Below are 54,984 nucleotides of genomic sequence, written 5' to 3'. Positions count from 1 at the left end.
GGCCATGTGACGGATATTGACCGGCGCATCTGCGGCGCGGCGGGTGGCGAATTCCAGCGATTCCGGCGCGTCGATCGGCGGCAGGGTGTCAGGCCGGGCGATGACCGTGGTCACGCCGCCCGCCGCCGCCGCCAAACCGGCACTGCGGAAGCTTTCCTTGTGCCGCTCGCCCGGTTCGCCGATCTTGACGCCCCAATCGACCAGACCGGGCGCCAGATGCCGGCCACCACAGTCGATCAACTCGGCCCCCGCAGGCGTCTCGGCCCCCACGGCCTCGATGCGACCGTCGCGCAAGGTCAGGGTGCTCTCCTCGACGGTCAGCGCCTCGGGATCAATCAGGCGGGCGTTCTGGAAATGCAGGATCATGCCATCACCTCGGATGCTTTGGCACCGCGCTCGGCGCGCAGGTTCCGCGCCAGCAGGTCCATCGCGGCCATGCGCACGGCGACCCCCATCTCGACCTGATCCTGGATCACGCTGCGGTTGATGTCGTCGGCGATGGTGCCGTCGATTTCCACGCCCCGGTTCATCGGCCCGGGATGCATGACGATGGCGTCGGGCGCGGCCAGTGCCAGCTTTTCGGCATCCAGCCCCCAGCGGTGGTAATATTCCCGCTCCGAGGGGATGAAGCCGCCATCCATCCGTTCCTTTTGCAGCCGCAGCATCATCACCACATCGGCGCCCTTCAGCCCCTCGCGCATGTCCTCATAGACCTCGCAGCCCCAGTCGCGGGCGCCGGCGGGCATCAGGGTCGCGGGGCCGACCAACCGCAGCCGGTTCTCCATCTTGCCCAGCAGGAACAGGTTCGAGCGCGCGACCCGGCTATGCGCGATATCGCCGCAGATGGCGATGGTCAGCCGGTGCAGGCGGCCCTTGGCGCGGCGGATGGTCAGCCCGTCCAGCAGCGCCTGCGTCGGATGCTCATGCCGGCCGTCGCCGGCGTTCAGCACCGCGCAATTCACCTTCTGCGCCAGCAGGTCCACCGCCCCCGATTGCGGATGGCGCACCACCAGCAGATCGGGGTGCATCGCATTCAGCGTCAGCGCGGTGTCGATCAGCGTCTCGCCCTTTTTCACGCTGGACTGGGCCACCGACATGTTCATCACATCCGCGCCCAGCCGCTTGCCCGCCAGCTCGAAACTGGCCTGCGTGCGGGTCGAGTTTTCAAAGAACATGTTGATCTGCGTCATGCCTGCCAAGGCATCAGAGTGCTTGACGGTGCGGCGGTTCAGCTCGACATATTTCTCGGCCAGATCGAGAAGTGTGGTGATTTCGACAGGGGCGAGAGGCTCGATCCCCAGAAGATGGCGGGCTCGGAACATGGTTTTGGTCCCCCAGATCGGTCGCGCCCTCTATGGCAAATGCGGCCGGGCGCGGCAAGCAGCCCCTTGCCATTGCGCGGATTTTGCAGCATCGCGACATCATGAGCAGTTTGGGCCATGTCAGCTTCGTTTCCTCGGGACCGGGAGATCCGGAACTCCTGACGCTCAAGGCCGCGCGGCTGCTGGCCAGCGCCGATGTCGTGCTTTACGACGACCTCGCCTCGGGGCCAGTGCTGGACTGCGCCGGGCCGCAGGCGCAGCGCATCGCGGTCGGCAAACGCGCCGGCCGCCCCTCGGCCAAGCAGGAAAACGTGAACGCGCTGCTGGTCGAACACGCACAGGCCGGCAAACATGTCGTGCGGCTGAAATCGGGCGATTCCGGCATCTTCGGCCGCCTCGAAGAGGAATTGACCGCCCTGCGCGCCGCCGGCATCCCGCATGAGATCGTGCCCGGCGTGCCCTCGGCTATGGCGGCGGCGGCAATCGCGGGCCTGCCGCTGACCCGGCGCAAGACGGCGCGGCGCCTGCAATTCGTCACCGGCGCCGATGTGACGGGCGGCCTGCCCGACGACCAGAACTGGGCCGCGCTGGCCGATGCCCATGCGACCACCGTGGTCTTCATGGGCCAGCGCACCTTTCCCGACATGGCCGCCAGCCTGATCCGGCACGGCCTGCCCGCCGACACCCCCGCCCTGCTGGCCGAGGCGGTCGGCCATCCGCATCAGCGGCTGATCCGCAGCACCGTGGCGGGCCTTGCTGCGCTGCTCGCCGCCGAAGGGCCCAGCACCCATCCGGCGCTGATCCTTTACGGGCCGCTCGCGGAAACGCGCTAAGCTTCACCATTTCCCAAATACCCATGTTGCACCGGCGCCGCCGGGCACTATTCTGGCCGCCTCAGGGGAAAGGACCGCCATGCTGGGCTTTGTCACCGTCACCGGAACCGGCGCCGCCGACCGCCTGCTGGCCGAAACCGCCGCCACGCTTGAGGCGCGGGGCCTGCGCCTTGCCGGCGCGGTGCAGCAGAATCTGGACCGAGGCCCGGGACAGGATTGCGACATGGACCTGCGCATCCTTGGCGAAGGCGGCGTGATCCGCATTTCGCAGAACCTCGGCCCGGACGCCGAAAGCTGCCGGCTTGACAGCGGCGCGCTGGCCGAGGCCGTGGCCCGCTCCGAGGCAGTGCTGGCCCAGGGCGCCGATCTGGTCATCGTCAACAAATTCGGGAAGCAAGAATGTTACGGGCGCGGCTTTCGCGCCTTCATCGCCACGGCACTGGCGCAGGGCGTGCCGGTGCTGGTCTCGGTGCCATGCGAACAGCTGCCCGAATTCCACGCGTTTGCCCAGGATCTGGCCGAGCCGGTCGCGCCGGCGACGGTGCTCGACTGGTGCCGCGCGCGGCTGTCGGCATGATCCCGGTCATCGACGCCCGCGGCCTTTTGTGCCCCTTGCCGGTGCTGCGCCTGCGCAAGCGCCTGCTGGCGCTGGAACCGGGCAGCCGGGTCACGCTGCTGGCCACCGACCGGGCCGCGATCATCGACGTGCCGCATTTCTGCGCCGAATCCGGGCATCTTCTGATCGAGACCCGCGACACCGCCCCCGGCGAAACCGCCTATACCGTCGAGCGCGGCGCGGATCCGGCCGCGCATGCTTGAGATCTTTCTCAAGACCCTGCCCTTTTTCCTGATCATCGGCAGCGGCTGGCTGGCCGGGCGGGCGCGCTTCTTTCCGCCCGAGGCGACCAGCTGGCTGACGAAATTCGTGTTCTATTTCGCGCTCTCGGCCATGCTCTTCCGCTTTGCGGCCGGGTTGGACCTGCGCCAGCTTTTCGACCTGCGCTTCGTTCTGGCCTATCTCAGCGGCACCACCGCGCTTTGGCTCATCGCCATCACCGTTGCGGGCCTGCGCGGCCAGCCTCTGGCCGATGCCGCGATGGAGGCGCATTGCGCCATCACCGGCAACACCGGCTTTCTGGGCGTGCCGATGCTGGTCGTGCTTTTGGGTCAGGCGGCGATCGGGCCGGTGATGATGGTGCTGACCATAGATCTGGTGCTGTTCTCGGCACTGCTGACGGTGATCGTCACGGCGGCGCGGCAGGGGCGCGGGGCGCTTGCGGCCATCGGCCCGCTGGTCCGGGGCGTCGCGGCCAATCCGATGATCGTGTCGATGCTGGCGGGGCTTGCCTGGGCATGGCTGCGCCTGCCGCTGCCGCAGCCCATGGCCGAATTCCTGGCGCTGATGGGCGCCGCCGCCACGCCCGGCGCGCTTTTTGCCATCGGCGCCAGTCTGGCCGGGCGCCGCGCCGACCGGCCGGGCCCGGCGCTGTGGATCAGCGCGGCCAAGCTGGTGCTGCATCCCTTGGCCGTGGGGATCGCGGCCTTTGGCATCTTTCGCGTCGCGCCCTATCCCGCCGGGGTCATGGTGGCGGCGGCCAGCCTGCCGGTTGCCGGCAATGTCTATATCCTTGCCCAGCATTTCGGCGTGGCGACGCAGCGGGTCTCGACCGCTATCCTGATCTCGACCGCGCTCAGCATCCTGACCGTGCCGCTGGCAATCCACTGGATCACGGGCTAGCCGCGCCTCAGGCGATAAGCCTCAATCAATCGGGCGGATCAGCTTTTTCTCCAGCACGCGCAGCACCGCCGCCAGATCATGGCCGCGCTTGAGGATGCGCCCATCCATGCCGATCACCGCATATTGCCCCTGCGCCGCGCGCAACCGGGGCCGTTTCTCGATGCGATACAGCGGATGTTCGGCGGCGCGGCGGAACACGGAAAACACCGCGACCTCACGCAGGAAGGACATGCCGTAATCGCGCCATTCTCCGGCGGCCACCATCCGGCCATAGACCGACAGGATCAGTCCCAGTTCAGAGCGGTCAAAGGCGACCCGCTCCTGTTCCGCGTTGAAGCCAAAGGGCATGTTCATGACATGATGGTGACATTGCCGCGCGCCCCGATCAACGGAAATCGCGCGACCGGTCAGCCCCGGTCAGCCGCCGCCGTCCGGCCATGCGCGACAAGGTGCCGTCGCGCCACAGCCCCTCATGCACGCAGACCATCAGCACATGGCCCGCGATCAGCGCCAGCAGCAGCCATGCGGCCTCGCCATGCAGCAGCTCGCCAAAGCCGACGGCCCAGCCGATCTCGGGGGTCTGCGCGGCAAAGATCTGCTGACCAAAGGGCGCAAAGGGCTTGGCGCTGCCCCAGGCGCGCAACAGCGCCGCCACCGGCACCAGCAGCATGACCGCATAGAGCGCCAGATGCCCCAGCCGCGCGGCCAGCCCGACCAGCCCGGCCCCGTGATCGGGCCGGTGGCCGCGATTGGCCAGCGCCCAGATCACCCGCAGCGCGATCAGCACAAAAAGCACCGTCCCCACCTTTTGATGCGAACCGACGAAAAAGCCGACCACCGGCGCGCGGCCCAGCGCCAGTTTCAGCACCATGCCGGTGAACTGCCACAGCATCAGTGCGGCGATGGCCCAATGCAGCAGCCGCGTGATCCGGCCATAAAGCGTCCTGGTGTCACGCCATGGCAATGCCGCCGGGGCCGAGTTCTGGTGCGGGGTGTGCGGGTCGTGCATCTTTGCTCCTGTGTCCGGACAGGCCGCGTCCGAAAAATTGACTATTTTTCTTTCCCAGACTATGGCCAGCAGCCAGAACGGGCAAGAGGCGGGGCATCACAGCGACAGATGGCGACATTTTCCGATCTCCTGCAGACTGCCGGTTGCGGCTATGATGGTGCCACGATGAACGTCAGTCCCGCCGCCCCGCTTGCCTCACCCATGCCCCTGACCGAGGCCCAGGACGGGCTGTGGTATGCGCAGGCGCTGGATCCGCAGAACCCGATCCTGAACACCGGGCAATATCTGGAACTGCTGGGCCCTCTGGACCGCGCGGCGCTGGCCCAGGCGGTCGCGCGCACCATTGCCGAGGCCCCGGCCCTGTCGCTGCGCTTTGCCGACACGGCCGAGGGGCCGCGCCAGTCCAGCGGGCTGCCGCCGATGCTGGGCTTTGCCGATCTGTCGGCCCAGCCCGATGCCGAGGGGCAGGCGCTCGCGCTGATGCGCGCCGACAGCAACCGGCCGCTGGACCTTGCCCGCGACCCGGCCGCTGCCTTTACCCTGTTCGCCCTAGGGCATGAGCGGCATTTCCTTTACGAGCGCATCCACCATCTGGCCATCGACGGCTATGGCATGGTGCTGGTCACCAACCGCATCGCCGCCCATTACAGCGCGCTGACCGGACAGGGGCCAGAACCGATGCCCTTTGCCTCGATGGCCGCAGCCTTTCAGGACGATGCCGAATATCGCGCCTCGCCCCGGCGGCAGGCCGACCGCGACTGGTGGCACCAGCGTCTGGCGGGCCTGCCCGAGGTGACCGGCCCCGCCGGAGGCCGCGCGCTGACCGGGCATGGCTACTTGCGCAGCGGCGGCCCGGTCCCGGCCACGCTGTGTGCGCTGTTGCAGCGCCGCGCCGGAGAATGGCGGCTGGGCTGGCCCGACATGCTGAACGCGCTGGCCGGCGCCTACCTGGCGCGCTGGACGGCGGGCGAGGTGGTGATCGGCCTACCCTACATGGCCCGCATGGGTCGGCGCAGCGCCGATCTGCCCTGCATGGCGATGAACGTGCTGCCCCATCCCCTGCGCCCCGATGAGGACGCGCCCCTGCCCGACTGGCTGGCGGCGCAGTCGAAATCCATGGCGCAGGGCCGCCGGCACGGGCTTTATCGCAGCGAGCTTTTACGGCGCGAGCTGGGTCTGGTCGGCGGCTCGCGCCGGCTTTACGGCCCGATCGTCAATGTGCAGCCCTTTGACCGGCCGCCGCGCTTCCCGGGGCTGGACTGCCGGCTGCATATCCTTGGCGCGGGCGCGGTCGATGACCTGACGCTGACCTTTCGGGGCGACCCCGAAACCGGCATGATCTTTGAGGTCGACGGCAACCCCGGCCTGTACAACGCCGAGGAAATCGAGGGCCACGCCGCCCGCCTGCCCGCCTTTATCGAGGCGGCACTGGTCGCAGGCAGCCTTGCCCCGGTGCCGACCGCCAGCCCCGATGAGGTGGCCGCCATCCGCGCCCGGGCCATGGCGACGCAGCACGCCCTGCCCGACACCACCCTGACCGCGCTGATCGACGCGACGCTTGCCCACAATCCCGACGCCCCCGCCGTGACCGCCGCCGAGGGCCGGCTGACCTATGCCGAACTTGACCGGCGCAGCGCGGCGCTGGCTGCCCGGCTTGTCGCGCACGGCGCCGGGCGCGACCGCATTGTCGCGGTGTCGCTGGAACGCGGGCTGGACCTGCCGGTGGCCTTGCTGGCGGTGCTGCGCGCCGGCGCGGCCTATCTGCCGCTGGACCCGACCCACCCGCCCGAGCGTATCGCCCGCATCCTGACGCTGGCCGATCCGGTGGCCGTGCTGGCCGGCCCGGGGCAAGAGGCGCTGTTCCCGCCGGGAACGCCTCTGCTGCGGCCCGACGACTGGCCCGTGCAGGGCGCCTGCCCGTATCCCGACATCCAGCCCGGCAACATGGCCTATGTCATCTTCACCTCGGGCTCGACCGGCGAGCCCAAGGGCGTGGTCATCGAGCATCGCGCCATCGTCAACCGGCTGATGTGGATGCAGGCGCATTACGGCGTCGATGCCAGCGACCGCATCCTGCAAAAGACCCCGGCGACCTTTGACGTCTCGGTCTGGGAATTCTTCCTGCCGATGATCGCCGGGGCCGAACTGGTCATGGCACCGCCCGGCGCGCATCGCGACCCGGCCGCCATCGCCGCGCTGATCCGCGACCACGGCGTGACCACGTGCCATTTCGTGCCCTCGATGCTGTCGGCGTTTCTTGCCTCTCCGGCGTCAGATGGTCTGGAGATGCGGCGGGTGTTCTGCTCGGGCGAGGAACTTACGGCGGATCAGCGCGACCGCTTCCATGCCCGGATCGCGTCCGAACTGCACAATCTATATGGCCCGACCGAAGCGGCGGTGGATGTCAGCTATTGGCCCGCCGGGCCGCAGGACACGGCCAACCCGGTGCCGATCGGTTTTCCGGTCTGGAACACCGCGCTGGAGGTGCTGGACGACCGGCTGCGACCGGTGCCCGCCGGTCTGGCCGGGCATCTGTATCTGGGCGGGGTGCAGCTGGCGCGCGGCTATCTGGGCCGTCCTGACCTGAGCGCAGAGCGTTTCCTGCACCTGCCGCAGGGCCGGCGCTATGCCACCGGCGATCTGGCGCGGCTGCGGCCCGACGGCGCGGTGACCTATCTTGGCCGGCTGGACCATCAGGTCAAGATCCGCGGCCTGCGCATCGAGCTGGGCGAAATCGAGGCCGCGATCATGGCCAGCGGCCTTGCGCGCGAGGCAGTGGTGCTGGCGCGCGCGGATCACGGCGGCGACAAGCGGCTGGTGGCCTATCTGGTGCCCGCGCCCGAATGGCGCCCCGGCCTTCTGGCCGAGCGGCTGGCCGCCAGCCTGCCCGGCTACATGATCCCCGCAGCCGAGGTGGCGCTGGACGCGCTGCCGGTCACCGGCAATGGCAAGCTGGACCGCAAGGCCCTGCCCGAGCCCGCCTTCGAGGATCGCGGCCGCGGCGCCGATACCCCGGCCGAGCGCCTGCTGGCCGAGCTTTTCGCCCGGATCCTGCACCTGCCCGCGCCCGCCAGTGCGGAGGCGGATTTCTTTGCCCTTGGCGGCGATTCGCTGTCGGCGGTGCGGCTGGCGCAGGAAATCCAGGTCCGCACCGGGCGCGATCCCGGGCTGGGTACGATCTTCGAGCATCCGGTCCTGTCGGCACTGGCCGCGCATCTGCAAACCGACGCCGCGCCCGATGACGGGCTGGGGCCGCTGATCCTGCTGGCCGATGGCGATCCCGAGGCGGCGCCGCTGTTCCTGATCCACCCGGCCGGCGGCCTGTCCTGGGGCTATCGCCATCTGGCGCGGCTGATCGGACCCGAGCGGCGGGTCTATGGCCTGCAACATCCCGGCCTTGACCCCAAGGCACCGCTGGCCGACAGCCTGTCGGCACTGGCGCAGGACTATGTACTGCGCATCGCGGCGCTGGTGCCGCAGGGGCCGCTGCATCTGGCCGGCTGGTCGGTCGGCGGCATTCTGGCGCAGGAAATGGCGCTGGCGCTGGCAGCCATGGGCCGGAGGCCGGGGCTGGTCGCGGTGCTGGACAGCTATCCCGCCGATGCCTGGCGCAACGAACCCGAGCCCGATCCGGTGGCGGCGCTGCGCGCGCTGCTGGCCATTGCCGGCCATGACCCCGAGGCGCATCCCGAACTGGACAGCCGCGACAAGGTGGTGGATTTCCTGCGCGCCGGCGACAGCGCGCTGGGGGCGCTGCCAGAGCCGGTTCTGGACGGGGTGATCCGCACGGTGACCGGCACCAACCGGCTGATCCGGGCGCATCGGCATCGGCGCTGGCCGGGGCAACTGCTGCATTTCCGCGCCGCGCGCGACCATCAGGACCGCGATCTGAGCCCCGAAATGTGGCGGGCCTATGTCGAGGGCCTCGAGGTGATCGACCTGCCGCTGCTGCATGCCGAGATGACCTCGGACGCGGCCTCGGCGGTGATCGGCCCGGAACTGGCCCGGCGCATGCGGCAAGCCCACCCCGGCGTGTAACCGGGGCGTCAGGGTCATCCCGGCTTAGGGCAGCCGCAGCCAGAGCCCCAGCCCGGAATCCCGCCGGAGCCCCAACCGCGCCTCAGCGTGCGGCAGTGGCGCGTGGCCCCTGCCACGGCGGCCAGCCGCGTGCCAGCCCCAGCAGACCAAAGAGGCTGGGCAACAATTCTCCGACCTCGTCTTGGGCCATCGGGCCCAGCCCGCCGCCGCGACAGCCCGACGCGCAGCCCGCGCCCGGATGGCTGACGAGCAGAACCGCCAGCACGATGCCCAGAATCCCCAGCCCGTAACGCATCAAAAGCATTGCCGTGCCCTCCTCGAGGAACCAGCAAAGCGCAAAGGCATGAAGATTTCGCTAATCGGCGGCGGCAAAGGGCAGCACCAGCGGGAAAGACCCGGCCAGCGTCTGGATATGGACATGCCCGGCCAGCACATGCGGCACGGTGCGATGGCCGGGATGGCGGGCCAGCCCGGCGATGAAATCCATCGTCGCGGGCGCCGGCCCGTCGGGCGGCGGCCCGTCCGAGCCCGAACGCTTTTCCCGATCCCCCAGCGCCACCAGCAATGGCCGCGAGGCCGGCGCGGCACGGGCGGCGATGCGGCGAATCAACGCCTCGTCCCACCAGATCGAGGGGCTGATCGCGGCATAGCGGGCAAATCCCTCGGGCCGCGCCAAGAGCGCATAAAGCGTGAAAAGCCCGCCGAAACTGTGCCCCCAGAGCGTGCGGCGCGCGGGGTCGATGGCGAGCCCCGCCTCGGCGGCGGCACGCAGCGGGCCGGTCAGCCGGTCGTGAAAGATCGCAGCCCCGCCGGCCGTCCGCCCCTCATGGACGTGGTCGGCACGCAGCCCGTCGCCCGGCCCGTCGGGGGCGGTGAAATCCAGCGTGCGCAGCTCGCGCGAGAATTGCTTTTCAGTGTCATAACCCACGCCCACGATCACCAGCCCGGGCACCCGGGCCAGGTCCGCAGCGGTCAGGAAATCAAAGGCGGCATTGCCGTCCAGCATGTAAAGCACCGGCCAGCCCAAGGGCGGCGGCGCGGCCTTGGGCACGGCCAGAAACAGCCGATGCCCGGGACCGGTCGCGACCACCTTTTGCGACAGATCATGCGTGGCCGAACCGTTGCGCAGCAGCTCCAGCGCCGCGTCCCGGCGCGCGTGATCGGGTCCGACCCGTCCCAGCCCTGCCATGTGTCCTCCGAAAATCCCGCTCGCTGCCGGAGCAGGAGTTAGTTGACAATACCAGTCAGAAATATAGGTTCCCGCCGCAGAAGCCAACCCAAGCGGTCAGCCAGAACGGTCCACGAACAGGAGATTGATATGGCCCTGATGCACCGAATGACAATCCGCGACCTGCTGGGCGCGTCCGCGCTGGCAATCAGCCTGATCGCGGGATCGGCCCATGCCGACAGCGTCTTTACCCCGGTGGCGACGGAATTCGCAGGCCAGATCCGCATTACCGGCGCCGTGCGCGGCATGCCGATCTATCCGGGCAGCGAGGCGACCGTGACTGGCTCGGGCCTGCAGCCGGGCCAGACCGTCACCCTGCTGCGCGGCGCGACCGTGCTGAACAAAGACCCGATCACCATCGATGAAAAGGGCGGCTTCAGCTTTGCCCTGCCGGTCGATGCCGATGCGGCGCAGGGCCTGCAACCGATCGTGGTCGCGACCGAAAACCCGGCCAGCGCCACCGTGGCCGATCTGAAGATCTCGCAGCAGCTGCCGGTTTCGGGCGCCGACAAGTTCACCGTCGAAAGCAAGCCGGTGAATCCGGGCCTTTATCAGGTCGCGCAAAGCCCGAAATCGGGCGCGATCTTTGTCGCCTCTTCGGTGGGCCGCCCGCCGATCAAGGAATCGGCGCTGGTCAAGCTGAACCCCGACACGCTGGAGGTCGAAACCCGCATCACCCCCGCCGAGGCACCCGAGCGTGACGGCAAGCCGGGCGGCCTTTTCGGGGTCTATGGCGTGGCCGTGGACGATGCCAATGGCAATGTCTGGACCAGCAACACCCGTCAGGACACGCTTGCGGTCTACAAGCAGGACGACCTGTCGCTGGTCAAGCAATTCGAGCCCGGCACCGTGCCGCATGCCCGCGACATCGTCGTGGACGAGGGCAATGGCCGGGTCTATGCCTCGACCAGCTTCGGCCCGGACGTAATGGTCTTTGACGCCAAGACGCAAGAGCCGCTGCCCGCGATCCACATCCCGACCAAAGCGCGCGGCGAGACCTTTGGCGCCATGGCGCTGGACCTCGACGCCCAGCACGGCAAGCTGGCGACCGTCAGCTACAACACCCCCGAGGCGGCGATCATCGACCTGAAATCGGGTGCGGTGAAGGTGATCGAGCTGCCGCGCGCCAAGGTGGCCTCGGGCGTGGCCTTCGATGCGCAGGACAACCTGCTGTTCGTCGTCTCGCAAGACACCGATAACCTGCTGATCGTGAACGCCGAAACCGGCGAGACGCTGCATGACGTCGAGGTGGGCGCCACGCCTCTGAACGTCACCTTCGAGCCGAAAAGCCGGCTGGCCTATATCGCCAACCGCAGCGCCGGCACCATCGCCGTGGTCAACACCAAGGGCGAGATCGTCGCCAATCTGGAAACCGGCGGCTTCCCCAACCAGCTGCGCGCCGATGGCAAGGGCAATGTCTGGGCGGTGAACAAATCGCGCGGCGAGAATGACGAGGCGGGCGACCGCATCTGGCGTATCACGGCCAAAGCTGAGTAAAAGACTAGGGCCGGGGCGATCCCGGCCCTTTCCGCGAAAGATCCGCCATGACCCCTGCCCGCCTGATCCTTGCCGCCCTTGCGCTGATCGTCTCGCTGGTTGTCGCGCGGGCCGAGGTCACGGCCACCGACATTCTGGGCCGTCAGGTCACGCTGCCCGCCCCCGCGCATCGCATCGTGCTGGGCGAGGCACGGCATCTGTCGGTGCTGGGGCTGATCCATGACGACCCGGTGTCGCTGGTCGCGGGCTGGCGGCTGGACAAGCCCCTGGACCCGCCGACGCTGGCCGCCTATCGCCAGAAATTCCCCGCCATCGACGCGATCAAGCCGGTCGGGTCGGGCACGCGCGGCCTTTCGGTCGAGGCGGTAATCGGCCTTGATCCCGATCTGGTGGTGCTGAGCCTGATTGACGGCAAGAACCCGGAAATGGCGCTGGTGCAAAAGCAGCTCGACGCTGCCGGGATTCCGGTGGCCTATGTCGATTTCTTCTCGCATCCGCAGGAAAACTCGATCCCCAGTCTGACCATTTTGGGTAAACTGACCGGGGCCGAGGCCAAGGCCGCCGAGTTCGCCGAATTCTATGACAGCCGGCTGGAGCGCATCCGCGCGCGGCTTGCCGATCCGGCGATCAAGCGGCCTCGGGTGTTCTTTCACGTCCATGCCGCGCCGACCGGCTGCTGCTCGACCGTCGGCTCGGGCGTGTTTCGCGATTTCGTCGAGACGGCGGGCGGCACCAACATCGGCTCGGAGGTGGTGCAGGGCGTGCTGGGCAATGTCAGTCTGGAATATCTGATCGGCGCCGACCCGGACATCTATATCGCCACCGGCGGCACGCATATGGCGGCGCGCGGCGGGCTGGTGCTGGGTTCGGACGTGGACCATGCCATCGCGCAGGCCAGTTTCGACAAGCTGATCGCGGCCCCGGGCTTTGCCTCGCTGCGCGCGGTTGAAACCGGTCGCGCCGCCGGCGTCTGGCACATGTTCAACGACACGCCGGTCCATATCGCGCTGATCGAATATCTGGCCAAGACCTTTCACCCCGACCTGTTCGCCGATGTCGATCCCGATGCCACCCTGGCCGAGATCGACCGCCGCTTTTCCCCGGTGCAGGTGCCCGGCACATGGTGGGTGACGCCATGAGCGATGCCGTGAACAACACCACGCTGGCACGCTATCACCGGCAGGGCCGCCGCCATGCGCTTCTGGTTGGGCTGCTGGCCGTGGCCGCCGTAGCCGCGCTGGTGCTTGACCTGATCACCGGCCCCGCCGGCCTGCCTCTGGCCGAGACGCTGCGCGCCCTGACTGGCGCCGAGGTGTCCAGGGCCGCGCGGGTCATCGTCTGGGACGTGCGCCTGCCGGTGGCCGCCATGGCGCTGATGGTCGGGGCGGCGCTGGCGCTGGCCGGGGCCGAGATGCAGACCGTGCTGGAAAACCCGCTGGCCGAGCCCTTTACGCTGGGCGTTTCCTCGGCGGCGGCGCTGGGGGCGGGTGTCGCCATCGTGCTGGGCCTGACGCTGCCCGGCCTGCCGCCCGCCTGGGGCGTGACCGGCAATGCCTTTCTGTTCGCCATGGGCTCGCTGGCGCTGTTGCAGCTGCTGGGACGGCTGCGCGCCGGCGGCCCCGAGGTGCTGATCCTGTTCGGCATCGCGCTGAACTTCACCGCCATGGCGCTGATGTCGCTGGTGCAGTTCGTGGCCTCGGCCGACGCGCTGCAACAACTTGTGTTCTGGACCATGGGCAGCCTTGCCTCGGCGCAATGGCCGGGCGTCCTTCTGATTGCGCTGGTGCTGATCTGTGCCATGCCGTTTTCCTTTCGCGCCGCATGGAAGCTGACCGCGCTGCGGCTGGGCGAGGATCAGGCGCGCAGCTTTGGCGTCGATGTCACCGGGCTCAGGCGCTGGACGCTGCTGAGAGTCAGCCTGCTGTCGGCGGCGGCCGTGTCCATGGTCGGCGTCATCGGCTTTGTAGGCCTTGCAGGGCCGCATATCGCCAGGATGCTGGTCGGCGAGAACCACCGTGTCTTTCTGCCCGCCAGCCTGCTGACCGGGGCGCTGGTCATGTCGCTGGCCTCGACGCTGTCGAAATCGCTGGTTGGCGGCGTGCTGCTGCCGGTCGGGCTGGTGACCTCGCTGATCGGGCTGCCGGTGTTCTTTGCGCTGATCCTGCGCGGGCGGCGCAGATGAGCCTGATCGCGCGTGACATCTCGGTGCGGTTCGGCGCGCGCCGCGTCCTTGACGGGCTGACCCTGCCCGAGCTGAAGGCCGGCGAGGTCACCGTGCTGGCCGGCCCCAACGCCGCCGGAAAATCAACGCTGCTGCGCGCCATTGCGCAACTGGTGCCGCATCAGGGCAGCACGGTGCTGGACGGCAAGGATCTGGCGCGCATCCCCGCGCTGGACCGCGCGCGGCTGGTCGGCTTCATGCCGCAGACCCTGCCGTCGGGATCGTCACTGATCGCGCTGGAAACCGTGATCGCGGCCCTGCGCGCCGGGCGCAGCATCCCCGCGCATCAGGCCGATGCGGCAGCCATGGCAGTGATGGACAAGCTCGGCATCGCGGCGCTGGCGCTGGAGCCTTTGGATTCGCTGTCGGGCGGGCAGCGACAGATGGTCAGTCTGGCACAGGCCATCGTGCGCGATCCGCGCCTGCTGCTGCTGGACGAGCCGACCAGCGCGCTGGATCTGGCCCGGCAGGTGCGGCTGTTGTCTGAGCTGCGCCGTCTGGCCGCCGAGGGCCGCGTGGTGGTCGCGGTGCTGCACGATCTGGCGGTGGCCGCGCAATGGGCCGACCGGATCGTGCTGATCCACGATGGCCATGTCCATGCCGAGGGCGCACCGGAAAGCGTGCTGACCCCCGCCCTGCTGGCGCAGGTCTATGGCGTCGATGCGCGGGTCGAGCGCTGCTCGCGCGGGCGGCTGATGGTGCTGATCGACGGCGAGCACGCGCCGCTTTAGTCCGCTAGTTCGCGCGCTGGCGCGTCCGGAACGGCAGGGGCGCGACCGGGATGCCGTCCTCCAGTAACTGGCGGGCCTCCTCCAGCTTGGCCTCGCCATGGATGGCGCGTTCGGGGCTGCGGCCTTCGTGCATGGCGCGGGCCTCGGCGGCAAAGGACATGCCGACGTAATCCGAATTTTCCTCGACCTGCTTGCGCAGCGCCTCCAGCGCCTTTTCACGCTCGTCACGCGGGCTGGTCAATTCGCCGGCACTGGCCACGCGCGGCGCCATCAGCGCCTTTTCGACCTTGCTCGATCCGCAATGCGTGCAGGTCACCTGTCCGACGCGATTCAAGGCATCAAAGCCCGCCGAATCCCGGAACCAGCCATCAAAGTCATGGCCCTTGTCGCAGCGCAGGTCATAGCGGATCATGTTCGCCCCTTTCCCCCCACATATCTGGATGTGGCGCGCCTTATGCAAGACCGGTGGCGTCGGGCAAACCGGTCCGCGCCAGATCAAGGATACGCGCGATCAGCGCCGCCGGATCCCCTGCCCGCTGCAACAGCATCTGGCGAGCCGCCTGCCCCATGTGCTGCTGCCGCGCGGGATCCTGCGCCAGTTCCACCAACTGCTGCGGCAGGGATTGCGCGCTGCATGCCAGGGCGGCACCCGCTGCGTCCAGATCGGCATAATCCCCGGCATGGTTCGAGACCTGCGGCCCGTGCAGGATGGCGCAGCGCCAGCCCGCCGGCTCCCACGGGGTATGGCCGCCGCGCTCGGTGAATGAGCCGCAGGTGATGCAGATGCCGGCTGCGGCATACCAATCCGCCATCTCGCCCAGCGTATCGGCCAAAAGCACCCCGGCCTCGGGTCCGGCGCCCTGACTGCGCCGGCCGAACTCCAGCCCACGTGCGGCAATCAACGCCGCAACGGCATCGCCGCGTTCGGGGTGGCGCGGCGCAAGGATCAGCCGCAGATCGGGCATCGCCGCCCGCGCCGCGACAAAGGCATCCAGAATCACCGCATCCTCGCCCTCATGGGTCGAGGCGGCCAGCACCACCCGCGCGCGCCCGGCAGTATCTGCGGGCGGCACCACCTGCGCCGGGGCCAGCAGTTTCAGGTTCAGCCGCGTGCCCAGCGCCGTCTGCGGCAGGCCCAGCGCCACCAGCCGCGCCTCGCTGCCGGCATCCTGCGCCGACAGCAGGTCGATACGGCCCAGCATCGGCCGGATCAGCCGGGGCACCCGCGCCCAGCGCCGGGCCGAGCGTTCCGAGATCCGCGCCCCCACCACCACCTGCGCCACGCCCAGATCGGCAGCCATGGCCGAGCGGTTGGGCCAAAGCTCATTCTCGACCGTGACCAGAACCGAGGGCTCGACCCGGTCCAGAAACCGCGCCACCGCCTGCGGCACATCCAGAGGCGCCAGCACCGCGACATGCCCCATGCGCCGCGCCAGCGCCCGCCCGGTCAGGCTGTTGGTCGTAACGGTCAGCGGCAGTTCCGAGGCCAGCGCCCGGGCCAGCATCCGTGCCGAATTCAGCTCGCCCACGCTGGCCGCATGCAGCCAGATACCGCCCGGCACCACCTCGGGTCCGGCCAGCGCCAGCCGCTCGCGCCGGTCCTCGCCCAGAAAAGGGCCCGACAGGCGCAGCACCGCGCCGGCAAGGCCGGTCGCCGCACGCCAGATCATCTTGTCTTGCCGAACGCCAGCGCTCCGCCTCCCCTTCCGGTCGGAGGTCAACCTAGCCGGGGGAACCCCCTCAGGCCAGCCCGGATTCCGCTGCGGCGCGAATGGCGCGGATATTCTCGCCATAGACCTCGGGCCGGTCCACCGACCCGCCCTTGAAGACCGCCGAGCCCGCGACCAGCACATCCGCCCCCGCCTTGGCGACCAAGGGCGCGGTGAGCGGATCACAGCCGCCGTCGATCTGGATATGGATCTCGCGGTCGCCGATCATCTGGCGCAGCCGCTCGATCTTGCGCAACTGGCTCGCGATGAACTTCTGCCCGCCAAAGCCGGGGTTCACCGTCATCACCAGCACCATGTCGCACAATTCCAGCAGCGGCTCGGCCGCCTCGACCGGCGTGCCGGGGTTCAGCGCGATGCCGGCCTTTTTTCCGGTCGCGCGGATCGCCTGCAGGGTGCGATGCGGATGCGGCCCGGCCTCGACATGGGCAGTGATCATGTCGGCGCCCGCCTCGGCATAGGCCTCGATATAGGCATCGACCGGCGCGATCATCAGATGCACGTCCATGAAGGTCTTCACATGCGGCCGGAACGCCTTCACGGCGGGCGGACCAAAGGTCAGGTTCGGCACGAAATGCCCGTCCATCACATCGACATGCACCCAATCGGCGCCCTCGGCCTCGATCGCGCGGATCTCGGCACCGAAATTGGCGAAATCGGCCGACAGGATCGAGGGCGCGATCTTGATCGAACGGTCGAACGTCATGGCTGGTCCTTCCTGCGGCTGCCGTCAATGTCCAGCCCGCCCTGAAAGACGCGACTGGCCCGGATATCGGCCTCGGTTATCGTGGAAAGCGTTTTGGCGTCAACCGGCGCATCGCCGGAAAACAGCCGGTTGGCCTGCCGCAGCCGCGCCCGGTCCAGCGCATTGCGGATCGAACGCGCATTGGCGAAATGCGGCTGCTCGCGGCGCAGGCGGATATAGTCCTCCATCGCGGCCAGTCCTGCGGCATCGAACTCATAGCCCTGCACCCCCAGCATCGAGCCGGAAATCCGCCCCAGCTCCGCATCGCTGTAATCGGGAAACTCGATGTGATGGGCAATGCGCGAACGGAAACCGGGGTTGGCGCTGAAGAACCTGTCCATGCGGTCGGCATAGCCCGCCATGATGACCACCAGATCGTCGCGGTTGTTCTCCATCACCTGCAACAGGATCTCGATGGCCTCCTGCCCGTAGTCGCGCTCGTTGTCGGGCTTGTAGAGGTAATAGGCCTCGTCGATGAACAGGACGCCCCCCATTGCCTTCTTCAGCACTTCCTTGGTCTTGGGCGCGGTATGGCCGATATATTGTCCGACCAGATCGTCGCGGGTCACGCTGACCAGATGACCCTTGCGCACATAGCCCAGCCGATGCAGCAGCCCGGCCATCTTCAGCGCCACCGTGGTCTTGCCGGTGCCGGGATTGCCGGTGAAACTCATGTGCAGCGTCGGCACCTCATGGGCCAGACCCAGCTGCCGCCGCGCCCGGTCCACCAGCAACAGCGCGGCGGTCTCACGGATGCGCTCCTTGACCGGGGCCAGTCCGATCAGCTCGCGGTCCAGCTCGTCCAGAATCTCGCGTACGCCCGAGGATTCGTATTCGGCCTTCAGATCGACCGTGGCCCGCACCCCGTTCACATCCCCATCCATCGCCCAAGGCCCTTCTTTCGTGGAAAAATATCCTGCGGGGGTCCGGGGGCGCAAAGCCCCCGGTCCCGGTCTTGCCATCAGCCGACCAGCTCATGGGTATAGCGCAGGTGCCGGCCATCGGCCTCCATCCGCCAGGTCTTGAAGCTCGGCTCGTGCTTGGGCCGGTTCACGATGAAGGACATCATCACCGTCTCCCAGCCCCGCGTGCTGTCAAAGGCGTTGATGCGGATATAGCCATCGCCATGCGCCTTGCGGCACTCGTCCAGCTCCATCATCACGCCCTTGGCGTCCTTCAGGTCGAACATCGGATTGCCCCACATCTCCCAATAGGTGTTGCGGGGATGCGGCTCGTCGGTCCATTCGATCCCGACGGCCCAGTCCTTGGACAGGATATATTCCACCTGATCGCGGATCTGGTTGTCATCCAGATCGGGCAGAAAGGAAAAGCAACCTTGGGTAATACGCATCGTGATCTCCCTTAGCTGACGGATGCGGTCGGAACGAAATCCGAGGTGTCGGTCGAGGTATAGTTGAAGGTGATATTGCCCCAGGTATCCAGCGCGGCCTCCAAGGGCTTGCACCATTTGGCCGCCTTGCGCAGCACCTCGGGGCCTTCGGTCTTCAGGTCGACGCCTTCGTTGCGGGCCAGAACCATCGCCTCCAGCGCCACGCGGTTGGCGGTCGCGCCGGCCTGAATGCCCATCGGGTGGCCGATGGTGCCGCCGCCGAATTGCAGCACCACGTCATCGCCGAACAGGTCGATCAGCTGATGCATCTGCCCGGCATGGATGCCCCCCGAGGCGACCGGCATCACCTTTTTCAGGTTGCCCCAATCCTGTTCAAAGAAGATGCCGCGCGGCAGATCGACCTCGTTATGGATCTCGCGGCAGACGTTGTAGAAGCCCTGCACGGTCATCGGATCGCCCTCCAGCTTGCCGACGGCCGTGCCGCAATGCAGGTGATCCACCCCGGCCATGCGCAGCCATTTCGCGATGACGCGGAAGCTGATGCCGTGGTTCTTTTGCCGGGTATAGGTGCCGTGGCCCGCGCGGTGCATGTGAAGGATCATGTCGTTCTGCCGGCACCAGTTCGAGATCGACTGGATCGCCGTCCAGCCCACGATCAGGTCGACCATGACGATGCATGAGCCCAACTCTTTGGCGAATTCGGCCCGGCGATACATTTCCTCCATCGTGCCGGCGGTGATGTTGAGGTAATGGCCCTTGGTCTCGCCGGTCGCCGCCGTCGCCTTGTTGACGGCCTCCATGCAATACAGGAACCGGTCGCGCCAATGCATGAAGGGCTGCGAGTTGATGTTCTCGTCATCCTTCATGAAATCCAGACCGCCCTTCAGCCCCTCATAGACGACGCGGCCATAGTTCTTGCCAGAAAGGCCCAGCTTGGGCTTGGTGGTCGCGCCCAAGAGCGGGCGGCCGAACTTGTCCAGACGCTCGCGTTCGACCACGATGCCGGTGGGCGGTCCGGCAAAGGTCTTGATATAGGCGACTGGGAAGCGCATGTCCTCAAGCCGTGCGGCCTTCAGCGGCTTGAAGCTGAAGACGTTGCCGATGATCGAGGCGGTGACGTTGGCGATCGAGCCCTCTTCGAACAGGATCAGGTCATAGGCGACGTAGCAAAAATACTGCCCCGGCGTGCCGGGCACCGGCTCGACCTTGTAGGCTTTGGCGCGATACTGGTCGCAGGCGGTCAGACGATCGGTCCAGACCACGGTCCAGGTCGCGGTCGAGCTTTCTCCAGCGACGGCAGCAGCGGCCTCGATGGGGTCCACGCCGTCCTGTGGCGTGATGCGAAAAAGGGCCAGGACATCGGTGTCCTTGGGCTGGTAATCGCCATCCCAATAGCCCATCTGCGCATATTTCAGCACACCGGCGGCATAGCGCTTTTTCTTGTCGGTGATTTCGGAATTGCTCATCTCGTTCATGGCCGTCCTCCCTTTTACGCGGCGCGGGCGCCGGTGATGGCCGGGTCCAACGCCCCCGACGCGTAGCGTTTCGCCATCTCGTCCATCGCGATGACGCGGATCTTGCTGGCATGTCCCGCCGTGCCAAAGCGCTCGAAACGGTCGCGGCAGAGCGCCGTCAGCTCGTTCATGGCGGGGATCATGAATTTCCGGGGATCGAATTCCTCGGGTTTGTCCTGCGCGACCTTGCGGAAATGCCCGGTCATCGCCATGCGGCAGTCGGTGTCGATATTGACCTTGCGCACCCCCATGCGGATGCCGCGCTCAATCTCCTCGACCGGAACGCCATAGGTCTGGGGCATCTCGCCGCCCGCCTGGTTGATCAGGTCTTGCAGATGCTGCGGGACGCTGGATGATCCATGCATGACCAGATGCGTGCCGGGCAGGCGCTGGTGGATCGCCTCGATCACATGCATCGCCAGAATGTCGCCATCGGGCTTGCGGGTGAATTTATAGGCGCCATGCGAGGTGCCGCAGGCAATCGCCAGCGCGTCGCAGCGCGTGCGCATGACGAAATCCACCGCCTGATCGGGGTCGGTCAGAAGCTGACTGTGGTCCAGCTTGCCCTCGGCGCCCGAACCATCCTCGGCCGCGGCCTCGCCGGTTTCCAGGGATCCCAGCACACCCAGTTCGCCCTCGACCGAGGCGCCGACGGCATGGGCCGCCTCGCTGACCTTGGCGGTGACCGCGACGTTATAGTCGTAGTCAGCCGGGGTCTTCATATCCTCAAGCAGCGAGCCGTCCATCATCACCGATGTGAACCCATGGCGGATCGCCGACATGCAGGTGGCCAGATTGTTGCCGTGATCCTGATGCAGACAGATCGGAATCGTCGGGTTCATCTCGGCCAGCGCCTCGACCATGCGGCGCAGCATGATGTCGCCGGCATAGGACCGCGCCCCGCGCGAGGCCTGCAGAATGACCGGGGCATCAACCTCGGCTGCGGCCTTCACGATGGCCAGCCCCTGCTCCATATTGTTGATGTTGAAGGCGGGCACGCCATAGCCATGTTCGGCGGCGTGATCCAGAAGCTGCCTCAGCGTGATCAGTGCCATCACTTTCCTCCCTGAATAAGCTGGTTGGCCAGATCGGCGGCGCGTTCCGCCGTGATGCCGAAATGGCGGTAAAGCGCGGGGGCCGGCGCCGAGGCGCCAAAGCCCGTCATGCCGATGAAGCCGTCGCCGGGGCGCAGGAACAGCCCGTCCCAGCCCTGCCGGATCAGCGCCTCGATGCCGATGCGCGGGGCGCGGCCCAGCACCCGCTCGCGCTCGGCCTGGGGCCGGGCGGCGAAGAGCTCGAAACACGGGGCCGAGACCACCGCCGCACGCACGCCCTGCGGCGCCAGAAGATCGGCGGCGGCCAGCGCGATCTCGACCTCGGAGCCGGTGGCGATCAACGTCACATCGCGCGCGCCCTGCGTGTCGCGCAGCACATAGGCGCCCTGCCGGCTCAGGTTCTCATCGCCCGCGTCCATGCGCAGCAAGGGCAGGTTCTGCCGCGACAGGCACAGGACCGACGGCGTGGTGGGCTCGGTCACCGCGATTTCCCAGGCCTCGGCGGTTTCCACCGCATCGGCGGGGCGGAACACCAAGAGGTTCGGAATGGCGCGCAGGCTGGCCACCTGTTCGACCGGCTGGTGGGTCGGGCCATCCTCGCCCAGCCCGATGCTGTCATGCGTCATCACATGGACGACCGGCACCCCCATCAGCGCGCCCAGACGGATCGCGGGGCGGGAGTAGTCGGCAAAGGCCAGAAACGTCCCGCCATAGGGGATCAACCCGCCGTGCAGCGCGATGCCGTTCATGATCGCGGCCATGCCATGTTCGCGAATGCCGTAATGGATGTAGCGGCCCGAGCGATCGGCGGGCGTGACCGAGGCCATGCCCTTGGTCCGCGTCAGGTTCGATCCGGTCAGATCGGCGCTGCCGCCCACGGTATTCGGCAGCACCGCATTGACCACCTCCAGCGCCATTTCGCTGGCCTTGCGGGTGGCGACCTTGGGCTTTTCCACCGACAGTTTCGCGCAATAGTCGCGCATGGCGTGGCGCAATCTGCCGGCATCCGGCGCGGCCAGCGCGGCAGTGAACTGGGCTTTCAGAGGGGATGCATTCAGCCGTTCCTGCCACGCCGCCCGCGCCGCCGCCCCGCGCGCCGCGACCGCGCGCCACGAGGTCAGGATCGGTTGTGGCACCACAAAGGGCGCATGGGTCCAGCCAAAGCCCTGCCGGGCGGCTGCGATTTCCTCGGCGCCCAATGGTGCGCCATGCACGTCATGGCTGCCCTGCTTCGAGGGCGCGCCAAATCCGATCACCGTCTTGCAGGCGATCATCGACGGCCGGGCATCGCTTTGCGCCGCCTGAATAGCGCGGGCCACCGCCTCGCGGTCATGGCCGTCCACCGCCTGCACATGCCAGCCCGAGGCGTCAAAGCGCGCCATCTGGTCGGTGCCGGTCGCCAGATCGGTATGACCGTCGATGGTGATGCCATTGTCGTCCCACAAGACGATCAGCCGGCCCAGCTGCTGATGGCCGGCAAAGTCGATGGCCTCGTGGCTGATGCCCTCCATCAGGCAACCGTCGCCGCAGATGACATAGGTGTGGTGATCGACTAGCGCGTCGCCAAAGCGGGCGTTCATCATCCGCTCGGCCAGGGCCATGCCGACGGCGGTGGTGATGCCCTGACCCAAGGGGCCGGTCGTGGTCTCGATGCCCTTGGCGTGGCCGTATTCCGGATGGCCTGCGGTGCGTGCCCCCAGCTGGCGGAAATTCCGCAGCTGGTCCATGTCCATGTCGTCGTAACCCAGCATGTGGTTGACGGCATAGACCAGCATGCTGCCATGCCCCGCCGACATCACGAAACGGTCGCGGTCGGGCCATTTGTCATCGGCCGGGTCGATCTTGATGAAGCGGTTGAACAGCACGGCCGCCACATCGGCCATGCCCATCGGCGCGCCGGGATGGCCGGACTTCGCGGCCTCGACCGCATCCATCGCCAGCACACGAATGGCTGTCGCCATCGCGGCCTCGGCATCGGTGTCAATCCGGGTGATCTGGTTCATGGCGCTGCCCCCCTCAGGCGCGTTTTGATTCACTGACCATCCGCAGGATGATCGGCGTCAGGATCAGCTGCATCGCCAGGTCCATCTTGGGACCCGGGATGACGATGGAATTCGGCCGGCTCATCCACGAGCCCTGGATCATGTTGGTCAGATAGGGAAAATCGATGCCGCGCGGGTTCTTGAAGCGGATGACGATCAGGCTTTCGTCCAGCGTCGGGATCCAGCGGGTAATGAACGGGTTCGAGGTGTCGACCACCGGCACGCGCTGGAAGTTGATGTCGGTCTGGGTGAATTGCGGGCAGATCACATGCACATAGGCATGCATCCGGCGCAGGATCACATCGGTCACCGCCTCGGTCGAATAGCCCCGGCTGGCCTTGTCGCGGTGGATCTTCTGGATCCATTCCAGATTGATCACCGGCACAACGCCGATCTTCAGATCCGACTGCCCGGCCACGTCGATGGCGTCGGTTTTGACGGCACCATGCAGGCCCTCATAGAACAGCAGGTCCGATCCGTCCTCAAAGGGCGCCCATGCGCTGAACGTGCCCGGCGGCGTGCCGTATTTCTCGGCCTCGCGGTCGTCATGGACATAGTGCCGCGTCTGGCCCGAGCCGGTCTCGCCATAGGCGCGCATCACCTCTTCCAGCTTCTTCAGCTCATTGGCCTCAAGGCTGAAATGGCTGAAGGTATGGTCGCCCGCCTCGGTGCGGCGCGCCAGCTCGGCCTTCATCGCGGCGCGGTCGAAGCGGTGAAAGGCATCGCCCTCGATCGAGACCGCCTTGATGCCCTCGCGGCGAAAGATCTGGTCGAAGGTGTTCTTGATCGTCGTGGTGCCCGCGCCAGACGAGCCGGTGACAGAGATGATCGGGTGTTTCTTGCTCATGGTCTTGTCCTCAGGCGCGGAACAGGCCGCGATGGCCGAACAGGGCGGAAATCTCGGTTTCGGGCAGGTCGTGATAGGCCGAGACGCGGGCCACCTTCTCGGCCGAGCCAAAGACAAGCGGCGTGCGCTGGTGCAGGCTGGTGATGCGCTGGTCCAGAATGGCCTCGCTGGCGTCGCTGGCGCCGCCGCCGGCCTGCTCGATCAGAAAGGCGATGGGTGCCGCCTCGTAAAGCAGGCGCAACCGGCCCTTTTCATAGCCCTTGCGGGCATCGGCGGGATACAGAAAGATGCCGCCCCGCGTCAGGATGCGATGCGCTTCGGCCACCAGACTGGCGATCCAGCGCATGTTGAAATTCGCCTCGCGCGGGCCTTCGATGCCGGCCAGACAATCGTCGATATAGGCCCGGATCGGCCGCGACCAATGCCGGTAATTCGAGGCATTGATCGCGAATTCGAAGGAACAGTCGGGCAGCACCATCCGGCTTTCGACCAGACGAAAGACCCCGTCGGCGGCCAGGGCGTATTGCTGCACGCCATCGCCAAAGGTCACCACCATCGCGCAGCGCGGACCATAGATGATGTAGCCGCCGCAGATCTGCTGGCGCACCGGGCGCAGAAAGCTGGCCTCGGCGCTGGCCTCGGCGGGAAAGACGGCAAAGATCGTGCCGATCGAGACATTGGTGTCAATGTTGGACGAGCCGTCCAGCGGGTCGATGGCGACGGCCAGCCGCCCCTGCGGGTCCAGCTCGATGGCGTCGTCCTGTTCTTCGCTGGCAAACCAGCGCACCCCGGCCCCGGCCAGCGCATCGCGAAACAGATCGTCCGCCATCACGTCCAGCGCCTTTTGCCCGTCGCCACCGGCATTGGTGCCGACCGCGGCGCCCAGCTCGCCGCTGCCGCTGCGAATGATCCGTTCCAGCGCGCCCCCCGCGCCGGCCAGCGCCTGCATCAGCGGGCGCAGCTCGGCCGGGATCCGTCCGGTGTCGATTGTCTCGGCGGTCATCGCGCCCCTCCCTTGCTTCCCTGTTCCTTGTTGACAGAGGCCCGCCTTCAGGAACATTTAATAAAACAGAAGCAAGATTCAGGTTTTCCGAATGTCGCGCATCGATGCCATCACCCTGCGCCAGCTGCGCAGCCTGCGCGCCGTGGTCGAGGCCGGCTCGCTGACCGCAGCGGCGGCCGACCTTGGCCTCAGCCCGCCAGCGGTGCATGGCCAGCTGCGCACGCTCGAAGACCTGCTGGCCGCGCCTCTGGTGATCCGGGGTGAACACGGCGCCTTCGTCGCAACGGATGAGGGCCGCGCCGTGCTCGCGGCCGAGGCCCAGATCGCGGTCGCACTCGAATCCTGCGCGCGGCGGGTCGCGGCGCTGCAAAGCGGCCATACCGGCAATGTCTCGCTGGGCGTGGTCTCGACCGGGAAATATTTCGCCCCCCAGCTGGTCGCCGATCTGCGTCAGGCCCTGCCCGAGGTCGAGGTCACGCTGCGCATCGGCAACCGCGACGCGGTGATCCAATGGCTGGCCTCGCGCGCGCTCGACCTCGCGATCATGGGCCGGCCGCCCCGCAGCCCGGCGGTGGTGGCCGAACCCGTCGGCCCGCACCCGCATGTGCTGATCGCGCGCCCCGGCCACCCGCTGGCCGAGGCCGACCCGGCCATGCCGCAGGATCTCCTGGCCGAAACCTTCCTCGCGCGCGAACCCGGCTCGGGCACCCGCATCCTGATGACCCGGTTTCTGGACCGCATCGGCGAAGGCACGCCCTGGCGCATGGTCGAAATGGGCACGAACGAAACCATCAAGCAGGCGGTGATCGCCGGGCTCGGCATCGCCTTCATTTCGCTCCATACCGTGACCGAGGAACTGCGTTCGGGCCGGCTGGTGACGATCCGCGCCATCGGCCTGCCGATCCAGCGCAGCTGGTTCATGCTGCGGCGCGAGGACATGGCCCTCTCGCCCGCCGGCCAGCGCGTCCACGACCATATCAGCGCGCTGAACGGCGCCTTCCTGCCGCAGCTCTGACCGGCCCGCACCCGCCCGCGCCCATTCACCATTTTTCAAATACCCATTGCCGGCACAGCCACCGGGCGCCGCCCCTTGGGCTTTGCGCACAATGGCCTATATTGGAATGCAAAGCGCGCCCCCCGTGGCCGCCGCCCCCCAATCCAAAGGATCCCTCATGGCTCAGACAAAGGACATTTCCTGGGACGACAGCGTGCTGCCGTTCCAGCTCGAACGCTCGGGCGTGCGCGGCCGCGTCGCCCGCACCGGCCCGGTCCTGGAACATATCCTGTCGCGGCACGACTACCCGGTCGCGGTCAGCGCCATGGTGGCCGAACTGGTGACGCTGGTCGCCCTGATCGGCCCGACCATCAAGCTGCGCTGGAAGCTCTCGCTGCAGGTGCGCGGCAGCGGCCCGATCCGCACCATCGCCACCGATTACTACGCCCCGGAAACCGAGGGCGCGCCGGCCCGCATCCGGGCCTGGGCCAGCTTTGACCCCGAACGGCTCAGCGCCGATCAACCCGCCTTTGACCAGATCGGTCAGGGCTATTTCGCCGTGCTGATTGATCAGGGCGAGGGCACGACCCCCTATCAGGGCCTGACGCCTCTGGCGGGCGGCTCGCTGGCGGCCTGCGCGCAGGCCTATTTCGAGCAATCCGAACAGCTGCCGACCCAGTTCGAGCTGACGGTGGGCCAGTCGCGCCTGCCCGGCCAGCCGGGCGAGCACTGGCGCGCCGGCGGCATCATGATCCAGACCCTGCCCGCCCAGCCCCATGTCCAGACCGAGGGCGGCGCCGAACTGGAAACCGCGGACATCCTGCAAGGCGCCGAATCCGAGGACTGGACCCGCGCCACCATGCTGATGGCCACGGTCGAGCCGATGGAGCTGGTCGATCCGGCGCTGCCGCTGCCCAATCTGGTGTTCCGGCTATTCCACGAAGAGGAACCCGCCGCCTTTGACCGCCAGCGGCTGGAATTCGGCTGCTCGTGCAGCGCCGACAAGGTGCGCGGCACGCTGTCGATCTATTCGCAAAAGGACATCGTCCACATGACGACCGCCGCCGGCCGCGTCACCGCCGATTGCCAGTTCTGCGGCGCGCATTACGAATTCGATCCGCGCAGCCTTGGCTTCGAGGCCAGCGTGGACGAACACGGCCAGCCGCTGCCGCCCAAGACCGGGGCTGGCAGCGCCGCCGAAACCCGCGCGGCCGGGTGACGACATGCTGACGGCACCGCAATCCCTGCTGCGCGACCGGCTGCTGGCGGCGCTGTCGGTGCCGTCGGCGGCCGATTCCTCGGATTACGATCTTGACGATCTTGCCCCCGGCGCGGCCGAGCTGCGCCCTGCCGGGGTGCTGGCAGCCTTTGACAGCGCCGGGCGGCTGGTGCTGACCAAGCGTGCCTCCAGCCTGCGCAACCATCCCGGCCAGATCGCCCTGCCCGGTGGCAAGGTCGATCCGACCGATGCCGATACCGTGGCCGCCGCCCTGCGCGAGGCCCGCGAGGAGGTCGGGCTGGACCCGGCGCAAGTCGAGGTTCTGGGCACGCTGCCCGCGCATCGCACCGTGACCAATTACGCCATGACCCCGGTTCTGGGCCTGATCCGGGGCGAATTCACCCCGGTCACCGAGGCGGGCGAGGTCGAAGAGGTGTTCCGCGTGCCCTTTGCCCATGTCGCCGACCCGGCCAGCTACCGCATCGAGCGCCGGCGCTGGCGCGGCACCTGGCGGTCCTATTACGTCGCGCCATGGGGGCCCTATTACATCTGGGGGGCGACCGCGCGCGTGCTGCACGCGCTGGCGCTGCGCCTGAACGCATGACGCCGCCCGCCAATCCCGCCACCCGCTTCGACGCCCCGGCAACCGGCGCGGTGCCGGCCCGGATCTCGGGCGGCTTTCTCGACAGCCCGGCGCTTGGCCGGGTGCTGGCGGTGCTGACCGGGGCCGGACATCAGGCGCTGGTCGTCGGGGGCGCGGTGCGCAACGCGCTTCTGGGCGAGCCGGTGGCTGATATCGACATCGCCACCTCGGCCCCGCCCGATGAAACCATGCGACTGGCCACGGCCGCCGGCCTGCGCGCCGTGCCGACCGGGATCGATCACGGCACGATCACCGTCGTCGCCGAGGGCGCGGGCTATGAGGTCACCACCTTTCGCCGCGATGTCGAAACCGACGGCCGCCGCGCCAGCGTGGCCTTTTCCGACAACATCGCCGAGGACGCCCGCCGCCGCGATTTCACCATGAACGCGCTTTATGCCGATGCCTCGGGCCGGGTGCTGGACCCGGTCGGCGGCTTGCCCGACCTTGCGGCGCGCCGGCTGCGCTTCGTCGGCGATGCCCGCGAAAGGATCACCGAGGATTACCTGCGCATCCTGCGCTTTTACCGCTTTCTGGCATGGTATGGCCGCGGCGCCGATCTGCAGGCGCTGGCCGCCTGCGCCGAGCTGCGCCACGGGCTGGCGCAGATCTCGCGCGAGCGGATCGGGCATGAGATGCGCAAGCTGCTGGCCGCGCCCGATCCGGCGCAGGCGGTGGCGCTGATGGCCGAGGCGGGCGTGCTGTCGCTGGTCCTGCCCGGCGCCGATCCGGGCGACCTGCCCGAGCTGATCGAGGCCGAGCGCGATTTCGGCACCGGCGCGCTGCCGGTCTGGCCGCGCCGGCTGGCGCTGCTGGCGGCCCATGACGCCGCCGGGGCGCTGCGCCTGTCGCGTGACGAGGCGCGCGAACAGCACCAGATCGCCCTGGCGCTGGACCTGTCCGGCCCCGCCGCCGCCTATCGCTTTGGCCGCATCACCGCCGCGCAATCGGTGCTGATCCGCGCCGCGCGCGGCATTGCGCCGCCCTTTGGCTGGTGCCACGCGCTGGCGCGCGGCGCCGCCGCCCAACTGCCGATCGCGGCGCGCGACCTGCCCGAACTGGCCGGCCCGGCGCTGGGTCAGGCGCTGAAACGCGCCGAGACCGCCTTTGTCGACAGCGATTTCTGCCTGAACGCGCAGGATCTGCGCCAGATCGCCCTGCGCGCGCAGGGTCACCCGGATATCCATGACGATGCATGACCGCCTGTCCCGCCTGATCGACGCCTTTCGCCCCGCCGAAGGGCCGCCACCGCGCAGCCTGCTGGCCTTTTTCCGCTGGTGCCTGTCGGGGGCATGGCCGGGTCTGGGGCTGGCGGCGCTGGCCTCGGCGCTCAGCGGCATTGCCGATATCGTCTCGGCCGTGCTGCTGGGCTGGGTCATCGACGCCGTGGTCAGCACGACGCCGCAGACGCTGATCGCCGACAAGGGCGCGCTGATCGCCGGTTTCGTGATCTTTTTCCTTGTGGTGCGGCCGGCGATCTTTGGCCTGTCCACCGCCAGCTCGTCGGTGATCATCGGCCCGAACCTGTTCCCGCTGGTGCTGTCGCGGCTGCACCGCTGGACCATGGGCCATTCCGTCACCTTTTTCGACAATGATTTCGCCGGGCGCATCGCGCAGAAGCAGACCCAGACCGCCCGTGCCGTAACCGATGTGGCGACCGAATTCGTCAACGTGGTGGCCTTTGCGCTGGCCTCGATCCTTGGCTCGGCGGCCTTTCTGGTCTCGGTCGATGGCTGGGGCGCGGTGGCCATGCTGGTCTGGCTGGCCAGCTATGTCGTGCTGATCCGCTTTTTCCTGCCGCGCATCCGCACGCGCTCGGCCAGCCGTGCCTCGGCCCGGGCACTGGTCACCGGGCAGGTCGTCGACACGATCACCAATATCAAGACCGTCAAGCTGTTCGCCCATGCCGAGCACGAGGAAAACGTCGCTCTGGGCGCTATGGCGGGCTTTCGCGAACGGGCGCTGGATTTCGGCCGCGTCAGCACCTGGTTCCGCTTTTCGCTGATGTTTGTTGCCGGCGCGCTGCCGGTGGTGCTGATCGGCGGCACGCTGCTTTTGTGGCGCGAGGGGCTGGCGACGGCGGGCGATATCGCGGCCGCCGGTGCGATCTCGATGCGGCTGGCGCAGATGACCGGCTGGGTCAGCATGGCGCTGATGGGCGTCTGGGGCAGCATCGGCGAGGTCGAGGACGGCATGAAGACGCTGGCTCCGCCCCATGCTTTGACCGACGCGCCCGATGCGCTGGCCATGGGCCGCGCGCAGGGAAGCATCGACTTTGACCATGTCGATTTCGCCTATGGCCGCGACGCGGGCGGCATCCACGATCTGGATCTGCATATCGCGCCGGGCGAGAAACTGGGCATCGTCGGCGCCTCGGGGGCAGGCAAGTCGACCATGGTGTCGCTGCTTTTGCGGCTTTACGACGTCGAAAGCGGCGCGGTGCGGATCGACGGTCATGACGTGCGCGCGGTGACGCAGGAAAGCCTGCGCCGCAATATCGCCATGGTCACGCAGGAAACCGCGATGTTCAACCGCTCGGCGCGCGACAACATCCTGTATGGCCGCCCCGATGCCACCGAGGATCAGGTCATCGCCGCCGCCAAGGCCGCCGAGGCGCATGATTTCATCCTGACGCTGCAAGACCATATGGGCCGGCGCGGCTATGAGGCGCATCTGGGCGAGCGCGGCGTGAAACTGTCGGGCGGCCAGCGCCAGCGCATCGCGCTGGCCCGTGCGCTGCTCAAGGACGCGCCGATCCTCGTCATGGACGAGGCGACCAGCGCGCTGGACAGCGAGGTCGAGGCGCAGGTGCAGGACGCGCTGACCCGCGCCATGCAGGGCAAGACGGTGCTGGCCATCGCGCACCGGCTATCCACCATCGCCCAGCTCGACCGCATCGTCGTGCTGGAGGCGGGCCGCATCGTCGAACAGGGCAGCCATGCCGAGCTGCTGGCCCGCGGCGGCACCTATGCGCGCTACTGGAACCGCCAGTCGGGCGGGTTTCTTGGCACCGACGACACTGACGAGACGACAGAGGCCGCCGAGTGAACTGGATGATCGAGCGGCTGGGCCGCAAGGGCGACGGCGTCGCCGTTTCCGGCGAGGCGCGGGCGCTGGCCGCGCTGACCCTGCCCGGCGAGGTGATCGAGGGCGAGGCGGTTGAAGGCCGCATCGCCAGCCCGCGCATCCTGACACCCTCGGCGGACCGGGTGCGCCCGCCCTGCCCGCATTACCGCAGCTGCGGCGGCTGCACGCTGATGCATGGCTCGGATGCATTCGTGCGCGACTGGAAGGTCGGCGTGGTGGCCGAGGCCTTGCGGGCGCAGGGCTTGCAGGCGCCCGTCGCCGGGGTGCATGTCTCGCCGCCGCGCTCGCGCCGGCGGGCGGTGCTGTCGGGGCGGCGCACGAAAAAGGGCGCGTTGCTGGGCTTTCATGCCCGCGCCTCGGATATCGTCGTGGACATTGCCGATTGTCAGGTGCTGCGCCCAGGCATCCAGAACGCGCTGCCGTTCCTGCGCGAACTGGTCATCGCCGGCGCCTCGCGTTCGGCCGAACTGTCGCTGGCGGTGATCGAAACCCAGGCAGGGCTGGATGTGGCCGTGACCGGCGGCAAGCCGATGGACGCCGGGCTATTCTCGACGCTGGCGGGGCTGGCCGAACAGGGCGATCTGGCGCGGCTCAGCTGGGGCACGGGCGCGGATGCGCAATCGCTGACCCGGCGGCCGCCAGCTTTGGCGCTGGGTCGGGCGCAGGTGGTGCCGCCGCCCGGCGGCTTTCTGCAGGCCACAGCCGAGGGCGAGGCGGCGCTGCTTTCGGCCGTGCGCGGCATCGTCGGCGATGCCACGCGGGTGCTGGACCTGTTCGCCGGCTGCGGCACATTTTCCCTGCCCTTGGCCGAGACGGCCGAGGTCCATGCCGTCGAGGGACTTGCCGCACCGCTGGAGGCGCTACAGGCAGGGGCGCGCAAGGCCATGGGCCTGCGCCGAATCACCACTGAAATCCGCGACTTGGCCCGGCGGCCGCTGCTGCCCGACGAGCTGGACCATCACGCTATCGTGATCGATCCGCCCCGCGCCGGGGCCGAGGCGCAGGCGCGCGAGATCGCCCGCTCGCAGGCGGGAACGCTGGCCTGGGTCAGCTGCGATCCGGTCACTTTCGCAAGGGATGCGCGGATCCTTGCCGAAGGCGGGCTGGCAATCGTGCGGATTTTCATCATCGACCAGTTCCGCTGGTCGCCGCATGTCGAAACCGTGGCGGAAATTCGCCGACGCTAGCGAAATCTTTACCCTCGTGGTATTTAAAGAAAAAACCAACGCGTGCTCAGGCACCATGAGGGCAGTGATGATACGGGTCATTCGCGCATTTCTCGCGGTAATTTCCGTTTGGATTCTGGCCAGCTGCGGCGGCGGCGACAGCAGCCGCCCCAATTCCACGGCCAAGACCTACAATGGTCCGCCGGTCACCCAGATCGTTGTCAAGAAGGGCGAGCGGCGGATGTATATGGTGGCGGGCAAGGATGTGGTGCGCAGCTATCACATCAACCTCGGCAGCCAGCCGGTCGGCGCCAAGCAGTTCGAAGGCGATGGCCGCACCCCCGAGGGGATGTATTTCATCGACCGCAAGAACCCGCGCAGCCGTTACCACCTGTCGGTTGGCGTGTCCTATCCGTCGGCCAAGGACATCGCCCATGCCGCCCAGATGGGCCTGCGTCCCGGCGGCGACATCATGATCCACGGCCTTGGGCCCGAGGGGCAGATGCTGGCGAAACAGCGGGCCGACTGGACCGCCGGCTGCATCGCAGTGAATGACAACGAGATCGAAGAGATCTTTGCCATGGTCAATCCGGGCGTGCCGGTCTTTATCTATCCCTGACCGGATCCGGATAGATCCCCAGATCACGACAAAAGCCCGCGTCCCGGTGACGCGGGCCTTTGCTTATGCCCGCTTGCTCATGTCGGGCCCGTTGCTCATACCGGGCCTGCCCCGCCGCGGCCCCACGCGCCCGCATCCGGCGGCTCGGCGCGATAGATGTAATCGCGCCGGAACGGATAGCTGCTGTCGGCACCCGGCAGGTCGGGCGCGGCGGGTGGACCGCCGGGCCGGGTCAACAGGATCTGGTAAAGCGAGGTCCAGCTTTCCTCGAAGGACAGCGCACAGCCGGCCAGATACAGGCGAAAGGCGCGCAGCACCTCGGCGGCGCGCTCGGGCTGCATGGTCTGTTCCAGCACCGCCAGCGCCTCGGGCAGCCGTGCCTCAAGGTTGTCGGACCAGCACCACAGCGTGCGGGCGTAATGCGGGCGCAGGTTCTCGGTATCGACCATCTCCAGCCCGGCCTGCGAAAACTGCCGGATGGCGTGGCTGACATGGATCAGCTCGCCGCCGGGAAAGATGTATCTCTCGATGAAATCGCCAAGGCCGCCGCCGATCATGGCGTCATCCAGCCCGGTCACGGTGATGCCGTGGTTCAGGGCCAGCCCGCCCGGCCGCAACAGCTCGGAGAGCCGCTGCGCATAGATCGCCATATGGGCGCGGCCAACGTGTTCAAACATCCCGACCGAGGCCAGCTTGTCAAAGGGCACGGCGGGCTGCAGGTCACGATAGTCGCACAGATGGATGCGCACGCGATCGCCCAGCCCCTCGGCCGCGATCAGCCGGGTGACATGGTCGAACTGGTTCTGCGACAGGGTAATGCCGGTAGCATCGACCCCGTAATGGCGCGCCGCATGCAGCAAAAGCGCGCCCCATCCCGCGCCGATATCGACGAAACGCTCGCCCGGGCGCAGGTCCAGCTTGCGGCAGATCAGGTCCAGCTTGGCCTCTTGCGCCTGCGGCAGATCCATCGCCGGGTCGCGGAAATAGGCACAGGAATAGACCTGCCGCGGGTCCAGCCAGATGCGATAGAAATCATCCGAGACATCATAGTGAAAGCGGATCTGCGCCGCGTCGCGCTGCCGGCTGTGGCGCAGGATCGAGGCAAGCCCCCACCATACCCGCTGCCATGGCCGCGGCCGCTCGGCCCGGCCGTCATCGGGCACCAGCGCCGCCACCACCCGCATCAGCGGCCGCATCCCGCCATGGATGGTGACCTTGCCATTGACGATCTCGCCGCCCAGCGCGCCCAGATTGCCGGCAGCCAGCCGGGCCAGCGCGGCGGGGTCGTGGAATTCGATCTCGACCTCGGCGGCCTCGGGGCCCAGCCGCTGCCCCGTGGGCAGACGCACGGCCAGCGGCACGGCCAGCGTGTCGAGGCGATCCTTGATGATGCGATCCAGGGAGACCATGTCAGCACCCGCAGACAGTCCGGCTACCATACGAGGGACTATTCCCCCCGGCCGCGCCGCCGTCAACCCGCCGCAACGATTGCCCCTTGCCAGAGGCGCGGTCCCGCCGTTACCAGTGCCCTGTCGGTTTCCGAAAGGAATTGAAAGGGAATCCGCCGGGGCAGATCTGCCCCGAACCGGAACTGCCCCCGCAACTGTAGGCGGCGAGCAGGATGCATCATGCCACTGTGGCCCCGTGCCATGGGAAGGCCGCATCCCGCCCAGACCCGCCAGTCAGGAGACCTGCCGACGAGTGAAACCAGCGTTCCGGGCGGGGTTGTCCGGGGAGAGGTGCCCGATGATCCAAGCCCGTTTCGGGGCATGCCCTGCCTGTCCCCGGCCCAGCCCGGCGGATCGGGGCTGGCCTTTTTCCCTTCCGCTCCGGTCGCCATCAGAACGGAGAGCCTGATGTTTCCCAAGACTACCCTGGCCCTGCTGGCGCTGATCGCCGGCGCGGGCACCGCCCATGCCACCCAATATCCGCTGCAACTGGCCAATTGCGGCGTCACGCTGCGCTTTGACAAGGCGCCGGACAGTGCCGTCACCGTCGGGCAGGCCACGACCGAGATCCTGTATGCGCTGGGCCTTGCCGACCGGGTCAAGGGCACCTCGGTCTGGTTCACCGAAGTGCTGCCGCAGTTCAAGGAGGTCAATGCCGGCATCGAGCGGCTGGCCGACAATGATCCCAGCTTTGAAAGCGTGGTCGCCAAGCGGCCGGGGCTGGTGACGGCGCAATATGAATGGCACATCGGCCCGCAAGGCATCGTCGCTACGCGCGAGCAATTCGCCGATCTGGGCATCCCGACCTATATCCTGCCCTCGGATTGTCTGGGCAAGGACAACAGCACCGGCTCGGACGGCACCCGCACGGCGATGTATTCGATGGAGAGCATCCATCAGGGCGTGACCGAGCTGGCGCAGATCTTTGATGTCGAGGACAAGGGCGCGGCCTTGGTCGGCGATCTGAAGGCGCGCGAGGCGGCGGCCATCGACAAGGCCCGCGCGCTGGATCTGCATGACGCCTCGGCGCTGTTCTGGTTTTCCTCGGCCGAGATGGACATCGACCCCTATGTCGCCGGCCGCAAGGGGCCGCCGGCCTATATGATGCAGGCGCTGGGGCTGCGGAATGTGATCGAAAGCGACGAGGAATGGCCGGTGGTCAGCTGGGAAAGCATCGCCCGCGCCAATCCTTCGGTCATCGTCATCGCCAAGATGGACCGCCGCCGGTTCGAGGCGGATGACTATGAAAAGAAACTGGCCTTCCTGAAATCCGACCCCGTCGCCAGCCAGATGGAGGCGGTCAGGAACGACCGGATCGTGGTGCTGGACGCGCATGCCATGGACTCCTCGATCCGCAATGTCGATGCGCTGGAAACTCTGGCCGCCGCCCTGCCGGCGCTTGGCCTGAGATGACGGGCGCCACCATCCCGGCCCTGCTGCGCCGGCTGGCCGCGCGCGCGGCCTTGGGCGCGCTGCTTTTGATCCTTGCGATTTTTGCCGGGGTGGTGATTGGAGAAACCCCGCTGTCGCCGGCCCTGATCGGTCAGGTGCTGGCCCACAAGCTGGGCCATATGCCGCTGCCGGCCGATCCGATCGACGCCGGCATCATCTGGAACTATCGGCTGCCGCGCACGCTGGTCGCGGCCGCCTGCGGCGCGGGGCTGGCGCTGTCGGGGCTGGTCCTGCAAACTCTGGTCAGGAATGCCTTGGCCGACCCCTATCTGCCGGGCGTTTCGGCCGGAGCCTCGACCGGGGCGGTCGCGGTCACCATCCTTGGCGTCGGGGCGGGCAGCATCGGCATCTCGGCCGGGGCCTTTGTCGGGGCGGCGCTGGCCTTTGCGCTGGTCGCCGCGCTGGCGCGGGCGGCGGGCGGCGGCTCGGCGCAGCTGGTGCTGGCCGGCATCGCGGGATCGCAGCTTTTCAATGCGCTGACCAGTTTCTTCATCGCCAAATCCGCCAATGCCGAACAGGCGCGCGGCATCATGTTCTGGCTTTTGGGCAATCTGTCGGGGGTGCGCTGGCCCGATGTCGGGCTGGCGCTGCCGGTGGCGCTGGTCGGGCTCCTGATCTGCCTGTGGCATGTGCGGGCGATGGATGCCTTCAGCTTTGGCGCCGGGGCCGCCGCCGCGCTTGGCGTGCCGGTGCGGCGCGTGGTGGCGGTGCTGATCGGCGCGGTCACGCTGATGACGGCGACCATGGTCAGTCTGGTCGGCGCCATCGGCTTTGTCGGGCTGGTGATCCCGCATGCCATGCGTTTTCTGGTCGGCGCCCGCCATGCCGGGCTGGTGCCCTGCACGGCGCTGGCCGGCGCGGTCTTTCTGATCGCTGCTGACATCGCCTCGCGCATGATGATCCCCGGACAGGTGGTGCCGATCGGCGTGGTCACGGCGCTGGTCGGCGCGCCGGGCTTTGCCCTGATCCTGATCCGCAACCGGAGGCTGGCATGAGGCTTGCCGCACATGGGCTGGAGTTTCACGCGCAGGGCCGCGCCATCGTCGCGGATGTCTCGCTGCAGGTTCAGCCGGGCGAGACACTGGCGCTGATCGGTCCCAATGGTTCGGGCAAATCGACGCTACTGCGGCTGCTGGCCGGGTTGCAGCCGCGCGGGCGCGGGCAGGTGCTGCTGAACGACCGGCCGCTGCAGCGCATGACCCGGCGCGAGATCGCCCGCTGCCTTGCCGTGGTCGAACAGCAGGCCGAGACCTCGGACAGCCTGACCGCATGGCAGGTGGTGCAACTGGGCCGCACGCCGTGGCTGAGCGCGCTGTCGCCCTTTGGCCCGGCGGATGCGGATATCATCGATGAATCGCTGGCGGCTCTGGGCATGGCCGGGATGGCCGAACGGCGCTGGCAGACCCTGTCGGGCGGCGAACGTCAGCGCGTGCAGATCGCCCGCGCGCTGGCACAGCGCCCGCAGATCCTGCTGCTGGACGAGCCGACGAACCATCTGGACATCCACCATCAACTGGCCCTGTCGCGGCTGATCGCCCGCCTGCCGCTGACGGTGGTGATGGCGGTGCACGATCTGAACCACGCCATGACCTGCGACCGGCTGGCGGTGATGTCGGCCGGCCGGCTGGTCGCCTGCGGCCCGCCGCGCGATGTGCTGACGCCCGACCGCCTGCGCGAGATCTTTCGCGTCAATGCAACGCTGCTGACCGATCCGGCGGATGGCGCCGCCCTGCTTCGCTTTCACTGTCTTGAGGAGAAATGATGAAACCGCTGTTTCTTTTGGCCCTGCTGCTGGCCGCCCCCGCTTTGGCCGAAACCCATGAGGTCAGGATGCTGAACCGGGGTGCCGCCGGCGCCATGGTCTATGAGCCCGATTACCTGCGCATCGCGCCGGGCGATACCGTGCGCTTTCTGCCCACCCAGCCCGGCCATAACGCCGCCAGTATCGAGGGTATGCTGCCCGAGGGCGCCGCGCCCTTCAAATCCGGCATCAACAAGGAGTTCGAGCTGATGCCGACCCAGCCCGGCGCCTATGGCGTCAAATGCTCGCCGCATGTCGCCATGGGCATGGTCATGCTGATCGAGGTCGGAGACCGCGCCGAGGTCGCCCTGCCCGAAGCCCTGCCCGGCAAAGCGGCCGAACGGTTCCGCGCCATTCTGGCCGCGCGCCCCTGATCCCGACATGAAAAAGGGGCCTCGCGGCCCCTTTCCCGTCAGATGACCAGCACCTGCGTGCCGATCTTGGTCAGCTCGTAAAGCTGCTCGACATGTTCGTTATACATGCCGATGCAGCCGTTCGAGGATTTGCGGCCGATCTTGCGCGTGTCATGCGTGCCGTGGATGCGGTAATACTGCCAGCTCAGCCACAGCGCGCGGGTGCCCAACGGGTTGTCGGGGCCGGCGGGCACGAAATCGGGCCATTCCGGGTTGCGCTTCTTCATCTCGGGGGTGGGCGACCAGGTCGGACCCTTGACCTTCTTGATGATCTCGGTCCGGCCGGTGCGGGTCAGGTCGGGGCTGACCGGAACCGAGGTCGGGTAAAGCTTGTAGACCGACTGATCCTCGGACCAGAAATGCAGCGCCCGCGAGGTCAGGTCGACCAGAATGGCGCCATTGGTCAGGTTGGTGAAATAGGGCTGCCAGTCCTGCATGCGGAAGCTGGAGATGTTGCGGCGCGAATCCTGCGTGGTGTCATATTGCACCATGCCCGCATCCGGCGTGGCGCCGGTGGCGCCGGTGGCCTGCAACGCCTGGCCGGTGTAGGGGTCGATGGATTGTGCCAGCGCGGGCGCAGCCAGTCCTGCCGCGCCAAGCGCCGCCGAAGTGGTGAGGAAAGTCCGACGCGAGACCGGATTTTTCGGCGTCATCTTCTTCTGTCGCTCCTGAATATGTCAGTGAACCGCCTGCTGCGGCCTTCTCTGCCCGATTTGCGATTGGAGTAGTTCTTTCTGGGCCTTACGCTTGCCGCGGGAGTCGCGCAATTCAAACTAGCGTCATTGTCGCAACAGAGTCGCAGCCTGTGGCGCTCACGCAATCTTGGGTTTGAAGGGGTGCCCGCGCTTTTGTATGGCTGACACAAAATCTCACCCGGGACAGAAGAACATGCTTAGACTATCAAGCCTTGCCCTGGCGGCCACGCTTGCGCTTGCCGCCTGCCAAAGCGCACCGCAACAACAGCTTGGCCCCGATGGCAAGCCGCTGCCGGTCGCCTACAAGATCACCCCCAAGGAAGAGGCGCAGATCGCGCCGCGCGTGCTGGGCCAGATCAACGCCCTGCGCGCCAATGTCGCCGCGACGCCCCTGACCGAAAGCCCGATGCTGGATACCGCAGCCAAGGCCCATGCCCGCGACATGGCGGCGCAGAACCGCGCGTGGCACTTTGGCTCGGACGGCTCGTCGCCGCTGGATCGCGTCCGGCGTCAGGGCTACATGGGCCATCTGATCGGCGAGAACATCTCGGAAACCTACGAGAACGACATCACCACGCTGAACGCATGGATGCAGAACCGCGACACGCGCGACGTGATCATGGATCCGCAGGCCAGCGAATTCGGCATCGGCTGGTATCAAGAGCCCTCGGGCAAGATCTGGTGGGCGCTGCTGACCGCCGGCGGCTCGTCCGCAACCGCGATGGCCGTGGGCGGCTTCACGCCCCCCGCCGGGGCGGCGGTGGCGCCGCTCTGATCGCGCTTGCGGGCGCGGATACCTCTGCGCCCTTGCACTCACCCGGGCGCCGCATGACGCGGCGCCTTTTTTCATGTCCCGGGCCAGGGACATGCGCAAGCACCCTGCCCTGTTGCTGGTCCAGACGCGGTGGCGATCTGGAAGCGGCCGCAAGCCGCATCCCACGCGCCCTGCCGCGAAACATCCGTCATGTGCTTGAAAAGACTTGGAGGCGGGTACCGGAATCGAACCGGTCTTCACGGATTTGCAATCCAATCGACTCCGTAGTGAAAACAGCGCGTTAGATCAGAAAAAGTATCAAGACAAACCGGGAACGCCCCGTGAACCTGATACCCCCGCCCTTCCGTCGAACGCGGCGGCCGAAAACGAAAACCCCGGTGCGCTGGCGGGCGCAACCGGGGCAGATCTGGAAGGCTTCTGGAGCCTCTTTAACCATAACCTAGAGCGCCAGGCGCAGGCAAGCCGGATCATCGACGCTGTGCTGTCCTGCGATCCCGAGGACCGGGTTCTGTTCCTCGAAACCATCCTCGACCAGATCCGTCCCGGCTGGCCCAAGTCGTTCAACATCGACGTGATGGAGGAAGCGGGCTGGTGGGCCGACACAGCCAGCACGCCCGAACGCAAGGCCTACATGCTGGCCTGCTATCGTCGCCTGTCGCGCACCGACAAGGAAGCGTTCCTGACTTACATCACCGGGAGGGCTGCGGCATGAGTGCGCAATCCCTTCGCCCGCTGGATGAACTGCTCTGGTCTTGGCCGACTGTCTGCAAGGCGGCGACCAATGATTGGGCCAAGAGCTTCGCCCAGTCGATCCAGCGGCAGTCGCGGCGTCCGAACTGGATGCCGACCCCCAAGCAGCATGTCCTGATGCAACGCATGGTGGCCGAGGTCTACCGGCAACGCGGCGATTTCGACGACTGCGACGACTTCCCGTTGATCGAGGACTGAACCGCCTCGCCCCCGCGTCTCGGGCACGGCGCGGGGGCGACCATTCACCGGAGCGAGCCGGGCCGACCCGGATATATCCCACCTTCCGTCCTAGCTTCTGACCGCTGAGCGAATTCAGCGGGGATATGACGATCCGGGGTCTACCCCAACCCGCGCCAAGACCGGCACCTTCTGGGCTGGCGCAGAAACGCGACACTTAACCCACCGAGGGCATACCCGGCCAATGAGGCGAGGGGACGACCATCGGGGACCGCACCGGCGCAGAGCTGCAAAGGGCGGGGCAGGAGCAAAGCCTGCGGGACAGCGGTTGGCCCCCGTCATCGGGCATCGCGCGGATACGGATCGAGGAAGCCGAAGGTCTGTCCCCTGCAAGTCGGGGGGACAGTAGCGGGGGCCGGCTAAACGCCAAAATATTAGGTATCAAACCGGACCTATTTATGGTAAGTAATACTGACCTATCGGACACTCGAATGCACATCACCCGCGCCCCTCTCTCGACCGACGACCCGTTCACCCTGGACGATGTAAAGCTGCACGCCCGCGTGTCGTTCGATGACGACGACCCCGACTTGGTGTTGATGGCCCGGACGGCGGCGCGCGAGATCGAGGCGCATTGCGCGCTGGCGCTGATGACCCAGATCATCACCGTCACCTTCACCGAATGGGGATGCGTGGCTCCTCTGCCCATTGGCCCGCTGGACGTGGTGGCGCTGGACGATCACCCGATCACCGTGCAGACCCGTGAGGCGGATGGCTCGCTTGTCTCATGGCCGCAAGGCTGGTGGGTGGACGCCGGGCGCTATCCCGTGCTGCACCTGACCGACCGGCAGTTCATGGACGGCACGGCGCTTGTCGTGACCTATCCGGCGGGCTTCGGCTCGGCTGCGGCCAGCATCCCCGAGGATCTGCAACACGCGATCAACGACCAGGCGGCGGCGTTCTATGACCAGCGCGGGGCCGAGGATGGCAAGCAGGGGCTATCGCTGGCCGCGTCCCGCATCGCAGCGCGTCACCGCAGGGTGGCCGTGGCATGACCGAGGCGGCGACCAGGGCGAAGGGGCGCAAGGGGCGGTCGGGGACTGGTCCCAATGCCCAGGTTTCGATTGGGGCGGTGGACCGGCGGCGGAGTGTTCCGCTCTCTTTCCCGACCCCCGAAAAGGCCGATCTGGCGATCCAGTTCCTGGAAACCCTGAAAATTCCGGAAGGGAAAAAGGCCGGTGAGCCGCTGCGGCTGGCCGAGTTCCAGAAGCGTTTCGTGCGCGGCGCGATGGCGGATGGCGTCATGGTGGCCTGCCTCTCCATTGGCCGGGGCAATGCCAAGACCGCGCTGTCGGCGGGGCTGGCGCTCGGCGCGCTCAAGGGCATCTGGGACGATCAGCCCAAGCGCGAGATCCTGTTTGCCGCCCGGAACCGCGATCAGGCCAAGACCGCGTTCCAGTTCCTTGTCGGCTTCATCGAGGGACTGCCCGAGGACGAGCAAGAGCAATTCCTGATCCGGCGCGGCTCCAAGCTGGAAGTCGAATACAGCGGCAACGGCGGCGGGCTGGCGCGCTGTATCGCGGCAGATGGCAAGTCGATCCTCGGCGGCGCTCCGACGCTGGCGCTGATGGACGAACGGGCGGCATGGGAACGCGAGAAGGGCGACAACCTCGAAAACGCCATTCTCTCGGGCCTGGGCAAGCGCGATGGCCGGGCGCTGATTATCTCGACCTCGGCACCCGACGACGCGAACACCTTTTCCCGCTGGCTGGATGAACCCCCGCCCGGAACCTATGTGCAGGAACATCGGCCAGCCTTTGGCCTGCCTGCCGACGATCTGGAAAGCCTGCTGCAAGCCAACCCCGGCGCGCCCGAGGGCATCGGCTCCACGGCGGAATGGCTGGTGGCGCAGGCCAAGCGGGCGATTGCGCGCGGCGGCTCGGCGCTGTCGTCGTTTCGGAATCTCAACAGAAATGAGCGGGTTTCGACCGAGGATCGTTCGGTTCTGGTGACGGTGGACGAATGGCTCTCTGCCGAGGTGAACCCCGATCAGCTTCCCGCGCGCGAAGGGCCGTGCATCCTTGGCGTGGATCTGGGCGGCTCTCGCTCCATGTCGGCAGCGGCGTTCTACTGGCCCGATACGGGCCGTCTTGAGGCTCTGGGCACTTTCCCCGCCGCGCCGTCTCTGGCCGACCGTGGGGCCGCTGATGGCGTCTCCGACCGCTACACCGAGATGCAGGAACGCGGCGAGCTGTCCGTCATGGGCGATGCGACGGTTCCGCCCGGCCCGTGGCTGGCCGAGATCGTCAAGAAGCTGGAAGGCATCACCCCGGCTTGCATCTGCGGCGACCGCTTCCGCCATGCCGAGTTCATCGAGGCGATGGAAAAGGCAGGGCTGGCCCGCGTCCCGTTCATCTGGCGGGGCTTCGGCTGGAAAGACGGCTCCGAGGATATTGAGCGGTTCCGGCGCGCGCTGTTCGACGGCGAGGTGAAATGCACGGCGTCCCTGCTGCTGCGCTCCGCTTTCTCCGACGCAATCGTGCTGTTGGATCCGGCCATGAACGCCAAGCTGGCGAAGGGCCGCAGCCTCGGGCGCATCGACGCTGCGGCGGCGACCGTGCTGGCGGTGGCGCAGGGGCAGCGCATGAAGGCGGCACCGATCCGCAAGGCGAGGCTGCAATGGGCGTGACGCGCGACGAATGGCGGCGGTTCTCTCGGCCCGTCCTGAAAACCAAACGCTGGCAGGTGCTGCGGCAGATCGTGCTGGAACGCGACGGCTGGGCCTGCGTGGACTGTGGCACCCGCAAGGGGCGGCTGGAAATCGACCATGTGAAGCCGGTTCGCAGCAATCCCGAGCTGGCCTTTGACCCGGCGAATTGTGCCGTGCGGTGTTCATCCTGTCACACGAAAAAAAACCCGGATCGAGTGCGGGCACCCCGCGCCGGTCATCACGCCCGAGCGATCCGCCTGGGCGAAAGCCGTTGCCGATCTGGCGACAAATCCCAACCCGGCAACATGAGGTATCAAATGCTGGATTCTGTGAAAATCGCCCGTCGCCAGTCGGAAATCCGGCAGGCTTTGGCGGGTCTGGTTGGCAAGGACAGCCCGACCGAGGACGAAACCCGCTCCATGGAGACCATGGACGCGGAATACCGCACCAACGAAACCCGCTATCGGGCGGCGCTGGTGGCCGAGGATCAGGAGCGGCGCGAAGCCGGGGCCGATCTGGAAACCCGCTCGGATCGTGAATATGCCGAGCTGGTGGGCCGGTTCGAGCTGCGCCAGGTGGCGCTGGCTCTGGACGAGGGCAAGGCGCTGTCGGGCGCGACCAAGGAAGTCGTGGACGAGCTGCGCAGCAAGGGCGGCTATCAGGGCGTCCCGGTCCCGCTGGCGGCTCTGGAAACCCGAGCGGGCGAAACCGTCGCGGCTGACCAGATCAACCCGAAAACCATCCGCCCGGTGATCGACCGGCTGTTCCCGGCTTCGGTGGCATCGCGCCTCGGCGTCCAGTCCATCAATATCACCTCGGGCGAGCTGGAATTCCCGGTTGCGACCGCTGGTGCCGTATTCGGCTGGCAGACCACCGAGCTTGCCAATGTCGGCGCGCAACAGTCCTATGTCACGACCGAGCGCAGCCTGAACCCCGACCAGACCGGCGGCGCGCAAATGGTCATCAGCCGCAAGGCGCTGAAACAGGCGGGCGAGGGGCTGGAAAGCGCGATCCGGCGCGACCTGAACGCGGTGATCGGCACCGAGCTTGACCGGGTTGTTATCAACGGCACCGGCACGGCGGGCCAGCCTCTGGGCATCATCCCCGGCGCAACGACCTATGGCATCACCTCGACCGCCGTCGGCGCGACCGCGACGTGGGCGGCGTTTCGGGCGCAGGTGGTGGCCTTCATGCAGGCCAATGCGATCACCTCGGCCAGTCAGGTGAATCTGGGCTTTGGCCCGGCGATCTGGGCCGAGCTGGACGACGCGCTTATCACCGGCACCGCCGTTTCGGAATGGGACCGCCTGACCAAGCACATCGGCAGCCCGGCGATCAGCAACGTGATCCCCGACGAAACCGCGATCCTGACCGCGACCGTGCAGGGCATCGCGCCCGGCTATCTCGGCATCTATGGCGGCGTCGATCTGATCCGCGACCCCTACACCAAGGCGGCCAGCGGCCAGTTGGTGCTGACGGCGCTGGTCACGGCTGACTTCACCGTGCCGCGCGGGCTGCAAACCCGCATCCTGACCGGCATCGGTGAACCCTGATGCTGTGGGGCGGCTTCAACGGTTCGCTTGAGCTGCGCACCGAGGGCGGGGCAACCCGCCTGCGGGGCCGCTTCCCCTATGGGGCGGCAACGGTTCTGGCGACGACCCCGACCCGCAAGCGCGAGGTGTTTGCGGCGCGGGCCTTCGCGGCACGGATTGAGGCGGGCGAGGACATTCACCTGCTGGCCGGGCATGACTTCGAGAAGCCGCTCGCCAGCCGCGCTGCGGGTAGCCTGGACCTGACCGACACCGACGACGCGCTGGTGTTCGAGGCGCGGATCGAGGGCAGCACGTCCTGGGCGCAGGACTTTCTGGCGGCTCATGCCTCGGGCCTGATCCGTGGCCTATCCCCCGGCTTCCGCGTGGCGCAGGGAGATGGGGCCGAACTGGTCAAGCGTGACGGCGAGGGCCTGATCCGCGTCATCCACCGGGCCGAGCTGTTCGAGCTGTCGGCAGTCACCCGGCCCGCCTATCCCATGGCGCAGGTGGAAGCCCGGTCATGGGAAACCCATCAGGACCGGCAACCCTATCGGGGTGCTGTTCACCCCCTAAATCGATGGAGGGTCTGACATGGGCAATTTATTGCACAAGTTCTGGCGCAAACCTCCGCAAGAAATTGCGGAAGACGAAACCCGCGCTGTTCAACCCGGCTACACCGCTGCACTAATGGCCGCGCGCGAAGCGTGGATCAGCGGCGGCTCCGGGCTGGCCGAGCTGACAGGGGCCGTGCAAGCCTCTGTGAGCCTCTGGGAAAGCGGCCTGTCGCTGGCGGATGTCACCGGCACCGATCTTCTGGACCGGCGCAGCATGGCGATCTGCGCCCGGGCGCTGGCCCTGCGTGGCGAATGCCTGTTCCTAATCCGCGACCGGCTGATTCCGGCCACCGATTGGGATTTGTCGACCCGCTACGGCCAGCCGCGCGCCTATCGCCTAGGCCTGCCCGAGATCGGCGGCGGGCGGTCGGAAACCGTGCTGGCGGGCGAGGTGCTGCACTTCCGCATCGGCTGCGATGCCGTCACCCCCTGGGCCGGATCGGCACCCCTGGCCCGCGCCAAGCTGTCGGCATCGCTTCTGGACGAAATCACCACCGCCTTGCGCGATGTATTCAGGGACGCGCCTATCGGTTCGCAGATCATCCCGGTTCCCGAGGGATCGACCGAGGACATGGCGGCAATGCGGCGCAGCTTCCGGGGCAACCGGGGCGCGTCCCTGGTGATCGAGGGCGTGGCGCAGGCGACGGCGGCCGGCATGAACCCGAACCTCGGGCAATCGCCGGATCAGCTTTCCCCGGACCTGTCGCGGACGCTGGCCGATGCCCTGCTGACGCAGGCCAAGGGCGAGATCTACAACGTGTTCGGCATCCTGCCAGGCCTGACCAACCCGGCGACCACCGGCCCGCTGGTGCGCGAGGCGCAGCGCCATCTGGCCCAGCTGGTGCTGCAACCCATCGTCAACCTGATGGCCGAGGAAGCGAGCGAGAAGCTCGGCGCGACCGTTGCCATCGACGTGGTGCGCCCCATGCAGGCTTATGACCACGGCGGCAAGGCGCGGGCGCTGTCCACGATGCTGCAAGCCATGGCGACGGCGAAAGAGGCCGGGCTAAACCCTGCGACCGTCAAGGACGCGCTGGCCTTCATCGACTGGGCGGAATGACGAGATAGGGCGGGATGCGCCCTGCGGGTATCTGGTCTCCGCGAAGCATCTGGGATTAGACGGCGAGTGCCCGGCCCCGACAGCCGAAAACCCCGTCACGGCGCGGCCCTCAGTCACCTTTCTCCGGGGGCGCGGCGCAGGCAGGCACGGACTTACACCGGGGCTTGCCAAAGCGGCACGTGCATGTGCCAGCCCCGCGTTTGGGGCCGGGGCCGGGATGGCGCAGGGGATCTGCGCGCCCGGCCCAACTCCTTACTTGGCCGGGAGTGCCTTAGGTTGCGGCGGATCATAAGCGTGAGGGCGGCGGGCGACGATCAAACCCGTGACAGGGTCCACAACAGTTGCACCGAGTAAGCAACGCTCAAGATGAACCTGCTTGATGGATGCTAGCTTTTTCTTTCCAACAAGCTGGCCGATTTCCTTGCTATGCCCCGCATTCGGTGGCGAGATTACCTTAATGGATTTTTCCGGGAAGCCAGTCCTGACCATTCGGATTGCTGGCGTAAGGTCACTATCACGGCTGATAATAAACGCTTCATCGAAACTGTCTTTATAGGCTTCGTTCAATAGCCACAAAGCGATGTTTACATCCGTTTCTTTTTCTTCGTGCGCTTTATACGGGCTTTTGCAAGTCCGGCAGTACATATCTTTTTCTTTGAACCGGCCCATAACGGGAGTCACGCCAGTCGCCTGTAACGCGGCTACGTATTGCTGATGACGAGCATAAGACACGGCTCGCCAAGTTGCATAGGCAGAGAAGTAAAAGACTTCATTCAGGACATGCGTTTTAGGGTCGGTGAAGGCTGCAATCAGCTTTCGAAGATCAAACCATTTCAGGTGTGACGCGCCAATCTTTTCCACAGCGTGGTAGAGATTAAAGCCATCCACAAAACACTGCACACGAATAGGCTTGGTCATGCCCTTCCCGATATGAGAACCCCCGAGCCGTAGCCCGGGGGAGGCGCTGCGGCCGAGGCCGCAGCGGGATTAATGAGGCTAGATAGCGCTTCTGATTCGCGAATGTCAAGAGGCTCTAAGGTGTTGCGCGGACTCGAATCGGCTAAACTGTCAACAAGGATCTACATTTTGTGCCAAGCGAGACTTTTACGTCAACCAGTGGCGATCAGAGCTCTTTGACCATCATGGAGGCCATCATCTGCCGTATCATTTCAGGTCGCGACGGCACCGGGTCCAGCTTGGCACGTTCGGCGTCCAACCATTCGAGCATTTCAGGAAGGATGCGGACCGTCACCGGGGTCGCATCTGTTCGCGGCCTGCCGCCCTTGCTCTTTCCGGTTTTCAATGTTGACAACCCAACCTGACGCTGAATAGGTTGATAATGTCGAAAACGACGCGGGCTGACAAGGTGGTAGCACACCGAGCCAGCCCTAACCGAAACCCTGATCTTAGGAGGATCAGCGAATGGCTACCCATTGCCATAACACCCCCGGCTTGCCTGATGCCAGCCTGCACATCATCCGCGATATGATCCTGCTGGCGCTGGATGCGACCGAAGCCCCGAACCTGCCCGAAGCCAACCGCCTGGAAGCCCGCGCCGCCCTGGCCGAGGCTCTGGACGTGATCGAGGGGGCGGAAGCATGACCTATGTCGAGCAAGTGAAAGCCGAGGTTGCCGCCCGGTATGGCGTCCCCGTCCTCTGCGAGGTGCGGATCATCCCGCGCGGCGCATCGGCTCTGGCCCCAGGCGCGCAGTCGTCGCCTGCGCTCAATGCGCCCGCCGCGATCCCCAAAACCGGCCGTCGCAAGCGTGCGGGCGGCATCACGGCCGACGAGGAGCAGAAGATCATCGCCATGCGACGGCAAGGCGTATCCTATCGCAAGATCGCCGCCGACTTGGGGCGCAGCCTGAACGGCGTCTACAAGGTCGCATACCTCTGGGGCTGAGCCACTGCGCTGGTCGCGTTAAGTGTTCGATTGACTTCCTTGGCTTATCGAGAGATAAGGGTTCAAGAGAACATTTGAGGCAACCATGTCAATCTTTCACCAACAGTTCGCCAACAGCGAAATCGTCGCGGCAACCGGCGTGACCAACTATCAACTGCAGAACTGGCTCAAGCGTGGTCAGATCATCGGGCAAGGGGTTGAGGGCGGCGGCAGCCCCGGCAAGCACCGCAGGTTCAGTTTCTTCAACCTGATGGAGATCGCCGTCTCCAAGGCGCTGATCGACACGGGCTTGACTGATATGCAACGTGTGACCGAGGCGGCGGCCGGATTTGCGCACACCGGCAATGGTGCCATCGGGGATCGTCCCGGTCGTCAGCCGGGGTTCCCGTTCAAGGACGGAAAAACCATGCTGATCGTCGGACCGGAACGGAGTGCAGAATACCAGATTGGCCTCAGCGATCATCCGCTGGGGTTGCTGGCCGCGATCAAGGAACACGGGATCGGTGCCATCGTCATCGACGTCTCCGAGGTGTTTTCCGTGACGCTGCGCCGCGCTGGCTTGGACCCGGTGGCGGCGCTTAACGAGGCGTATAACGGCTAACCCGACATGACCAAGTTGCCCCCTGTTCTCGCCAGCGAAAGGACCGCAGCGCAGCTTCTGGATATGAAGCCCTGCGAGTTCCGTTCGCTGGTGGACGCGGGGCACCTGCCCAAGCCGCGCAGCATCGGCGGGCTGCCCCGATGGGACATGCCCGAGCTTTACAAGATCATTCGCGGCGAGGCCGTGGACGGCATGGGAGACGTGCAATGGTAGCCAAGCGATACCTTTGGAAGCATCCGAGCGGGCGCATCTATGTGCGTCTCAAGGGCAAGCTGCACCGCATCACCGCTGCCGAGGGCACCGCAGACTTCGACCGCCAGTATTGGGAGATCCTGACCGGCAAGCGGATGCAGGCGAAAACTTCATGGGCGGCGCTCATGGAAGATTACCGCAAGTCCGACCGCTGGACCGGCCTCAAGCCGCGCACCCGGCAGGATTATGACAAGGTGATGGATTATCTGCGCGAGAAGATCGGCACCCGCGACGTGAAGGCGCTGACGCGGGCCGATGTGATCGGGGCGCAGAAAGCCAATGCGCACCGCACCCGCTTTGCAAACTACATCCCCCAGATGCTGGTCGTTCTCTGCGAACATGCCATTGATCTGGGATGGATTCAGAACAACCCAGCAAAAGGTGTCCGGGCGCTCAAGACCCCGATCGAGCGGCAGCGCGAGCATATGCCCTGGCCGGATTGGGCGGTGGAGAAATTCCGGGCCGAGGCCAGCGAGCTTTGCCGTCTGATCTTTGAGATCGGCGTGGGCAGCGTCCAGCGCCCCGGCGATTGGGTCGGCTTCCGCTGGAGCGACTATGATGGCGATTCTCTGACCCTGCGCCAGAACAAGACCGACAAGCCGCTGGTGCTGCCCTGCACCGATCAGCTCAAGGCCGCGCTGGACCACGCCAAGGCGGCGCAGGGGGTGGTTCCGATTGCGGCGCGTCCCATCCTCATCAAGCGGGACGGCAACCCGATCAGCTACCGTTACATGGCCGATCTGATGCTGAAAGAGCGCAAGCGGCTGGGGCTGGAAGCCTATGACCTTCATGCACTGCGCTATCGCGGCGTGAAGGAATTGGCATGGGCCGGATGTGATGATGACGAGATCGCTGCCTATTCCGGCCATGCCACCAAAGAGATGATTGCGAAGTACGCGGGCGAGGCTCGGCAAGAAATGCGGGCGCGCCAAGCACGGGAGAAAAGGCAATGAACAGAACAGGCACAGAACAGCAACGTGATACCCTAGGTGATACCCTAGGTCAGCTCATGTCCACTAAGTCATTGAAAGACTTGGAGGCGGGTACCGGAATCGAACCGGTCTTCACGGATTTGCAATCCGCTGCGTAACCTCTCCGCCAACCCGCCGGAGCCTCGCGTTTGCTAGGGTTTTCGCGCGGCGGGGTCAAGGGGGTTATCATCGCGCCCGTCACTTTCATGCCCGGATCGCGCTGGGGCATCAGGGCTAACGAATGACCGGCCCGCAGCCGGGGGCTGGGCACGGCCCTGCAAATGCAGCGAAAGGATGGCGGTGCGGTGCGCTTGGGGCCGGGACCGGCCGCGCGGGGGATCGGGCAGAGGCGGTGCCATCTGCCCGATCCGTGGTTCAGGGGTCAGCCAAGGGCCGATCTCAGAAATGCACCGACCGCGCCAAGCCGGGCTTTTCGACCGGCGGGGCGAATTTGGTCAGGTCGATGCCCTCGACGGCCTCTTTGTATTCCTCGGCGCTGGGGGTGCGGCCAAGGATCGCCGACAGTACCACCACCGGGGTCGAGGCCAAAAGCGATTCGCCCTTCTTCGCGGCGCTGTCCTCGACCACGCGGCCCTGGAACAGGCGGGTCGAAGTGGCCAGCACGGTATCGCCCTTGGCCGCCTTTTCCTGGTTGCCCATGCAGAGGTTGCAGCCGGGACGCTCAAGATACAGGATGTTCTCGTATTCGGTGCGCGCCTTGGCCTTGGGGGCCAGATCGTCGAATTCGAAGCCGGAATAGCGCTGCAGGATTTCCCAGTCGCCCTCGGCCTTCAGCTCGTCGATGATGTTGTAGGTGGGTGCGGCCACGACCAGCGGCGCCTTGAACTCGACCTTGCCATTGGCCTTTTCGATGTTCTTGAGCATCTGCGCGACGATCTTCATATCGCCCTTGTGCACCATGCAGGAACCGACAAAGCCCAGATCGACCTTTTTCGTGCCGCCGTAATAGGAGACGGGGCGGATCGTGTCATGGGTGTAGCGTTTCGACACATCGGCGTTGTTCACGTCCGGGTCGGCGATCATCGGCTCGTCGATCAGGTCCAGATCCACGACGACCTCGGCGAAGTATTTCGCGTTGTCGTCGGGGGCGAGCGCCGGTTTCTCGCCCGAGCGGATCTCGGCGATGCGGGCATCGGCCTTGGCGATCAGCCCGCGCAGAGTGCCGGCGGCATTCTCCATGCCCTTGTCGATCATGATCTGGATGCGCGATTTGGCGATTTCCAGCGATTCGATCAGCGTCTCGTCCTGCGAGATGCAGATCGAGGCCTTGGCCTTCATCTCGGCGGTCCAGTCGGTGAAGGTGAAGGCTTGGTCGGCCAGCAGCGTGCCGATATGGACCTCGATGATGCGGCCCTGGAACACGTTGTCGCCATGCTGTTTCAGCATCTGCGCCTGCGTCGCATGGACCACGTCGCGGAAATCCATCCACGGCTTCATCTTGCCCTTGAAGGTCACCTTGACCGATTGCGGGATCGGCATGGTCGCCTCGCCCGTGGCCAGCGCCAGCGCGACGGTGCCCGAGTCGGCGCCAAAGGCCACGCCCTTGGACATGCGGGTATGGCTGTCACCGCCGATGATGATGGCCCAGTCATCCACGGTGATGTCGTTCAGCACCTTGTGGATTACGTCGGTCATAGCGTGATAGACGCCCTTGGGGTCGCGCGCGGTGATCAGGCCGAAGTTGTTCATGAATTTCATGAGCTTCGGAATGTTTTCCTGCGCCTTCTTGTCCCAGACCGAGGCGGTGTGGCAGCCCGACTGATAGGCGCCGTCCACGATGGGCGAGATAACGGTCGCGGCCATCGCTTCAAGCTCTTGCGCGGTCATCAGGCCGGTGGTGTCCTGCGAGCCGACGATGTTGACGCGCACGCGCACGTCCGAACCCGCATGCAACACCTTGCCCGGCGTCACGCCGACGGCGTTGCGGTTGAAGATCTTTTCGACCGCGGTCAGGCCCTGCCCTTCGACGGTGATTTCCTTGTTCGGCGCAAAGACCGGGGTCGGCTCGATGCCCAGCGTCTGCGCGGCAAAGGTCTGCAACTTCTTGCCAAAGACGATGGCGTAAGAGCTGCCGGCCTTCATGAACTCCATCTTCTGGGGGGTGAAAGCGGCGGCGATATCGACCAGTTCCTGGCCATTTTCGTCGCGCAGCTTCTTGTTCTTGCTGTCGATCACCAGCACGGTGCCAGTGGCGACGGAATAGGCCTGTTCAAGGATCGGGTTGCCGTCGTTGTTCAGGATCGGCTTGCCGTCCGCGTCGGTCTTGCGCACCCAGTTCTTGAGGTTGATGCCAATGCCGCCGGTCACGTCCACCGTGGTGCCAAAGATCGGCGAGATGCCGTTGGTGCCGGCAACAACCGGGGCGTAGTTGACGAAGGGCACATAGGGGCTGGCTTTCTTGCCGGTCCACAGCGCCACGTTGTTCACGCCCGACATGCGCGACGAGCCGACGCCCATCGTGCCTTTTTCGGCGATCATCATCACGCGCTTGCCCGGGTGCTGGGCTTGCAGCGCCACGATTTCGGCCTGTCCTTCGGGCGAGATCATGCATTTGCCATGCAGTTCGCGGTCGGAACGCGAATGCGCCTGATTGCCGGGCGACAGCAGGTCGGTCGAGATGTCGCCTTCGGCGGCGATATAGGTCACGACCTTGATCTCGTCCTCGACCTCGGGAAGCTTGGTAAAGAATTCGGCCTTGGCATAGCTTTGCAGGATGTCGGCTGCGACCGGGTTGCCGGCCTTGTAGGCATCGGCCAGACGGGCCATGTCGGCGTCGTAAAGGAACACCTGCGTCTTGAGCACCTCGCCCGCGCCCGCCGCGATGGCGGCGTCATCGCCCAGCGCCAGATCCAGCAGCGCCTCGACCGAGGGGCCGCCCTTCATGTGCGACAGCAGCTCCAGCGCAAAGGCCGGGGTGATTTCGGGCACGATGTCCTGCCCAAGGATGATCGCCTTGAGGAAGGCGGCCTTGACGCCCGCCGCGCTGGTGGTGCCCGGAAGTGCGTTGTAGATAAAGAAGTTCAGGCAATCGCTTCTGTGATCGCTTTGACCGTCCTTGATATGGGCGATCAGCTCGGCCAGCAGCGCGCCGTCATCGATCGGCTTGGGGTGCAGGCCCTGCGCTTTGCGGGCTTCGATTTCAGCTAGGTAGTCTGTATAAAGGCTCATGACGTTCCCTACGATCCGGTTCGATTCAGGCTGAAACACCGGGCCGAGGAACGGATGGCGAGCGGCGGCAAGCCCAATTGTATGCACAGGTATACAAATCACCCGCCGCTGACAAGAGGGGATGGCCCCGATCGCGCCGCTTTCACCACCCCGCCCGGCAAAACGGCACGCCCTGCCCCGATGCGATGCGCCAAGGCCGCGCCCGCCCCGGCGCGTGGCGGCCGCATACGCTTGGCGGTGGACATGCCTTGCGATCCTCCGCAAGATGCGCCTTGGGCGGCCGCGGTTTCCCGGACGGGACCAGGATGCCCCGGGCAGGCAAAGGAGAAACGCGCCCCCCTCATCATGTGATACCCCCGCTGATCACGACAGCGTCCCATCCGAGCCAGGCCCGGGCAGCAGCCAGGCCGCAACGACCAGCGAGCACCCATGTCCCAATGGCCTATCTTTGTCCTGTCTCTGGCATCGGCGCAAAACCGGCGCGCCGACATCACCGAACAATTCGCCCTTCTCGGGCTTGATTTCCAGTTCATCGACGCCACCGACGGGCGGCAGGGCCTGCCACCCGAGCTGGAATCCATGGTGGACCGGACCGGCACGCTGGCGCAAAGCGGTTTTCGCATGTCCGATGGCGAATATGCCTGCGCCATAACCCATCAACTGGCCTATGCCCGCATCATCGACGAAAATCTGCCCGGCGCCATCATCCTTGAGGATGATGCCGTGCTGACATGGCTGTTTCGCGATTTCTACGCCAGCGCCCAATATCAGGCCGGCGACCTGATCCAGCTTTACCATTACAACGGCACCACGCATGCGCGCCGGCCCCGCGCCGGCGGGCCATTGCAACTGATGCGACTGGCCAGCAATTCATGGATGGCGGTCGGCTATTCGATTTCGCGCCACGGGGCCGAGGCGATGCGCCGGCACAGCCTGCCGCTGCGGGCGCGCGCCGACTGGCCCTGCGACACGTTCAGGATCATGCGCCATTACGTCACCACGCCGCGGGCCGTGCTGCACCCGGTGCCAACCGCCAGACAAAGCACGATCAGCAAGGACAGCTTTCCGACGGATTTCGATTTCTCGCAGGGCTATGCCAAGGGCTGGCGCCGCCTGCTGAGCGCGGCATCCTGGGGCCGGCTGCTGCGCCGCCCGTTCCGGCGCAAGCTCGACCCCGGCCGCGCCCCCACGCCCGAGGAGCGCGCGCAACTGGTCAGCGAACGGTATCAGGCGGTGCTGTAGGCAGCGCCGGCGCGATACCGTGCGGGGCGCCCGGTGGGATGAAATCGACCTTGACGCCGCGATGTGGATTGTCCCGGCTGAGCGCATGAAGATGGAGCGGGAACACCGGGTGCCGCTGACTGCCGAGGCGGTGGCGCTGCTGGCGGCCCTGCTGCGCTTCGAGGACAACCCGCTGGTGTTTCCTGCGCCCCGGGGCGGGGAGATATCCGATATGACGCTGAGTTCCACCATGAAGCGGTTGCACGCGGGCGACGTGGCCGAGGGCGGCAAGGGTTTCATCGATCGGGTGAGCAAGCGCCCGGCCGTGCCGCACGGTCTGCGTTCCACCTTCCGCGATTGGGTCGCCGAGGAAACCCACTTCCCCGGCGACATGGCCGAGGTGGCGCTGGCCCACAAAGTCGGCAATGCAGTCGAAACGTCCTATCGGCGCGGCGACATGGTTGAGAAGCGGCGGGCGATGATGACCGCTTGGGCGGAATACCTAACCGGGAAAGACCGGGCTGGGGCCGAAATTGTGAGGATTGCGTGATGTTCGCTCCAGACGGATACGTTCCTGTTTCCTCTCTGCGAAAGCTTCGAGAAAATGCGATGCCCATTTTCGCAGAAAGTCGTCACGCGATGATGGAAATGATGATGGGGCATGAGCCTAGGCCGTGTTGACAAAAGGGGTTCCGTTGGCAGTCGTCCTATGATTCAAGCTCATCTCTGCTTGGGAGATGGGCTTGGCGCGCAACCTGATATCCGACGATGAGTGGGCCTTCTTCGAGGGCTT

56 protein-coding genes, 1 tRNA gene, 1 pseudogene and 1 riboswitch (1 of these 59 only partly in view) are annotated in these 54,984 nt (G+C 66.6%); of the genes and pseudogenes, 36 read left to right on the top strand and 22 right to left on the bottom strand.

Annotated features, from left to right (window positions below; translation table 11 throughout):
- Both pyrC and GL279_RS07640 read right to left on the bottom strand, forming a co-directional pair.
- Window positions 1-366, bottom strand: partial view of a dihydroorotase gene (gene pyrC / locus GL279_RS07645; protein WP_155064034.1) — the start only. The gene continues 906 nt to the left of window position 1, outside the view; the window shows 366 of its 1,272 coding nt (coding positions 1-366); it begins with the start codon at window positions 364-366; the stop codon falls past the left edge of the window.
- On the bottom strand, window positions 363-1,322 hold the full coding sequence (locus tag GL279_RS07640) for an aspartate carbamoyltransferase catalytic subunit (protein ID WP_155064033.1): 960 nt from the start codon (window positions 1,320-1,322) through the stop codon (window positions 363-365). Before GL279_RS07640 ends, pyrC begins: the two co-directional genes overlap by 4 nt.
- A 101-nt stretch (window positions 1,323-1,423) precedes the next feature.
- On the opposite strand from GL279_RS07640, the gene cobA reads away from it, so the two are divergent.
- From cobA to GL279_RS07620, 4 genes are all read left to right on the top strand, one after another.
- A complete protein-coding gene (cobA, locus tag GL279_RS07635) occupies window positions 1,424-2,155 on the top strand; it encodes a uroporphyrinogen-III C-methyltransferase (RefSeq protein WP_155064032.1) in 732 nt (243 codons plus the stop codon).
- A 79-nt stretch (window positions 2,156-2,234) separates the two neighbouring features.
- On the top strand, window positions 2,235-2,732 hold the full coding sequence (locus tag GL279_RS07630; RefSeq protein WP_155064031.1) for a DUF2478 domain-containing protein: 498 nt from the start codon (window positions 2,235-2,237) through the stop codon (window positions 2,730-2,732).
- Complete coding sequence (locus GL279_RS07625) at window positions 2,729-2,974, top strand: sulfurtransferase TusA family protein (RefSeq protein ID WP_155064030.1); 246 nt, start codon at window positions 2,729-2,731, stop codon at window positions 2,972-2,974. The genes GL279_RS07630 and GL279_RS07625 overlap by 4 nt, the downstream gene beginning before the upstream one ends.
- Complete coding sequence (locus GL279_RS07620; RefSeq protein ID WP_155064029.1) at window positions 2,967-3,893, top strand: AEC family transporter; 927 nt, start codon at window positions 2,967-2,969, stop codon at window positions 3,891-3,893. Before GL279_RS07625 ends, GL279_RS07620 begins: the two co-directional genes overlap by 8 nt.
- A 21-nt stretch (window positions 3,894-3,914) precedes the next feature.
- Here the strand turns inward: GL279_RS07620 and GL279_RS07615 are convergent, their stop codons facing one another.
- Complete coding sequence (locus GL279_RS07615) at window positions 3,915-4,247, bottom strand: DUF2794 domain-containing protein (RefSeq protein WP_155064028.1); 333 nt, start codon at window positions 4,245-4,247, stop codon at window positions 3,915-3,917.
- A gap of 31 nt (window positions 4,248-4,278) precedes the next feature.
- Complete coding sequence (locus GL279_RS07610) at window positions 4,279-4,902, bottom strand: cytochrome b (protein ID WP_155064027.1); 624 nt, start codon at window positions 4,900-4,902, stop codon at window positions 4,279-4,281.
- 165 nt (window positions 4,903-5,067) lie between these two features.
- Between GL279_RS07610 and GL279_RS07605 the strand changes: the two genes are divergently transcribed.
- On the top strand, window positions 5,068-8,940 hold the full coding sequence (locus tag GL279_RS07605; RefSeq protein ID WP_155064026.1) for a non-ribosomal peptide synthetase: 3,873 nt from the start codon (window positions 5,068-5,070) through the stop codon (window positions 8,938-8,940).
- A gap of 82 nt (window positions 8,941-9,022) precedes the next feature.
- On the opposite strand, the gene GL279_RS07600 is transcribed toward GL279_RS07605, so the two are convergent.
- A complete protein-coding gene (locus GL279_RS07600) occupies window positions 9,023-9,244 on the bottom strand; it encodes a hypothetical protein (protein WP_155064025.1) in 222 nt (73 codons plus the stop codon).
- Between the two features lie 51 nt (window positions 9,245-9,295).
- Window positions 9,296-10,129, bottom strand: a complete 834-nt coding sequence (locus tag GL279_RS07595) for an alpha/beta hydrolase (protein WP_155064024.1) — start codon at window positions 10,127-10,129, stop codon at window positions 9,296-9,298.
- Between the two features lie 129 nt (window positions 10,130-10,258).
- Between GL279_RS07595 and GL279_RS07590 the strand changes: the two genes are divergently transcribed.
- The 4 genes from GL279_RS07590 to GL279_RS07575 are packed head-to-tail and all read left to right on the top strand — an operon-like array spanning window position 10,259 to window position 14,617.
- Window positions 10,259-11,665 carry an NHL repeat-containing protein gene (locus GL279_RS07590; protein WP_155064023.1) on the top strand — a complete coding sequence of 469 codons (1,407 nt, stop codon included), beginning with the start codon at window positions 10,259-10,261 and terminating at the stop codon, window positions 11,663-11,665.
- A 47-nt stretch (window positions 11,666-11,712) separates the two neighbouring features.
- Window positions 11,713-12,804: an ABC transporter substrate-binding protein gene (locus GL279_RS07585; RefSeq protein ID WP_155064022.1), complete on the top strand. Its 1,092-nt coding sequence runs from the start codon at window positions 11,713-11,715 to the stop codon at window positions 12,802-12,804.
- On the top strand, window positions 12,801-13,847 hold the full coding sequence (locus tag GL279_RS07580; RefSeq protein ID WP_155064021.1) for a FecCD family ABC transporter permease: 1,047 nt from the start codon (window positions 12,801-12,803) through the stop codon (window positions 13,845-13,847). The genes GL279_RS07585 and GL279_RS07580 overlap by 4 nt, the downstream gene beginning before the upstream one ends.
- Window positions 13,844-14,617 carry an ABC transporter ATP-binding protein gene (locus GL279_RS07575; RefSeq protein ID WP_155064020.1) on the top strand — a complete coding sequence of 258 codons (774 nt, stop codon included), beginning with the start codon at window positions 13,844-13,846 and terminating at the stop codon, window positions 14,615-14,617. The genes GL279_RS07580 and GL279_RS07575 overlap by 4 nt, the downstream gene beginning before the upstream one ends.
- A gap of 4 nt (window positions 14,618-14,621) precedes the next feature.
- Here GL279_RS07575 and GL279_RS07570 read toward each other — a convergent pair whose 3' ends face one another.
- From GL279_RS07570 to GL279_RS07525, 10 genes are all read right to left on the bottom strand, one after another.
- A complete protein-coding gene (locus GL279_RS07570; RefSeq protein WP_155064019.1) occupies window positions 14,622-15,029 on the bottom strand; it encodes a DUF1178 family protein in 408 nt (135 codons plus the stop codon).
- Window positions 15,030-15,069: 40 nt separating this feature from the next.
- Window positions 15,070-16,287 (bottom strand): 3-deoxy-D-manno-octulosonic acid transferase, encoded by a 1,218-nt coding sequence (locus tag GL279_RS07565; RefSeq protein WP_155064018.1) that lies wholly within the window; start codon window positions 16,285-16,287, stop codon window positions 15,070-15,072.
- Window positions 16,288-16,357: 70 nt separating this feature from the next.
- Window positions 16,358-17,050 carry a ribulose-phosphate 3-epimerase gene (rpe, locus tag GL279_RS07560; protein WP_155064017.1) on the bottom strand — a complete coding sequence of 231 codons (693 nt, stop codon included), beginning with the start codon at window positions 17,048-17,050 and terminating at the stop codon, window positions 16,358-16,360.
- On the bottom strand, window positions 17,047-17,973 hold the full coding sequence (gene cbbX / locus GL279_RS07555) for a CbbX protein (protein WP_155064016.1): 927 nt from the start codon (window positions 17,971-17,973) through the stop codon (window positions 17,047-17,049). The genes rpe and cbbX overlap by 4 nt, the downstream gene beginning before the upstream one ends.
- A 77-nt stretch (window positions 17,974-18,050) precedes the next feature.
- Window positions 18,051-18,440 (bottom strand): ribulose bisphosphate carboxylase small subunit, encoded by a 390-nt coding sequence (locus GL279_RS07550; protein ID WP_155064015.1) that lies wholly within the window; start codon window positions 18,438-18,440, stop codon window positions 18,051-18,053.
- Between the two features lie 11 nt (window positions 18,441-18,451).
- Window positions 18,452-19,915: a form I ribulose bisphosphate carboxylase large subunit gene (locus GL279_RS07545; protein WP_155064014.1), complete on the bottom strand. Its 1,464-nt coding sequence runs from the start codon at window positions 19,913-19,915 to the stop codon at window positions 18,452-18,454.
- A 14-nt stretch (window positions 19,916-19,929) separates the two neighbouring features.
- Window positions 19,930-21,009, bottom strand: a complete 1,080-nt coding sequence (gene fba / locus GL279_RS07540; RefSeq protein WP_155064013.1) for a class II fructose-bisphosphate aldolase — start codon at window positions 21,007-21,009, stop codon at window positions 19,930-19,932.
- Window positions 21,009-23,012, bottom strand: a complete 2,004-nt coding sequence (gene tkt / locus GL279_RS07535) for a transketolase (protein WP_155064012.1) — start codon at window positions 23,010-23,012, stop codon at window positions 21,009-21,011. Before tkt ends, fba begins: the two co-directional genes overlap by 1 nt.
- Window positions 23,013-23,025: 13 nt before the next feature.
- Window positions 23,026-23,898, bottom strand: a complete 873-nt coding sequence (locus GL279_RS07530) for a phosphoribulokinase (protein ID WP_155064011.1) — start codon at window positions 23,896-23,898, stop codon at window positions 23,026-23,028.
- 10 nt (window positions 23,899-23,908) lie between these two features.
- Complete coding sequence (locus tag GL279_RS07525; RefSeq protein ID WP_155064010.1) at window positions 23,909-24,901, bottom strand: class 1 fructose-bisphosphatase; 993 nt, start codon at window positions 24,899-24,901, stop codon at window positions 23,909-23,911.
- 91 nt (window positions 24,902-24,992) lie between these two features.
- On the opposite strand from GL279_RS07525, the gene cbbR reads away from it, so the two are divergent.
- The 7 genes from cbbR to GL279_RS07490 all read left to right on the top strand — a co-directional run bounded on the left by cbbR (window position 24,993) and on the right by GL279_RS07490 (window position 32,626).
- A complete protein-coding gene (gene cbbR / locus GL279_RS07520; RefSeq protein ID WP_155064009.1) occupies window positions 24,993-25,916 on the top strand; it encodes a LysR family regulator CbbR in 924 nt (307 codons plus the stop codon).
- A gap of 157 nt (window positions 25,917-26,073) precedes the next feature.
- Complete coding sequence (hslO, locus tag GL279_RS07515; RefSeq protein WP_155064008.1) at window positions 26,074-27,114, top strand: Hsp33 family molecular chaperone HslO; 1,041 nt, start codon at window positions 26,074-26,076, stop codon at window positions 27,112-27,114.
- Window positions 27,115-27,118: 4 nt separating this feature from the next.
- Window positions 27,119-27,718 carry a CoA pyrophosphatase gene (locus GL279_RS07510; RefSeq protein WP_155064007.1) on the top strand — a complete coding sequence of 200 codons (600 nt, stop codon included), beginning with the start codon at window positions 27,119-27,121 and terminating at the stop codon, window positions 27,716-27,718.
- Entirely contained in the window at window positions 27,715-28,953 is a 1,239-nt protein-coding gene (locus tag GL279_RS07505; RefSeq protein ID WP_155064006.1) for a CCA tRNA nucleotidyltransferase, read from the top strand. The genes GL279_RS07510 and GL279_RS07505 overlap by 4 nt, the downstream gene beginning before the upstream one ends.
- Entirely contained in the window at window positions 28,946-30,802 is a 1,857-nt protein-coding gene (locus tag GL279_RS07500; protein WP_155064121.1) for an ABC transporter ATP-binding protein, read from the top strand. Before GL279_RS07505 ends, GL279_RS07500 begins: the two co-directional genes overlap by 8 nt.
- A 5-nt stretch (window positions 30,803-30,807) precedes the next feature.
- On the top strand, window positions 30,808-32,028 hold the full coding sequence (locus tag GL279_RS07495; protein ID WP_155064120.1) for a class I SAM-dependent RNA methyltransferase: 1,221 nt from the start codon (window positions 30,808-30,810) through the stop codon (window positions 32,026-32,028).
- A gap of 67 nt (window positions 32,029-32,095) precedes the next feature.
- Window positions 32,096-32,626: a L,D-transpeptidase family protein gene (locus GL279_RS07490; protein ID WP_155064005.1), complete on the top strand. Its 531-nt coding sequence runs from the start codon at window positions 32,096-32,098 to the stop codon at window positions 32,624-32,626.
- 95 nt (window positions 32,627-32,721) lie between these two features.
- Here the strand turns inward: GL279_RS07490 and GL279_RS07485 are convergent, their stop codons facing one another.
- Window positions 32,722-34,035, bottom strand: coding sequence for a class I SAM-dependent methyltransferase (locus GL279_RS07485; RefSeq protein ID WP_155064004.1), 1,314 nt, complete (start codon window positions 34,033-34,035; stop codon window positions 32,722-32,724).
- A gap of 107 nt (window positions 34,036-34,142) precedes the next feature.
- A riboswitch (cobalamin riboswitch) is annotated at window positions 34,143-34,339 on the top strand.
- 143 nt (window positions 34,340-34,482) lie between these two features.
- Here GL279_RS07485 and GL279_RS07480 point away from each other — a divergent pair.
- From GL279_RS07480 to GL279_RS07465, 4 genes are read left to right on the top strand one after another with little or no spacing between them, the layout of a single operon-like run.
- Entirely contained in the window at window positions 34,483-35,487 is a 1,005-nt protein-coding gene (locus GL279_RS07480) for an ABC transporter substrate-binding protein (RefSeq protein WP_155064003.1), read from the top strand.
- The gene (locus tag GL279_RS07475) at window positions 35,484-36,521 is read left to right on the top strand and encodes a FecCD family ABC transporter permease (RefSeq protein WP_155064002.1); all 1,038 of its coding nucleotides are present in this window, start codon (window positions 35,484-35,486) and stop codon (window positions 36,519-36,521) included. Before GL279_RS07480 ends, GL279_RS07475 begins: the two co-directional genes overlap by 4 nt.
- Window positions 36,518-37,288 (top strand): ABC transporter ATP-binding protein, encoded by a 771-nt coding sequence (locus GL279_RS07470; protein ID WP_155064001.1) that lies wholly within the window; start codon window positions 36,518-36,520, stop codon window positions 37,286-37,288. Before GL279_RS07475 ends, GL279_RS07470 begins: the two co-directional genes overlap by 4 nt.
- Window positions 37,288-37,701: a pseudoazurin gene (locus GL279_RS07465; protein WP_211371279.1), complete on the top strand. Its 414-nt coding sequence runs from the start codon at window positions 37,288-37,290 to the stop codon at window positions 37,699-37,701. Before GL279_RS07470 ends, GL279_RS07465 begins: the two co-directional genes overlap by 1 nt.
- Window positions 37,702-37,739: 38 nt before the next feature.
- Here the strand turns inward: GL279_RS07465 and GL279_RS07460 are convergent, their stop codons facing one another.
- Window positions 37,740-38,393, bottom strand: coding sequence for a L,D-transpeptidase (locus GL279_RS07460; protein WP_155063999.1), 654 nt, complete (start codon window positions 38,391-38,393; stop codon window positions 37,740-37,742).
- Between the two features lie 235 nt (window positions 38,394-38,628).
- Between GL279_RS07460 and dalA the strand changes: the two genes are divergently transcribed.
- The 9 genes and pseudogenes from dalA (at window position 38,629) to GL279_RS07415 (ending at window position 46,053) form a co-directional block, all read left to right on the top strand.
- Window positions 38,629-39,210, top strand: a complete 582-nt coding sequence (dalA, locus tag GL279_RS07455; protein ID WP_170293938.1) for a divisome-associated lipoprotein DalA — start codon at window positions 38,629-38,631, stop codon at window positions 39,208-39,210.
- A gap of 205 nt (window positions 39,211-39,415) precedes the next feature.
- Window positions 39,416-39,922 carry a hypothetical protein gene (locus tag GL279_RS07450; RefSeq protein WP_246175229.1) on the top strand — a complete coding sequence of 169 codons (507 nt, stop codon included), beginning with the start codon at window positions 39,416-39,418 and terminating at the stop codon, window positions 39,920-39,922.
- A complete protein-coding gene (locus tag GL279_RS07445; protein ID WP_155063997.1) occupies window positions 39,919-40,158 on the top strand; it encodes a hypothetical protein in 240 nt (79 codons plus the stop codon). Before GL279_RS07450 ends, GL279_RS07445 begins: the two co-directional genes overlap by 4 nt.
- A 470-nt stretch (window positions 40,159-40,628) precedes the next feature.
- Window positions 40,629-41,192, top strand: a complete 564-nt coding sequence (locus GL279_RS07440; RefSeq protein ID WP_170293937.1) for a head-tail connector protein — start codon at window positions 40,629-40,631, stop codon at window positions 41,190-41,192.
- Complete coding sequence (locus tag GL279_RS07435; RefSeq protein WP_211371278.1) at window positions 41,189-42,826, top strand: terminase large subunit domain-containing protein; 1,638 nt, start codon at window positions 41,189-41,191, stop codon at window positions 42,824-42,826. The genes GL279_RS07440 and GL279_RS07435 overlap by 4 nt, the downstream gene beginning before the upstream one ends.
- Window positions 42,817-42,993 (top strand): annotated as a pseudogene (locus GL279_RS19395) (HNH endonuclease); the annotation flags it as partial. The gene GL279_RS07435 and the pseudogene GL279_RS19395, both read left to right, overlap by 10 nt.
- A gap of 171 nt (window positions 42,994-43,164) precedes the next feature.
- Entirely contained in the window at window positions 43,165-44,400 is a 1,236-nt protein-coding gene (locus GL279_RS07425; RefSeq protein ID WP_155063995.1) for a phage major capsid protein, read from the top strand.
- Complete coding sequence (locus GL279_RS07420; protein WP_155063994.1) at window positions 44,400-44,969, top strand: HK97 family phage prohead protease; 570 nt, start codon at window positions 44,400-44,402, stop codon at window positions 44,967-44,969. Before GL279_RS07425 ends, GL279_RS07420 begins: the two co-directional genes overlap by 1 nt.
- 1 nt (window position 44,970) lies before the next feature.
- Window positions 44,971-46,053 carry a phage portal family protein gene (locus GL279_RS07415; RefSeq protein ID WP_155063993.1) on the top strand — a complete coding sequence of 361 codons (1,083 nt, stop codon included), beginning with the start codon at window positions 44,971-44,973 and terminating at the stop codon, window positions 46,051-46,053.
- Between the two features lie 252 nt (window positions 46,054-46,305).
- On the opposite strand, the gene GL279_RS07410 is transcribed toward GL279_RS07415, so the two are convergent.
- Both GL279_RS07410 and GL279_RS07405 read right to left on the bottom strand, forming a co-directional pair.
- Window positions 46,306-46,971 (bottom strand): NYN domain-containing protein, encoded by a 666-nt coding sequence (locus GL279_RS07410; RefSeq protein ID WP_155063992.1) that lies wholly within the window; start codon window positions 46,969-46,971, stop codon window positions 46,306-46,308.
- A 205-nt stretch (window positions 46,972-47,176) separates the two neighbouring features.
- On the bottom strand, window positions 47,177-47,431 hold the full coding sequence (locus tag GL279_RS07405; protein ID WP_155063991.1) for a hypothetical protein: 255 nt from the start codon (window positions 47,429-47,431) through the stop codon (window positions 47,177-47,179).
- A gap of 44 nt (window positions 47,432-47,475) precedes the next feature.
- Here GL279_RS07405 and GL279_RS07400 point away from each other — a divergent pair, with 44 nt between their 5' ends.
- The 5 genes from GL279_RS07400 to GL279_RS07380 all read left to right on the top strand — a co-directional run bounded on the left by GL279_RS07400 (window position 47,476) and on the right by GL279_RS07380 (window position 49,763).
- Entirely contained in the window at window positions 47,476-47,655 is a 180-nt protein-coding gene (locus GL279_RS07400; protein ID WP_155063990.1) for a hypothetical protein, read from the top strand.
- A complete protein-coding gene (locus tag GL279_RS07395; RefSeq protein WP_155063989.1) occupies window positions 47,652-47,957 on the top strand; it encodes a hypothetical protein in 306 nt (101 codons plus the stop codon). Before GL279_RS07400 ends, GL279_RS07395 begins: the two co-directional genes overlap by 4 nt.
- Before the next feature lie 85 nt (window positions 47,958-48,042).
- Complete coding sequence (locus tag GL279_RS07390) at window positions 48,043-48,558, top strand: MerR family transcriptional regulator (protein WP_155063988.1); 516 nt, start codon at window positions 48,043-48,045, stop codon at window positions 48,556-48,558.
- 6 nt (window positions 48,559-48,564) lie between these two features.
- Window positions 48,565-48,771 carry a hypothetical protein gene (locus GL279_RS07385; RefSeq protein WP_155063987.1) on the top strand — a complete coding sequence of 69 codons (207 nt, stop codon included), beginning with the start codon at window positions 48,565-48,567 and terminating at the stop codon, window positions 48,769-48,771.
- Window positions 48,765-49,763, top strand: coding sequence for a site-specific integrase (locus tag GL279_RS07380; RefSeq protein ID WP_155063986.1), 999 nt, complete (start codon window positions 48,765-48,767; stop codon window positions 49,761-49,763). The genes GL279_RS07385 and GL279_RS07380 overlap by 7 nt, the downstream gene beginning before the upstream one ends.
- A gap of 81 nt (window positions 49,764-49,844) precedes the next feature.
- Here GL279_RS07380 and GL279_RS07375 read toward each other — a convergent pair.
- A tRNA-Cys gene (locus GL279_RS07375) sits at window positions 49,845-49,918 on the bottom strand.
- Between the two features lie 262 nt (window positions 49,919-50,180).
- Complete coding sequence (locus GL279_RS07370; RefSeq protein WP_155063985.1) at window positions 50,181-52,970, bottom strand: bifunctional aconitate hydratase 2/2-methylisocitrate dehydratase; 2,790 nt, start codon at window positions 52,968-52,970, stop codon at window positions 50,181-50,183.
- A 429-nt stretch (window positions 52,971-53,399) separates the two neighbouring features.
- On the opposite strand from GL279_RS07370, the gene GL279_RS07365 reads away from it, so the two are divergent.
- Both GL279_RS07365 and GL279_RS07360 read left to right on the top strand, forming a co-directional pair.
- Window positions 53,400-54,212 (top strand): glycosyltransferase family 25 protein, encoded by an 813-nt coding sequence (locus GL279_RS07365; RefSeq protein ID WP_155063984.1) that lies wholly within the window; start codon window positions 53,400-53,402, stop codon window positions 54,210-54,212.
- Between the two features lie 19 nt (window positions 54,213-54,231).
- Window positions 54,232-54,741, top strand: a complete 510-nt coding sequence (locus GL279_RS07360) for a tyrosine-type recombinase/integrase (protein WP_343039736.1) — start codon at window positions 54,232-54,234, stop codon at window positions 54,739-54,741.
- Window positions 54,742-54,984 lie beyond the last annotated feature (243 nt).

This window comes from Paracoccus limosus (genome assembly GCF_009711185.1).
Taxonomy (GTDB): Bacteria; Pseudomonadota; Alphaproteobacteria; order Rhodobacterales; family Rhodobacteraceae; genus Paracoccus; species Paracoccus limosus.
This window is presented reverse-complemented; position numbering and strand designations above follow the sequence as displayed.

Excerpts from the sequence above, each read along its gene's own strand:
- GL279_RS07400 (WP_155063990.1), top strand. The coding sequence starts at position 47,476 with ATGGCTACCCATTGCCATAACACCCCCGGCTTGCCTGATGCCAGCCTG.
- GL279_RS07420 (WP_155063994.1), top strand. The coding sequence starts at position 44,400 with ATGCTGTGGGGCGGCTTCAACGGTTCGCTTGAGCTGCGCACCGAGGGC.
- GL279_RS07485 (WP_155064004.1), bottom strand. The coding sequence starts at position 34,035 with ATGGTCTCCCTGGATCGCATCATCAAGGATCGCCTCGACACGCTGGCC.
- GL279_RS07550 (WP_155064015.1), bottom strand. The coding sequence starts at position 18,440 with ATGCGTATTACCCAAGGTTGCTTTTCCTTTCTGCCCGATCTGGATGAC.
- GL279_RS07435 (WP_211371278.1), top strand. The coding sequence starts at position 41,189 with ATGACCGAGGCGGCGACCAGGGCGAAGGGGCGCAAGGGGCGGTCGGGG.
- GL279_RS07530 (WP_155064011.1), bottom strand. The coding sequence starts at position 23,898 with ATGAGCAAGAAACACCCGATCATCTCTGTCACCGGCTCGTCTGGCGCG.
- GL279_RS07425 (WP_155063995.1), top strand. The coding sequence starts at position 43,165 with ATGCTGGATTCTGTGAAAATCGCCCGTCGCCAGTCGGAAATCCGGCAG.
- GL279_RS07395 (WP_155063989.1), top strand. The coding sequence starts at position 47,652 with ATGACCTATGTCGAGCAAGTGAAAGCCGAGGTTGCCGCCCGGTATGGC.
- GL279_RS07620 (WP_155064029.1), top strand. The coding sequence starts at position 2,967 with ATGCTTGAGATCTTTCTCAAGACCCTGCCCTTTTTCCTGATCATCGGC.
- GL279_RS07480 (WP_155064003.1), top strand. The coding sequence starts at position 34,483 with ATGTTTCCCAAGACTACCCTGGCCCTGCTGGCGCTGATCGCCGGCGCG.
- tkt (WP_155064012.1), bottom strand. The coding sequence starts at position 23,012 with ATGAACCAGATCACCCGGATTGACACCGATGCCGAGGCCGCGATGGCG.
- cobA (WP_155064032.1), top strand. The coding sequence starts at position 1,424 with ATGAGCAGTTTGGGCCATGTCAGCTTCGTTTCCTCGGGACCGGGAGAT.
- GL279_RS07610 (WP_155064027.1), bottom strand. The coding sequence starts at position 4,902 with ATGCACGACCCGCACACCCCGCACCAGAACTCGGCCCCGGCGGCATTG.
- GL279_RS07380 (WP_155063986.1), top strand. The coding sequence starts at position 48,765 with ATGGTAGCCAAGCGATACCTTTGGAAGCATCCGAGCGGGCGCATCTAT.
- hslO (WP_155064008.1), top strand. The coding sequence starts at position 26,074 with ATGGCTCAGACAAAGGACATTTCCTGGGACGACAGCGTGCTGCCGTTC.
- GL279_RS07495 (WP_155064120.1), top strand. The coding sequence starts at position 30,808 with ATGATCGAGCGGCTGGGCCGCAAGGGCGACGGCGTCGCCGTTTCCGGC.
- GL279_RS07415 (WP_155063993.1), top strand. The coding sequence starts at position 44,971 with ATGGGCAATTTATTGCACAAGTTCTGGCGCAAACCTCCGCAAGAAATT.
- GL279_RS07575 (WP_155064020.1), top strand. The coding sequence starts at position 13,844 with ATGAGCCTGATCGCGCGTGACATCTCGGTGCGGTTCGGCGCGCGCCGC.
- dalA (WP_170293938.1), top strand. The coding sequence starts at position 38,629 with ATGCTTAGACTATCAAGCCTTGCCCTGGCGGCCACGCTTGCGCTTGCC.
- GL279_RS07490 (WP_155064005.1), top strand. The coding sequence starts at position 32,096 with ATGATACGGGTCATTCGCGCATTTCTCGCGGTAATTTCCGTTTGGATT.
- GL279_RS07500 (WP_155064121.1), top strand. The coding sequence starts at position 28,946 with ATGCATGACCGCCTGTCCCGCCTGATCGACGCCTTTCGCCCCGCCGAA.
- GL279_RS07470 (WP_155064001.1), top strand. The coding sequence starts at position 36,518 with ATGAGGCTTGCCGCACATGGGCTGGAGTTTCACGCGCAGGGCCGCGCC.
- GL279_RS07370 (WP_155063985.1), bottom strand. The coding sequence starts at position 52,970 with ATGAGCCTTTATACAGACTACCTAGCTGAAATCGAAGCCCGCAAAGCG.
- GL279_RS07440 (WP_170293937.1), top strand. The coding sequence starts at position 40,629 with ATGCACATCACCCGCGCCCCTCTCTCGACCGACGACCCGTTCACCCTG.
- cbbX (WP_155064016.1), bottom strand. The coding sequence starts at position 17,973 with ATGGATGGGGATGTGAACGGGGTGCGGGCCACGGTCGATCTGAAGGCC.
- GL279_RS07570 (WP_155064019.1), bottom strand. The coding sequence starts at position 15,029 with ATGATCCGCTATGACCTGCGCTGCGACAAGGGCCATGACTTTGATGGC.
- GL279_RS07525 (WP_155064010.1), bottom strand. The coding sequence starts at position 24,901 with ATGACCGCCGAGACAATCGACACCGGACGGATCCCGGCCGAGCTGCGC.
- GL279_RS07595 (WP_155064024.1), bottom strand. The coding sequence starts at position 10,129 with ATGGCAGGGCTGGGACGGGTCGGACCCGATCACGCGCGCCGGGACGCG.
- GL279_RS07640 (WP_155064033.1), bottom strand. The coding sequence starts at position 1,322 with ATGTTCCGAGCCCGCCATCTTCTGGGGATCGAGCCTCTCGCCCCTGTC.
- GL279_RS07385 (WP_155063987.1), top strand. The coding sequence starts at position 48,565 with ATGACCAAGTTGCCCCCTGTTCTCGCCAGCGAAAGGACCGCAGCGCAG.
- GL279_RS07510 (WP_155064007.1), top strand. The coding sequence starts at position 27,119 with ATGCTGACGGCACCGCAATCCCTGCTGCGCGACCGGCTGCTGGCGGCG.
- GL279_RS07565 (WP_155064018.1), bottom strand. The coding sequence starts at position 16,287 with ATGATCTGGCGTGCGGCGACCGGCCTTGCCGGCGCGGTGCTGCGCCTG.
- GL279_RS07505 (WP_155064006.1), top strand. The coding sequence starts at position 27,715 with ATGACGCCGCCCGCCAATCCCGCCACCCGCTTCGACGCCCCGGCAACC.
- GL279_RS07460 (WP_155063999.1), bottom strand. The coding sequence starts at position 38,393 with ATGACGCCGAAAAATCCGGTCTCGCGTCGGACTTTCCTCACCACTTCG.
- rpe (WP_155064017.1), bottom strand. The coding sequence starts at position 17,050 with ATGACGTTCGACCGTTCGATCAAGATCGCGCCCTCGATCCTGTCGGCC.
- GL279_RS07625 (WP_155064030.1), top strand. The coding sequence starts at position 2,729 with ATGATCCCGGTCATCGACGCCCGCGGCCTTTTGTGCCCCTTGCCGGTG.
- fba (WP_155064013.1), bottom strand. The coding sequence starts at position 21,009 with ATGGCACTGATCACGCTGAGGCAGCTTCTGGATCACGCCGCCGAACAT.
- GL279_RS07390 (WP_155063988.1), top strand. The coding sequence starts at position 48,043 with ATGTCAATCTTTCACCAACAGTTCGCCAACAGCGAAATCGTCGCGGCA.
- GL279_RS07475 (WP_155064002.1), top strand. The coding sequence starts at position 35,484 with ATGACGGGCGCCACCATCCCGGCCCTGCTGCGCCGGCTGGCCGCGCGC.
- GL279_RS07580 (WP_155064021.1), top strand. The coding sequence starts at position 12,801 with ATGAGCGATGCCGTGAACAACACCACGCTGGCACGCTATCACCGGCAG.
- GL279_RS07545 (WP_155064014.1), bottom strand. The coding sequence starts at position 19,915 with ATGAACGAGATGAGCAATTCCGAAATCACCGACAAGAAAAAGCGCTAT.
- GL279_RS07410 (WP_155063992.1), bottom strand. The coding sequence starts at position 46,971 with ATGACCAAGCCTATTCGTGTGCAGTGTTTTGTGGATGGCTTTAATCTC.
- GL279_RS07445 (WP_155063997.1), top strand. The coding sequence starts at position 39,919 with ATGAGTGCGCAATCCCTTCGCCCGCTGGATGAACTGCTCTGGTCTTGG.
- GL279_RS07465 (WP_211371279.1), top strand. The coding sequence starts at position 37,288 with ATGAAACCGCTGTTTCTTTTGGCCCTGCTGCTGGCCGCCCCCGCTTTG.
- GL279_RS07365 (WP_155063984.1), top strand. The coding sequence starts at position 53,400 with ATGTCCCAATGGCCTATCTTTGTCCTGTCTCTGGCATCGGCGCAAAAC.
- GL279_RS07600 (WP_155064025.1), bottom strand. The coding sequence starts at position 9,244 with ATGCTTTTGATGCGTTACGGGCTGGGGATTCTGGGCATCGTGCTGGCG.
- cbbR (WP_155064009.1), top strand. The coding sequence starts at position 24,993 with ATGTCGCGCATCGATGCCATCACCCTGCGCCAGCTGCGCAGCCTGCGC.
- GL279_RS07605 (WP_155064026.1), top strand. The coding sequence starts at position 5,068 with ATGAACGTCAGTCCCGCCGCCCCGCTTGCCTCACCCATGCCCCTGACC.
- GL279_RS07585 (WP_155064022.1), top strand. The coding sequence starts at position 11,713 with ATGACCCCTGCCCGCCTGATCCTTGCCGCCCTTGCGCTGATCGTCTCG.
- GL279_RS07615 (WP_155064028.1), bottom strand. The coding sequence starts at position 4,247 with ATGAACATGCCCTTTGGCTTCAACGCGGAACAGGAGCGGGTCGCCTTT.
- GL279_RS07590 (WP_155064023.1), top strand. The coding sequence starts at position 10,259 with ATGGCCCTGATGCACCGAATGACAATCCGCGACCTGCTGGGCGCGTCC.
- GL279_RS07630 (WP_155064031.1), top strand. The coding sequence starts at position 2,235 with ATGCTGGGCTTTGTCACCGTCACCGGAACCGGCGCCGCCGACCGCCTG.